Source organism: Pseudomonas sp. D8002 (assembly GCF_013385695.1).
Lineage (GTDB): Bacteria > Pseudomonadota > Gammaproteobacteria > Pseudomonadales > Pseudomonadaceae > Aquipseudomonas.
The window spans coordinates 1-57671 of sequence record NZ_JACAPM010000054.1 but is presented as its reverse complement, the minus strand read 5'-3'; the positions used below and the strand labels follow the sequence as shown (position 1 = coordinate 57671).

51 protein-coding genes (1 of these 51 running past the window's edge) are annotated in these 57671 nt (G+C 61.0%); 25 read left to right on the top strand and 26 right to left on the bottom strand.

The window, feature by feature from the left end:
* The 3 genes in view from nirD to cobA are tightly spaced (at most 9 nt apart) and all read left to right on the top strand, a layout consistent with a single transcriptional unit that may run on beyond the window.
* Positions 1-33, top strand: partial view of a nitrite reductase small subunit NirD gene (gene nirD / locus HX807_RS28190; protein WP_003215022.1) — the end only. Its footprint begins 285 nt before the window's first position; 33 of the gene's 318 nt are visible here — the last part of the coding sequence; its start codon lies off the left edge, out of view; it ends in the stop codon at positions 31-33.
* Complete coding sequence (locus HX807_RS28185) at positions 33-2741, top strand: nitrate reductase (RefSeq protein WP_177051797.1); 2709 nt, start codon at positions 33-35, stop codon at positions 2739-2741. Before nirD ends, HX807_RS28185 begins: the two co-directional genes overlap by 1 nt.
* Positions 2742-2750: 9 nt before the next feature.
* Positions 2751-3494, top strand: a complete 744-nt coding sequence (gene cobA, locus HX807_RS28180; RefSeq protein ID WP_003215019.1) for a uroporphyrinogen-III C-methyltransferase — start codon at positions 2751-2753, stop codon at positions 3492-3494.
* A 60-nt stretch (positions 3495-3554) separates the two neighbouring features.
* Here the strand turns inward: cobA and HX807_RS28175 are convergent, their stop codons facing one another.
* The 8 genes from HX807_RS28175 to ppsA all read right to left on the bottom strand — a co-directional run bounded on the left by HX807_RS28175 (position 3555) and on the right by ppsA (position 11690).
* Positions 3555-4538: an OmpA family protein gene (locus HX807_RS28175; RefSeq protein WP_003215016.1), complete on the bottom strand. Its 984-nt coding sequence runs from the start codon at positions 4536-4538 to the stop codon at positions 3555-3557.
* 107 nt (positions 4539-4645) lie between these two features.
* On the bottom strand, positions 4646-5236 hold the full coding sequence (gene sigX / locus HX807_RS28170; RefSeq protein ID WP_003215014.1) for an RNA polymerase sigma factor SigX: 591 nt from the start codon (positions 5234-5236) through the stop codon (positions 4646-4648).
* A gap of 87 nt (positions 5237-5323) precedes the next feature.
* Complete coding sequence (locus tag HX807_RS28165; RefSeq protein ID WP_008432650.1) at positions 5324-6148, bottom strand: mechanosensitive ion channel domain-containing protein; 825 nt, start codon at positions 6146-6148, stop codon at positions 5324-5326.
* 2 nt (positions 6149-6150) lie between these two features.
* A complete protein-coding gene (locus tag HX807_RS28160; protein ID WP_003215011.1) occupies positions 6151-6396 on the bottom strand; it encodes a hypothetical protein in 246 nt (81 codons plus the stop codon).
* An 86-nt stretch (positions 6397-6482) separates the two neighbouring features.
* Positions 6483-7478 (bottom strand): zinc transporter ZntB, encoded by a 996-nt coding sequence (locus HX807_RS28155; RefSeq protein WP_003215009.1) that lies wholly within the window; start codon positions 7476-7478, stop codon positions 6483-6485.
* Positions 7479-7503: 25 nt separating this feature from the next.
* Positions 7504-7995, bottom strand: a complete 492-nt coding sequence (gene rraA, locus HX807_RS28150) for a ribonuclease E activity regulator RraA (protein ID WP_003215007.1) — start codon at positions 7993-7995, stop codon at positions 7504-7506.
* A gap of 222 nt (positions 7996-8217) precedes the next feature.
* The gene (locus HX807_RS28145) at positions 8218-9207 is read right to left on the bottom strand and encodes an alpha/beta fold hydrolase (protein ID WP_003215005.1); all 990 of its coding nucleotides are present in this window, start codon (positions 9205-9207) and stop codon (positions 8218-8220) included.
* A 107-nt stretch (positions 9208-9314) separates the two neighbouring features.
* On the bottom strand, positions 9315-11690 hold the full coding sequence (gene ppsA, locus HX807_RS28140) for a phosphoenolpyruvate synthase (RefSeq protein WP_003215003.1): 2376 nt from the start codon (positions 11688-11690) through the stop codon (positions 9315-9317).
* Positions 11691-11868: 178 nt separating this feature from the next.
* Between ppsA and HX807_RS28135 the strand changes: the two genes are divergently transcribed.
* Positions 11869-12687 carry a pyruvate, water dikinase regulatory protein gene (locus tag HX807_RS28135; RefSeq protein ID WP_003215001.1) on the top strand — a complete coding sequence of 273 codons (819 nt, stop codon included), beginning with the start codon at positions 11869-11871 and terminating at the stop codon, positions 12685-12687.
* A 189-nt stretch (positions 12688-12876) separates the two neighbouring features.
* Here HX807_RS28135 and HX807_RS28130 read toward each other — a convergent pair whose 3' ends face one another.
* Positions 12877-14301, bottom strand: a complete 1425-nt coding sequence (locus HX807_RS28130; RefSeq protein ID WP_032899027.1) for a PLP-dependent aminotransferase family protein — start codon at positions 14299-14301, stop codon at positions 12877-12879.
* A gap of 150 nt (positions 14302-14451) precedes the next feature.
* Between HX807_RS28130 and HX807_RS28125 the strand changes: the two genes are divergently transcribed.
* The 7 genes from HX807_RS28125 to HX807_RS28095 all read left to right on the top strand — a co-directional run bounded on the left by HX807_RS28125 (position 14452) and on the right by HX807_RS28095 (position 23204).
* The gene (locus HX807_RS28125) at positions 14452-15345 is read left to right on the top strand and encodes a DMT family transporter (RefSeq protein ID WP_166742189.1); all 894 of its coding nucleotides are present in this window, start codon (positions 14452-14454) and stop codon (positions 15343-15345) included.
* Position 15346: 1 nt separating this feature from the next.
* Positions 15347-17209 (top strand): molybdopterin-synthase adenylyltransferase MoeB, encoded by a 1863-nt coding sequence (gene moeB / locus HX807_RS28120; protein ID WP_177051795.1) that lies wholly within the window; start codon positions 15347-15349, stop codon positions 17207-17209.
* A 24-nt stretch (positions 17210-17233) separates the two neighbouring features.
* Positions 17234-18148, top strand: a complete 915-nt coding sequence (locus tag HX807_RS28115; RefSeq protein WP_043225528.1) for a PLP-dependent cysteine synthase family protein — start codon at positions 17234-17236, stop codon at positions 18146-18148.
* A gap of 22 nt (positions 18149-18170) precedes the next feature.
* Complete coding sequence (locus HX807_RS28110) at positions 18171-19163, top strand: serine O-acetyltransferase (RefSeq protein WP_003214992.1); 993 nt, start codon at positions 18171-18173, stop codon at positions 19161-19163.
* Between the two features lie 2 nt (positions 19164-19165).
* A complete protein-coding gene (locus tag HX807_RS28105) occupies positions 19166-19894 on the top strand; it encodes an alanyl-tRNA editing protein (RefSeq protein ID WP_003214990.1) in 729 nt (242 codons plus the stop codon).
* A 227-nt stretch (positions 19895-20121) separates the two neighbouring features.
* Positions 20122-21867, top strand: coding sequence for an ABC transporter permease subunit (locus HX807_RS28100; protein ID WP_003214988.1), 1746 nt, complete (start codon positions 20122-20124; stop codon positions 21865-21867).
* Between the two features lie 14 nt (positions 21868-21881).
* Positions 21882-23204 (top strand): AAA-associated domain-containing protein, encoded by a 1323-nt coding sequence (locus tag HX807_RS28095; protein WP_008432668.1) that lies wholly within the window; start codon positions 21882-21884, stop codon positions 23202-23204.
* Positions 23205-23317: 113 nt separating this feature from the next.
* Here HX807_RS28095 and prpD read toward each other — a convergent pair whose 3' ends face one another.
* From prpD to HX807_RS28065, 6 genes are all read right to left on the bottom strand, one after another.
* A complete protein-coding gene (gene prpD / locus HX807_RS28090) occupies positions 23318-24802 on the bottom strand; it encodes a 2-methylcitrate dehydratase (protein WP_177051793.1) in 1485 nt (494 codons plus the stop codon).
* 161 nt (positions 24803-24963) lie between these two features.
* The gene (prpF, locus tag HX807_RS28085) at positions 24964-26154 is read right to left on the bottom strand and encodes a 2-methylaconitate cis-trans isomerase PrpF (RefSeq protein WP_177051791.1); all 1191 of its coding nucleotides are present in this window, start codon (positions 26152-26154) and stop codon (positions 24964-24966) included.
* Between the two features lie 42 nt (positions 26155-26196).
* Complete coding sequence (acnD, locus tag HX807_RS28080) at positions 26197-28791, bottom strand: Fe/S-dependent 2-methylisocitrate dehydratase AcnD (protein WP_177008964.1); 2595 nt, start codon at positions 28789-28791, stop codon at positions 26197-26199.
* A gap of 201 nt (positions 28792-28992) precedes the next feature.
* Entirely contained in the window at positions 28993-30120 is a 1128-nt protein-coding gene (gene prpC, locus HX807_RS28075; RefSeq protein ID WP_008432675.1) for a 2-methylcitrate synthase, read from the bottom strand.
* Positions 30121-30160: 40 nt separating this feature from the next.
* A complete protein-coding gene (prpB, locus tag HX807_RS28070; RefSeq protein ID WP_003214976.1) occupies positions 30161-31054 on the bottom strand; it encodes a methylisocitrate lyase in 894 nt (297 codons plus the stop codon).
* A complete protein-coding gene (locus HX807_RS28065) occupies positions 31051-31764 on the bottom strand; it encodes a GntR family transcriptional regulator (protein WP_008432676.1) in 714 nt (237 codons plus the stop codon). Before HX807_RS28065 ends, prpB begins: the two co-directional genes overlap by 4 nt.
* A 272-nt stretch (positions 31765-32036) precedes the next feature.
* Here HX807_RS28065 and HX807_RS28060 point away from each other — a divergent pair, with 272 nt between their 5' ends.
* From HX807_RS28060 to HX807_RS28035, 6 genes are all read left to right on the top strand, one after another.
* Entirely contained in the window at positions 32037-32570 is a 534-nt protein-coding gene (locus tag HX807_RS28060; protein ID WP_023659091.1) for an ATP-dependent zinc protease, read from the top strand.
* 5 nt (positions 32571-32575) lie between these two features.
* On the top strand, positions 32576-34108 hold the full coding sequence (locus HX807_RS28055) for an inactive transglutaminase family protein (RefSeq protein WP_003214971.1): 1533 nt from the start codon (positions 32576-32578) through the stop codon (positions 34106-34108).
* Positions 34108-35094, top strand: coding sequence for an alpha-L-glutamate ligase-like protein (locus HX807_RS28050; RefSeq protein ID WP_003214969.1), 987 nt, complete (start codon positions 34108-34110; stop codon positions 35092-35094). Before HX807_RS28055 ends, HX807_RS28050 begins: the two co-directional genes overlap by 1 nt.
* 5 nt (positions 35095-35099) lie before the next feature.
* Positions 35100-36440, top strand: coding sequence for an aminodeoxychorismate synthase component I (gene pabB, locus HX807_RS28045; RefSeq protein WP_177051789.1), 1341 nt, complete (start codon positions 35100-35102; stop codon positions 36438-36440).
* Between the two features lie 228 nt (positions 36441-36668).
* Positions 36669-36971, top strand: coding sequence for a type II toxin-antitoxin system HigB family toxin (locus HX807_RS28040; protein ID WP_003214964.1), 303 nt, complete (start codon positions 36669-36671; stop codon positions 36969-36971).
* On the top strand, positions 36971-37327 hold the full coding sequence (locus tag HX807_RS28035; protein ID WP_087695204.1) for a type II toxin-antitoxin system HigA family antitoxin: 357 nt from the start codon (positions 36971-36973) through the stop codon (positions 37325-37327). Before HX807_RS28040 ends, HX807_RS28035 begins: the two co-directional genes overlap by 1 nt.
* A 115-nt stretch (positions 37328-37442) precedes the next feature.
* On the opposite strand, the gene thrH is transcribed toward HX807_RS28035, so the two are convergent.
* The gene (gene thrH, locus HX807_RS28030; protein WP_010176441.1) at positions 37443-38060 is read right to left on the bottom strand and encodes a bifunctional phosphoserine phosphatase/homoserine phosphotransferase ThrH; all 618 of its coding nucleotides are present in this window, start codon (positions 38058-38060) and stop codon (positions 37443-37445) included.
* 152 nt (positions 38061-38212) lie between these two features.
* Between thrH and HX807_RS28025 the strand changes: the two genes are divergently transcribed.
* From HX807_RS28025 to HX807_RS28015, 3 genes are all read left to right on the top strand, one after another.
* Positions 38213-38947, top strand: a complete 735-nt coding sequence (locus HX807_RS28025; RefSeq protein ID WP_003214958.1) for a phosphoadenylyl-sulfate reductase — start codon at positions 38213-38215, stop codon at positions 38945-38947.
* Positions 38948-39299: 352 nt separating this feature from the next.
* Positions 39300-40829: an NCS1 family nucleobase:cation symporter-1 gene (locus HX807_RS28020; protein ID WP_177051787.1), complete on the top strand. Its 1530-nt coding sequence runs from the start codon at positions 39300-39302 to the stop codon at positions 40827-40829.
* A gap of 13 nt (positions 40830-40842) precedes the next feature.
* On the top strand, positions 40843-41571 hold the full coding sequence (locus tag HX807_RS28015) for an aspartate/glutamate racemase family protein (protein WP_003214954.1): 729 nt from the start codon (positions 40843-40845) through the stop codon (positions 41569-41571).
* Positions 41572-41689: 118 nt separating this feature from the next.
* On the opposite strand, the gene HX807_RS28010 is transcribed toward HX807_RS28015, so the two are convergent.
* Entirely contained in the window at positions 41690-42613 is a 924-nt protein-coding gene (locus tag HX807_RS28010) for a LysR family transcriptional regulator (protein WP_177023057.1), read from the bottom strand.
* A gap of 114 nt (positions 42614-42727) precedes the next feature.
* Here HX807_RS28010 and HX807_RS28005 point away from each other — a divergent pair, with 114 nt between their 5' ends.
* Positions 42728-43474 carry a 3-oxoacyl-ACP reductase family protein gene (locus tag HX807_RS28005; RefSeq protein WP_177019643.1) on the top strand — a complete coding sequence of 249 codons (747 nt, stop codon included), beginning with the start codon at positions 42728-42730 and terminating at the stop codon, positions 43472-43474.
* Positions 43475-43594: 120 nt separating this feature from the next.
* Entirely contained in the window at positions 43595-47065 is a 3471-nt protein-coding gene (locus HX807_RS28000) for a PAS domain-containing hybrid sensor histidine kinase/response regulator (RefSeq protein ID WP_003214948.1), read from the top strand.
* 102 nt (positions 47066-47167) lie between these two features.
* Here the strand turns inward: HX807_RS28000 and rmuC are convergent, their stop codons facing one another.
* Positions 47168-48532, bottom strand: a complete 1365-nt coding sequence (gene rmuC, locus HX807_RS27995; protein ID WP_173406092.1) for a DNA recombination protein RmuC — start codon at positions 48530-48532, stop codon at positions 47168-47170.
* A gap of 175 nt (positions 48533-48707) precedes the next feature.
* Positions 48708-49031: a sel1 repeat family protein gene (locus HX807_RS27990; RefSeq protein WP_023659092.1), complete on the bottom strand. Its 324-nt coding sequence runs from the start codon at positions 49029-49031 to the stop codon at positions 48708-48710.
* Between the two features lie 846 nt (positions 49032-49877).
* On the opposite strand from HX807_RS27990, the gene HX807_RS27985 reads away from it, so the two are divergent.
* From HX807_RS27985 to HX807_RS27975, 3 genes are all read left to right on the top strand, one after another.
* Positions 49878-50102 (top strand): hypothetical protein, encoded by a 225-nt coding sequence (locus HX807_RS27985; RefSeq protein WP_003214941.1) that lies wholly within the window; start codon positions 49878-49880, stop codon positions 50100-50102.
* A gap of 265 nt (positions 50103-50367) precedes the next feature.
* Positions 50368-50850 (top strand): hypothetical protein, encoded by a 483-nt coding sequence (locus HX807_RS27980; RefSeq protein ID WP_087695206.1) that lies wholly within the window; start codon positions 50368-50370, stop codon positions 50848-50850.
* A 146-nt stretch (positions 50851-50996) separates the two neighbouring features.
* Positions 50997-52271: an OmpP1/FadL family transporter gene (locus HX807_RS27975; protein ID WP_026078188.1), complete on the top strand. Its 1275-nt coding sequence runs from the start codon at positions 50997-50999 to the stop codon at positions 52269-52271.
* A gap of 65 nt (positions 52272-52336) precedes the next feature.
* Here the strand turns inward: HX807_RS27975 and HX807_RS27970 are convergent, their stop codons facing one another.
* The 7 genes from HX807_RS27970 to cobU form a co-directional block, all read right to left on the bottom strand.
* Complete coding sequence (locus tag HX807_RS27970; protein WP_177051785.1) at positions 52337-52888, bottom strand: glutathione peroxidase; 552 nt, start codon at positions 52886-52888, stop codon at positions 52337-52339.
* 150 nt (positions 52889-53038) lie between these two features.
* A complete protein-coding gene (locus HX807_RS27965; RefSeq protein WP_177008978.1) occupies positions 53039-54238 on the bottom strand; it encodes an MFS transporter in 1200 nt (399 codons plus the stop codon).
* 62 nt (positions 54239-54300) lie between these two features.
* Positions 54301-54705 (bottom strand): MarR family winged helix-turn-helix transcriptional regulator, encoded by a 405-nt coding sequence (locus HX807_RS27960; RefSeq protein WP_003214925.1) that lies wholly within the window; start codon positions 54703-54705, stop codon positions 54301-54303.
* 42 nt (positions 54706-54747) lie between these two features.
* Positions 54748-55476 (bottom strand): adenosylcobinamide-GDP ribazoletransferase, encoded by a 729-nt coding sequence (locus HX807_RS27955; protein ID WP_134325928.1) that lies wholly within the window; start codon positions 55474-55476, stop codon positions 54748-54750.
* Between the two features lie 2 nt (positions 55477-55478).
* Positions 55479-56054, bottom strand: coding sequence for an alpha-ribazole phosphatase family protein (gene cobC / locus HX807_RS27950; protein WP_003214921.1), 576 nt, complete (start codon positions 56052-56054; stop codon positions 55479-55481).
* Entirely contained in the window at positions 56051-57106 is a 1056-nt protein-coding gene (gene cobT, locus HX807_RS27945) for a nicotinate-nucleotide--dimethylbenzimidazole phosphoribosyltransferase (protein WP_177051783.1), read from the bottom strand. Before cobT ends, cobC begins: the two co-directional genes overlap by 4 nt.
* The gene (gene cobU / locus HX807_RS27940; RefSeq protein WP_177008957.1) at positions 57103-57624 is read right to left on the bottom strand and encodes a bifunctional adenosylcobinamide kinase/adenosylcobinamide-phosphate guanylyltransferase; all 522 of its coding nucleotides are present in this window, start codon (positions 57622-57624) and stop codon (positions 57103-57105) included. The genes cobT and cobU overlap by 4 nt, the downstream gene beginning before the upstream one ends.
* Between the last annotated feature and the right edge of the window lie 47 nt (positions 57625-57671).

The following is a 57671-nucleotide window of genomic DNA, read 5'->3' as shown; positions in this document are numbered from 1 at the left end:
CGGGTGATGTTGGCGCTGCGGGACGCCGGTTGATGAACCGCCAGACCACCGCGTCCACCTGCTGCTACTGCGGGGTCGGTTGCGGCGTACTGATCGAGCATGATGGCTCGCAGATCCTCGGCGTCAGTGGCGATCCGAGTCATCCGGCCAACTTCGGAAAATTGTGCAGCAAGGGCTCCAGCCTGCACCTCACCGGAGACCTCGCGGCCCGCGCGTTGTACCCGGAACTGCGGCTGGGCAAAGGCCTGGCCCGCAGCCGCACCGACTGGGATACCGCCCTGGAGCACGCGGCGAACGTGTTTGCCGAAACCATCGCTGAACACGGGCCGGACAGCGTCGCGTTCTATATTTCCGGGCAGTTGCTGACCGAGGATTACTACAGCTTCAACAAACTCGCGCGAGCGCTGGTGGGCACCAACAATATCGACAGCAACTCGCGGCTGTGCATGTCTTCGGCGGTGGTCGGCTACAAGCGCAGCCTGGGGGCCGACGCGCCACCGTGCAGCTACGAGGACCTGGAGTCGAGCGACTGCGTGATGATCGTCGGCAGCAATATGGCCTACGCGCATCCGGTGTTATTCCGACGCCTGGAGGAAGCCAAGGCCCGCCGGCCACAGATGAAAGTGCTGGTAATTGATCCCCGGCGCACCGACACCTGCGACTTGGCGGACCTGCATCTGGCGATTTTGCCGGGTACGGATGTCGCATTGTTCCATGGGATCCTGCACTTGTTGTTGTGGGAAGACTGGATCGACCGCGACTTTATCCAGGCCCATACCGACGGCCTGGTCGAACTCAAACGCCTGGTTCACGACTACACACCGCAAATGGTCACGCAGTTGTGCGGGATCAGTGTCGAGCAACTGCGTCTGTGTGCGGAATGGGTCGGCACCTCGGAGAGTTTTCTGTCGTTGTGGTGCATGGGGCTCAATCAGTCCACCGCCGGCAGCGCGAAGAACAGCGCCTTGATTAACCTGCATTTGGCGACCGGCACCATCGGCCGCCCTGGCTGCGGACCTTTCTCCCTGACGGGTCAGCCGAATGCCATGGGTGGGCGGGAAACCGGCAGTTTGTCAAATTTACTGCCTGGCCATCGTGAGGCTGCCAACCCCGAACATCGGGCAGAAGTAGCCGCGTATTGGGGGGTCGACCAACTGCCGGCCAGCACCGGGCTGACCGCCATCGAATTGTTTGAACAGATGCAGGCCGGCAAGATCAAGGCCTTGTGGATCGCGTGCACCAACCCCGCCCAATCCCTGCCCGACCAGAACACCGTGCGCCAGGCCCTGGAAGCGTGTCCGTTCGTGGTGCTACAGGAAGCCTTTCGTACAACCGAGACGGCGCGTTACGCCGACCTGTTGCTGCCAGCCGCGAGCTGGGGCGAGAAGGAAGGCACAGTGACCAACTCTGAGCGGCGCATTTCCCACGTTCGCCGAGCCATCGCCCCACCTGGGGAAGCGCGGCCGGACTGGGCAATCACCGTGGATTTTGCCCAACGCCTGGAGCAGCGTCTTTGTCCCGGAAAACCGGGGCTTTTTGCCTTTGAGCAACCGGCGCAGATCTTTGATGAATACAAGCTGCTGACCCGTGGGCGTGACCTGGACCTGTCGGGTATCAGCCACGCGCTGCTGGACCGGATAGGCCCGCAGCAATGGCCATTCCCGGCCGATGCGGTGGGCGGAACACCAAGGCTGTACACCGACGGATTTTTCCCTACGGAGACTGGCCGGGCGCACTTTGTCGCCGACCCTTATCGCGCCGCCAAGGAGCAGCGTGACGCGCGCTTCCCACTCACCCTGATCACCGGCCGCCTGCGGGACCAATGGCATGGCATGAGCCGCACCGGCACCGCTGCGCAGCTGTTCGGCCATGTCAGTGAAGCAGTGCTCAGCCTGCACCCGGACGAACTGCGTCGCCATCGCTTGAAGGAAGGGGATCTGGTCAGCCTGAAAAGCCGGCGCGGCAGCGTGATTGTGGCCGTCGGCAGCGATGACAGCGTGCGTCCCGGCCAGGCTTTCCTGCCGATGCACTGGGGCGACCGTTTTCTTAAAGGCGGCGTAAATGCGCTGACCCAGCCGGCATTCGACCCGCTGTCCAAACAGCCGGAACTCAAGCACAGCGGCGTGCGCCTGGAGGCGGTGCGGCTGCCCTGGCACTTGTTTGCGCTGATTGAAGGCGATGTGCAGCAACACTTCGAAGCGTTGCGACCGCTGTGTGACGGCTTTGCCTACGTCAGCCTGAGCCTGACCGGACGCGAGCGGCCTGCCCTGCTGATTCGTGCGGCGCATCACGAGGCGCCCGCCCTTGAACTGCTCAAGCAGATCGACCAACTGCTGGGCCTCAACGACGGCCCCGTGATGGCGTACGACGACCCGCGGCGCTCCATTGGCAAGCGGGTAAAGATTGAAAAAGGCCGTATCACCGCGATCCGCCTGGCTGGCGAAACCCTGGCTCGCCACTGGCTGCAAAGCCTGTGGCTGGAAGGTCGCACCGATGAGCAGTTACGCCGCTGGTTATTGGCGCCATTGAGTGCGCCACCGGGGGGCGGCTCAAGCAGCAACAAGACGCTGTGCAACTGCAAGAACGTCAGCGAAAGCGCGGTCTGCGCCGGCATTGCCCGGGGCCTGGACCTGAACGGGCTGAAGCAGGAACTGGGTTGCGGCACGCAATGCGGCTCCTGTGTGCCGGAAATCAAACGGTTATTGGCGAGTGGCAAGCAGCCAATCGCGATCAGAGTGTGAGGCAAGCATATGAGCGCAAAAGTCTGGCTGGTGGGCGCAGGCCCCGGCGATCCGGAACTGCTGACACTCAAGGCGGTGAGAGCGCTGCGGGAAGCCGATGTGGTGCTGATCGATGATCTGGTCAACCCGGCGCTGCTGGAGCATTGCCCCGCTGCACGGCTGATCACCGTGGGCAAACGCGGTGGCTGCCGTTCCACCCCACAGGCGTTTATCCATCGCCTGATGTTGCGTTATGCCCGGCAGGGTAAGTGCGTGGTGCGGCTCAAGGGCGGCGACCCGTGCATTTTTGGTCGCGGCGGCGAAGAGGCGGCGTGGCTCAGGCAGCAAGGGGTGGAAGTGGAGTTGGTCAACGGCATTACGGCAGGGCTGGCCGGGGCAACGAACTGCGATATTTCGCTGACGTTGCGCGGTGTCAGCCGTGGCGTCACGTTGGTCACGGCCCATACCCAGGACGACAGCAGCCTCAATTGGCGGGCCCTGGCAGAGGGCGGCACGACGCTGGTGATCTATATGGGGGTGGCGAAACTGGGGGAAATCCGCCGGCAATTGCTGGAAGGTGGCATGAGCGATGACATGCCGGTGGCGATGATTGAAAACGCTTCACTGCCACAACAGCGCGAATGCCGCAGCAGCCTCGCCCGGATGCAGGATGATGCGCACGAATTCGCGCTCAAGAGCCCGGCTATCCTGGTGATTGGCCGGGTTGCTCAAGCGACGCAGGCGCTTGCGGCCCTGGCCAGCGCCACGGCCTGAGGCAAATTGCAGGCGAAAAAAAGCCCGGCCTAAGCCGGGCTTTTTTCTACAACTCAGTAATTACTGAGCTGCTTGTGCTTCTACCGAGGCTTCTACGCGACGGTTGATAGCACGGCCAGCTTCAGTTGCGTTGTCAGCAACTGGGCGGGATTTGCCATAACCAACCGAGCTTACACGGTTAGGAGCGATACCGTCTTTGACCAGGACTTGCTTAACAGCGTCAGCACGACGCTGGGACAGCTTCTGGTTGTAAGCGTCAGGACCGACGGAGTCAGTGTGACCTTCAACAACGGTGGTGGTTTGTGGGTACTGTTTCATGAAGTCAGCGAGGTTTTTCACGTCGCCGTAGCTGTTAGGCTTAACAACCGACTTGTCGAAGTCGAACTTCACGTCCAGCTCAACACGAACAACCTGAGCAACCGGAGCTTCTGGCTCTGGGGTTGGCTCTGGAGCTGGTGCTGGGGTAGGAGCTGGAGCAGTTTTGCCAGCGTTGCCGCCGAAGTTTACGCCCAGGCCAACCAGTGCGGAGTAGTCCCACTTGCCGTTGTCGATAGCGTAGTCAGCTTCAACACCAGCACGTGCGAACAGGTTGTCGGTGAAGTAGTACTTCACACCAGCGCCAGCGATAGCCAGGGTCGATTGATCGCGACCTTTGTGACCATCAGCTTCAACGTTGGTACGGCTCTGGTGGCCGAAACCGCCCTCTACGTATGGACGCAGGGAGTCGACGCCAGCTTGACCGAAGTGGTACTGGGCAGTAACGCTGCCGGTATCACCTTTGATCTTCTGGTTGCCAGTACCGTCGTTCGAACGGGTGTGGTTGGTAGTGTCGTAGTTCAGGTTGATCGACACGTCGTCGGTCAGGAAGTAACCGATGCTGGCGCCAGGATTGAAGCCGTCTTCGATATGTTTGACGCTATCGTTGAACTGCTTTTTGTAAAACAGCTGGCCTTCAACTGCGCCTTGGCCTTGTGCCAGAGCGCCGACAGAAGTGGCAGCAATAAGAGTACCAATGGCCAAGCCCAAGGTGTTTTTCAGTTTCATCCGTTAAATCCCCATCTGGTGATTGTAAAGCAGTCCCACATACCGGGGGACAACTCGGCGACAAGTCTAACAGAACTTGCCTACACGTAAGAGATATTTGCCACGCACTAAGTTTCAGTGCTGCCCGCAAATTTCTCACGTAATTTATCAAGAGCGCGTTTGTAACGCATTTTTGTAGCACTCAAACCCATATGCATGATGTCAGCGATCTCCTGAAACTCCAGCTCTGCGACAAATCGTAGCACCAGAATTTCCCGGTCAATCGGATTCACATGCACCAACCAGCGATCGAGTCCGCCCTTTTCTTCCGGGGTAGGCGCCTTTTCCTCAGACGCTTCCTCAAGGGGGTCCAGACTCAAAGCATCCATCAAGCGACGCTTTCGCCGTTCCTTCCGATACTGCGTGATGCACTCGTTGTACGTGATGCTATAGAGCCATGTCTTGAACTTCGATTTTCCCTCGAAGTTCTTCAGGCCGTATAGCACCTTGAGCATCACTTCCTGACAGACATCATCCGCATCTCTATCGTTCCCTAAATACCTTGAACAAACGTTGAACAGAGTGCGTTGATACCTGCGCATCAATTCTTCGTACGCGCGTGTTACGTGAAACAGCTCCGTGTGCGAGCGCGCGACCAACTCCTCATCAGAGAGCTCACGGGGGTCATAGCGCGTGGACAGCGTTTGGGCTTTATTCAAAACAAGTCGTGCCGACAGTCAGGTCAATGTCCGCCATGGCCTGGATACCCAGGTTTGCGGCGGCGTACATTAGCAGGATTCGCCGGGTTAGCGGCTAGTCACATGCTGTTCCAGCAGGATCCGGTTCGAAAGCGACACCAGTTCGCCATCGTCCGTCAGCACTGTCGTCTTGACCGTGCCGATCTCCTCGATCTGCCCTTCGACCTCGCCCACACGCACTTGTTGCCCAACCTGATATAGCTCACGCACATAGATTCCCGCAAGAATCTGCCCGGCAATTTCCCGGCTTCCCAGTCCCATGGCCAGCGCAACGGCCAGACCAACGGTAATCAAAACAATCACAATCACATGGTTCAGCAGGTCGGTCTTGACCTCCAGCTGGCTGATCGCGACCGAAATACTGATGATAATCACCAGACCCTGGGCGATTCGCCCCAGGCCGCTGGCGTAATCCAGACCCACGCCTTCAGCCGCGCCACGCACCAGGCCATTGGCCAGTTGCGCCAGCAAAACCCCTACCAGCAACACCAGCGCGCCACCGAATACTTTCGGCAAATACAGCGCCAGCATGTCGAGCGTAGCTGAAACTCGCTCAAGTCCAAGGGATTCAGCCGCAGAAACCAGAAAAATCAGTAAAACAAACCAATAAACGATCTTGCCGATCAGTGTCGAGATCGGCACTTGCAACCCGGCACGCCCCAAAATCTTGGTCAGGCCGGTGCCCCCCATCAATCGATCAAGACCCAGCTTGGCCAGCAACTTGGAAAGCAGGGTGTCAAGCAGCTTTGCCACGACAAAACCCAGCAGTACCACCACCAGTGCACCAAACAGGTTGGGAATGAAATTCGCCACCTTGGTCCACAACGCAGTCATTGCAGTTACCAGACTCTGGGTCCAGAGATCGAGTTCCATATTCATTCAGCCTTATCAGCAGTGCGAGCAAGAGGTTTACGACGGGAAACCGGTGAGACATGGGCCGAACCATTGTTCAAGGCCATCATCAACGCCGGCAACCAGCGGCCAAGCAGACCGAACAGATCCCCCGCCCCGACCTGGCGGTTGGCGGTTTTCAAGACGCGACCCAGGCAAGCATCGTCGTCCCGGTTGGACGGCGAGGCATTGAGCATGTCACGCAAAGACTGTTCGAACGGATCGTGCATAAAAAACCTCTCGCAAGTGATTTAAAAGACGAGGGTAAAATTCTTCGGGTCACATGACCTCTTTCCACGTTCAGGTCACATTCAGCTCAAACCCAACGTAACCGTCGAAACAACCACCATTGCCCGACCGCCACCGTGACCATCATCAGGCAGGCAATCAGGAACCCGTAAGGGCTGGAAGAGAACGGAATTCCGCCTACATTGATGCCCAGCAAACCGGTCAGGAAACTCATCGGCAGGAAGATCCCGGTGATGATCCCGAAGCGGTACATGGTGCGGTTCATGCGCAGGCTCAAACGCCGGTCTTCGGTCTCCAGCACAAGCCCCACGCGCTCCCGGGCCAGCTCAAGCTCTTCCAGGTAGCGGGTCAGGCTGTTGTTCAATTCGTTCCAGTAGTCAGCATCGTCGTCACAGAACCAGGGCAATTTGATCCGGGTCAACTGCGCGAAAATATCCCGCTGCGGCGACAGGAAACGTTTAAGCCCGGCGGCGCGCCGACGGATCTGCAAAACGCTGCCATGCTCCGGAGTATACCGTTCGTCGGCATCCAGTTTTTCTTCTTCGATATCGACGATTTCGGACAAGTCGCTGACCAGATCCTGAACCTTGTTGGTCAGGTACTGCGCCATATACAGGACCAGTTCCGAGGAAGTCTTCGGCCCCTTGCCGTCTGCCAGTTGCACCAGCAACTCGTCGGTGGCGCGCAATGGGCGCAAACGCAGGGAAATCACCCGCGCTGCCGAGGCAAAGATCCGCACCGAGACCATGTCTTCCGGTTCGGCGCCGGGATTGAGGTTGACCCCGCGCAAAAACAGCAGCAGTTCGGCATCCGGCAGCGGCAACAGGCGTGGGCGAGTGTTCTCCTCCAGCAGCAGGTCACAGGCGAATTCGCTGAGGCCGCTGGATTTGCGCAACCAGGTCTGGGTCTGGGGATGGCTACGGTCCCAATGCAGCCACAGGCTTTCCTGAGGCTGCAGTTGCAGCTCATCAAGCTCTGTCCGGGCAATCGAACGCGCACCACCTTTACCGTCCAGCACCAGGGCATGCACCAGCCCCCACTGCGCGTTTTCTTCCTCGAACATCCTCACCCCTGTCGGCTACTGCTGTTTATTCAGGCATCTTCAGCGGGCTAGGGGAGACGATCACACCGTTATTGTCGGCGTACACGTACTCGCCCGGGCGGAAGGTCACGCCGGCGAATGTCACCGCCACGTTCAAATCGCCAATACCGCGCTTATCAGTCTTCATCGGGTGGCTGGCCAGGGCCTGCACGCCCAGATCGGTCTGGGCGATTACGTCGACATCGCGGATGCAGCCGTAGATCACCAGCCCTTCCCAGCCGTTTTTCGCGGCTTTCTCGGCGATCATGTCGCCCAGCAACGCGCGGCGCAGGGAACCCCCACCATCGACCACCAGCACCTTGCCGGCCCCATTGAGTTCGGCTTGTTCCTTGACCAGGGAATTGTCTTCAAAGCACTTAATGGTCACGATCTCGCCACCAAAGGAGTCCCGGCCGCCGAAATTGCTGAACATCGGCTCAACCACCTGCACCAGCTCCGGATAGGCGTCACACAGGTCGGGGGTAAGGTAATGGTTCATCGAGAAACTCCTGTAGGTGAAAGAAGGTGTCAAACATCCCACTGTTTACTTACATCTGGAAACGCTTTGCCGTGAAGGTTCTTTAATCCGGGCCGAATAGTCAGGCCCATCGGATAGCAACGCAAGACCCACTGCGCGACTGAATATGACCAGAACCACCCAACGCGTCATATCTTAGCCTCTACGGCAAACAAGCGAAACGCCCCTGATAGAGCCTTGCGCTCAAACCGCTGCCAGTTCCTGCGCCTGCGCCCCCAGCAAAGGTGTAAGCGGATTTTTCAACCAGCGCGTCACCAGCGGCCACACTTCAGCCTGGGCGGCCTTGCTGACGAGCATCTCGACATGCCCGAAATCCCCGCTGAACCCTTGCTGGCGCCCCAGGCACAGGTATTGGCGATGCTCGGAGCCGACCTGCTCAAAGAGCTTGCGACAGGCCCAGTCCGGGTCCTGGTGATCGCCGGCGGCGCTCACCGCCAACAGCGGCACGTCAACCTCGGCCAAGCCTTTCCACCAATCCTGCTTACCTTCGCCAAAGCGGCCGAACAGCCCATTCCAGCGCATGGCTTCAATCAATACGCCCGCCGGCTCGTCCTCCGGGCCGCGTTTCCACCGAGCGCCGGACAATTGGCCGAAACGTTTCAAGAGCAGGCGACCGGTCCACTCCACCGGTGGCAACTTCAACGGCCAATGCGTGCGACTGACCTGGCAGCCAAACAGCGCCACCGAGGCCACTGCCGGCGCGCCAAGGTGCTGCCCACCCAGGGCCGCAGCCAGGGTTGTGCCACCCAGGGAATGCCCGATCCAGTGGGGAATCTGCCCGCTTTGCTCACGCACGAAGGCGGCAATGGCCGGCAAGTCGTAGCGAGCATAGTCGGCGACACGATTCCTGGCGTAGTCCTGGTTGCGCCGGGACAGCCCGTGACCGCGCATTTCCGGGATCCAGACGTCAAACCCTTCGCGCGCCAGGTAGGCGCCCAGGCCGATCCCCTTGGGCGAGTACCAGAAGCGACGGTTGGAAAAACTGCCATGCAACAAAACCACCGGCACGCCCCGGTTTTCCGGGACGTCAGCCAGGCCCAGGCGGGTCACGGCCAGCTCGACGGTACCGTCAGGGCTGTTGCCGGGTTTCAGCCGATACACATCTTCACTCAGGTCGCCACGACGCTCAGCGCTGATCAAGGCGACGGGAAACAGGTTGCTGCTGCTTTGCATAATGCTCTTGCACAAAAAAGGGCGGCGTCCGGAAGGAGTTCCGCCCTGTACAGAATGAGAAATGCCGGCCAACCGCAAGGTTGACCGGCACTTTTGGGTGTTGCGTATTACGCCTGGGCTTGACCTTCAGCCAGGAAGAACCAGGTTTCCAGTACGGAATCGGGGTTCAGCGAGACGCTTTCGATGCCCTGCTCCATCAGCCACTTGGCCAGGTCCGGGTGATCGGAAGGGCCTTGGCCGCAGATCCCGATGTACTTGCCGGCCTTGTTGCACGCCTGGATGGCGTTGGCCAGCAGCTTCTTGACCGCAGGGTTACGCTCGTCGAACAGGTGGGCGATGATCCCGGAGTCGCGGTCCAGGCCCAGGGTCAGCTGAGTCAGGTCGTTGGAACCGATGGAGAAGCCGTCGAAGAACTCCAGGAACTCTTCAGCCAGGATGGCATTGGATGGCAGCTCGCACATCATGATGACGCGCAGGCCGTTCTCGCCACGGGACAGGCCGTTTTCAGCCAGCAGGTCCACCACCTGGCTCGCTTCACCCAGGGTGCGCACGAACGGCACCATGATTTCGACGTTGGTCAGGCCCATCTCGTTGCGCACGCGCTTGAGGGCGCGGCATTCCAGCTCGAAGCAGTCACGGAAGGCTTCGCTGATGTAGCGCGAGGCGCCACGGAAGCCCAGCATCGGGTTTTCTTCTTCCGGCTCGTAAAGCTTGCCGCCGATCAGGTTGGCGTACTCGTTGGACTTGAAGTCCGACAGGCGCACGATGACCTTTTTCGGGTAGAACGCCGCTGCCAGGGTGCTGATGCCTTCCACCAGCTTCTCGACGTAGAAGCCCACCGGGTCGTTGTAGCCGGCGATGCGCTTGTCGACGCTTTCCTTGATGTCCGGCGGCAGGCCGTCGTAGTTCAGCAGGGCCTTGGGGTGCACACCGATCATGCGGTTGATGATGAACTCCAGGCGGGCCAGGCCCACACCGGCGTTCGGCAATTGCGCGAAATCGAAGGCGCGGTCCGGGTTGCCGACGTTCATCATGATCTTGAACGGCAGGTCGGGCATGGCGTCGATGGAGTTTTGCTTGATATCGAAGCCCAGCTCACCTTCGAAGATGAAGCCGGTGTCGCCTTCAGCGCAGGACACGGTTACGCCCTGGCCGTCTTTCAACAGTTGGGTGGCGTTACCGCAACCGACCACTGCCGGAATCCCCAGCTCGCGGGCGATGATCGCCGCGTGGCAGGTACGCCCGCCACGGTTGGTGACGATGGCGCTGGCGCGCTTCATCACCGGTTCCCAGTCCGGGTCGGTCATGTCGGAGACCAGCACGTCGCCTGGCTGGACCTTGTCCATCTCGGACACGTCCTTGATGATCCGCACCTTGCCGGCGCCGATGCGCTGGCCGATGGCACGGCCTTCCACCAGCACGGTGCCGGTTTCTTTCAACAGGTAGCGTTCCATGACGTTGGCCGAGGTGCGGCTCTTCACGGTCTCAGGGCGGGCCTGGACGATGTATAGCTTGCCGTCGTCGCCGTCCTTGGCCCATTCGATGTCCATCGGGCACTTGTAGTGCTTCTCGATGATCATCGCTTGTTTGGCCAGTTCGCTGACTTCGGCGTCGGTCAGGCAGAAACGCGCGCGTTCGGCCTTGTCGACATCAACGGTTTTCACCGAGCGACCGGCCTTGGCCTCGTCGCCGTAGATCATCTTGATCGCCTTGCTGCCCAGGTTGCGGCGCAGGATGGCCGGGCGGCCGGCTTCAAGGGTGTGTTTGTGGACGTAGAATTCGTCCGGGTTCACCGCGCCTTGTACGACGGTTTCGCCGAGGCCGTAGGCGCCGGTGATGAACACCACGTCGCGGAAGCCCGATTCGGTGTCCAGGGTGAACATCACGCCGGCGGTGCCGGTTTCCGAACGCACCATGCGCTGCACACCGGCAGAGAGGGCCACCAGCTTGTGGTCGAAACCCTGGTGCACGCGGTAGGAAATAGCACGGTCGTTAAAGAGGGAGGCAAACACTTCCTTGGCTGCGCGGATCACGTTTTCCACGCCGCGGATGTTCAGGAAGGTTTCCTGCTGGCCGGCAAAGGAGGCGTCAGGCAGGTCTTCGGCGGTGGCCGAGGAGCGCACGGCGACAGCCATGTCGGGGTTACCGGCCGACAGCGTGGCAAACGCGGTGCGGATCTCGGCGTTGAGCTTCTCGGGGAACTCGGCTTCCATGATCCATTGACGGATCTGGGCGCCAGTCTTGGCCAGGGCGTTGACGTCATCGACGTCCAGCGCATCGAGGGCGGCATGGATCTGATCGTTGAGGCCGCTCAACTCGAGGAAATCACGGTAAGCCTGGGCAGTGGTGGCAAAACCACCTGGCACCGATACACCGGCACCCGCAAGATTACTGATCATCTCGCCCAGGGATGCGTTCTTGCCCCCTACGTGCTCTACATCATGGACGCCGAGCTTATCGAGGGAAACTACGTACTCTACCAAGGTGATCTCTCCACTTTCTGTGTTGGAAAAGCTCAGGACGCCGGCGGCTCAGTAGGAGCGGTTACCGGCGTTTGTGGCCTGGACCTGGAAAATAAGTGAGAATGCGGCCCACTGCGGGACGGCAAAATCGCGCCTATCATATCCAAGATTCGTCATCAGCTTAAGGCCCAAGGCTCAAATGAAACGATCTGCTTTCTTTATCTCCGACGGCACCGGCATTACAGCCGAAACCCTGGGTCAAAGCCTGCTGGCGCAGTTCGAAAACATTACCTTCAGCAAATTCACGCGACCCTATATCGATAGCGTGGATAAAGCGCGAGCCATGGTACAACAAATCAATCTGGCGGCCGAAAAAGACGGATTTCGTCCGATCATTTTCGACACCATCGTCAATCAGGACATTCGTGAGATCCTCGCCACCTCCAATGGTTTCATGATCGACATCTTCTCTACCTTCCTGGCGCCGCTGGAACAAGAGTTAAGTGAACATTCGTCATACTCTGTCGGAAAATCTCACTCCATTGGCCATAACTCCAACTATATGGAGCGGATCGAGGCGGTGAACTTCGCCCTCGACAACGACGACGGCGCCCGCACCCACTACTACGACAAGGCTGATTTGATCCTGGTGGGCGTGTCCCGCTGCGGCAAGACGCCGACCTGCCTTTATATGGCCATGCAGTTCGGGATTCGCGCGGCCAACTACCCGCTGACCGAAGACGACATGGAGCACCTGACGCTGCCGAGCGCCCTGCGCGCGCACCAGCACAAGCTGTTCGGGCTGACCATCGACCCGGACCGCCTGACGGCGATTCGCAACGAGCGCAAGCCCAATAGCCGTTACTCCAGCTATGCGCAGTGCGAATTTGAAGTGCGGGAGGTGGAAAATCTGTTCCGCCGGGAAAATATTGCGCACATCAATTCCACGCATTTTTCGGTGGAAGAGATTTCGGCGAAGATTCTGGTGGAGAAAGGGGTGGAGCGGCGGTTCAAGTAACTCCGCGCCCTGGCCAAGGTGCTTGTATGGCGAGGGAGCTTCTGTGGCGAGGGAGCTTGCTCCCGCTCGACTGCGCAGCAGTCGCAAACCAGACGACTGGTATTTAGTGAATGGCTTTGGGGCTGCTTCGCAGCCCAGCGGGAGCAAGCTCCCTCGCCACAGGGGTCATGTTCACACAAGCTGTTGGGTTCACAGGTGAAACCGCCCCCCGCCCTGCCCCAGCGCCGTCGCCAGCGCATCGAACCCATCCAGCAGCAACTGATCATCCCCCGACGTATTGCAGATGCTCGCCCGAATGAATTGCGGCACCGCCGTCTGCCCCACGGCAAACGCTTCGGCTGTCGCAATCAGGTAATTGTTCTGCTTTAACTCCGCCTCGATTTCCGACGCGCGCCATGGCTCCGGGACTTCGATCCAGAAGTGCGGGCTGTTCAGGTGAGTGCGGTACTCCAGCCCGATCAACAAACCTTCCACCAGTGCCTTGCGGCGGCTGATTTCCTGGATCTGCTGGTGCAACAGGTGTTCCGCCGTGCCGTTTTCGATCCACTGGGTCGCCAGTTCCAGCGTGACCGGCGTGGCCATCCAGCAGGTGGAACGCAGGGCCGCAGAAATCCGGCTGACCAACGCCGGCGGTGCATGCACGTACCCAACTCGCAAGCCTGCCGATACCGCCTTGCTCAGGCTGCTGATCAGAATCGTACGCTCCGGGGCAAAATGACTCAGGGGCGGCGGACGGTCTTCCACCAGCACACCGTGGGCCTCATCCTCGAGAATCAGCAGGTTGTGTTCCCGACAGACCTTCACCAATGCCTCACGGCGCGCGACCGACAGCACCGCCGTCGTAGGATTCTGGATGGTCGGCGTGCAGTACAACGCCGACACCCGGTGATTGCGGCAGACTTCATCCAGCGCCCCCGGCAGCAGCCCTTCTTCATCCATTTCCAGGCCGATCAGGCGAATGCCCAGCATGCGCGCGGCGGTGATCAACCCTGGATAGGTCAACTGTTCGGTCACCACCGTATCGCCGGCTCGCAACAGCGCCATCATTGCGCAGAGCAACCCATGCTGGCCGCCGTTCACGCAAATCACCTGCTCGGGAATCGGGTGGAAATCCCGCTGCACCAGCCACTGCGCACCCGCTGCCCGGTAACGCGGCAGCCCGGCATCCGGGGTGTAGGCACTGATGTCCTGCAAGAACTTGGCGTTGTTCGCCAGCGTCTGGAAGCTCTGGGCCAGGAACGTGGTCTCCTGCCCGGGGATGTGCATGTTGCGGCTCATATCAAAGTATTGCCGCGGCTCGTCGCTGAAGTTGCGAAAGCCTTCATCCCGTTGGCGCTCCATCCCACGCTTGCGTACGAAAGTGCCGTCGCCCACCCGCGCCACTACCAGCCCCAGGCGTTCCAGCTCACCGTAGGCGCGGCTGATGGTGCCAATGGTGACCCCCAGATTGTCGGAAAGCACCCGATGAGGCGGCAGTTTTCTTCCCGGTTCAATCAAGCCTTCAAGGATGCCTCGCTCCATGACATCGGACAGGCGCTTGTACTTCACGCCCTGCCCGTTGGAGAGTCCTTCTCGCATAATTGACACCATGTCAATATTTGTTTTGACAGCCATCATTCGCCCTAATAGTGTGCTTTTACGGGTTCAATCACCGAATCATGGCACTCAATATAGAGGTCAATTCGGTCTCATGGAAGCAATGTCACGATGCCAATGTCCGCCGTTCTCGAAAATGCTGAAAAAACAAAAACTCACAAGCAGTGGTTGGCCGGGCTGATTACCAGTGTGATGTTCCTGATCGTGTGTCTCAGCTGGGGCACTACCTGGCTGGGCATCAAGATCGCCGTGGAAAGCGTGCCACCGCTGACCTCCGCCGGGCTGCGGTTCCTGATCGCGTTTCCGCTGTTCCTGTGTTTCGCCTGGGTGCGCCGCGAGCCGATCCTGTTTCCCCGGGAAAGCCGCTGGTTCTTCGTGTTTGTGACGCTGTCCTACTTCAGCGTTCCGTATTACCTGCTCAACTACGGCGAAATGCATGTCTCGTCCGGCCTCACCGCGCTGCTGTTCAGCTGCATGCCGGTGTTTATCCTGATTTTCTCCGCGCTGTTCCTGCGCGAGCGCATCTACTTTTCCCAGGTGATCGGCATCGCCATCGGGTTCGGCAGCCTGTACATGATCATCAAGAGCCAGGGCCTGCACCTGGACCACGCCGAGTTCTTCGGCGTGCTGGCGATCCTGGCTGCGGCGATCATGCATGCCTTGTGCTACGTGATTACCAAGAAACAAGGCAGTGCCATCAGCGTGATCACCTACAACACCCTGCCCATCGGCATCGCCGGGTTGATGCTGTTTGTCGCCGGGCTGTGGTTTGAAACCCCGACCTTTGAAGACATCACCCTGCGGTCCTGGAGTGCGCTGTTCTACCTCGGGCTGGTGGCCTCGGTGGGCGGTTTTATCGTGTATTTCATGCTGCTCAAGCGCCTGAGCCCGATCATTTTGTCCTTCGTGTTCATCATCTTCCCGGTGTTCGCGGTGATCATCGGGGCCTGGTACGAGGGCGTGCAGATTTCCAGGGACCTGATGATGTATTCGGCGATCCTGCTGGCCGGCTTTGCCATCACCAAGCTGCCCATCGAAAAGCTCCTGGCGAAGAAAAACTGAGATGAAGGTCCTGAGCCCAAACGCACTGGAGCAGATTTACGCCCACGCCGACCGCAGCTACCCCGAGGAATGCTGCGGCTTTGTTTTCGCCGATGGCAGCGTGTACCTGGGCAGCAACATCCAGAACGAGCTGCACCGCAAGAACCCCGAGATGTATCCACGCAGCGCCGCCAACGGCTACACCTTTTCGGTGGCCGACACGCTGATGATGAACAAGGCGTTTCGCAGTGATAACCCGGTGGTGGTGATCTACCACTCCCACCCTGACGTCGGCGCGTATTTCAGCGACGAAGACCAGGACAAGGCCCTTTTCATGGGCGAGCCGATCTACCCCGTAAGCTACCTGGTGGTGGATGTTCGCCAGGGCAAGACCCAAGGTTCCAAGCTGTTTGCCTGGGATGGCAAACACTTCGCCCAAAAACCCTTCAACGACCTGCAAACGGAGTTGTGCATGAACGCTGTCTCTTTCCCCGACATCCTGGTCCGCGTGGCCAAGCTGCCAGCATCGACCCTCGAGGGTGCCGGATCGACATTGCGCGAAGTCATTGAAAACCTGTGCGATAACCATCCGAATTTACGTGCGCACCTGTTTCACGAAAATAACAACCAGATCAAGGAGCACTTCCTCTTTATCGCTGAAGAAGAGCTGATCAACGCCGATGACAGGTTACCGGAAGAAGCCAGAATCGAAGTACTGCTGGCCACCTCCGGCGGCATGGACGTCGACCAACTGAGCAACGAAGAAGTGCAACGCTACGTGCGCCACATCACCCTGCCCGGCGTCGGCCGCGAAGGCCAGTTGAACCTGAAGAAAGCCCGCGTGCTGATCATCGGCACCGGCGGCCTCGGTTCGCCCATCAGCCTGTACCTGGCGGCAGCCGGCATCGGCACCCTGGGGCTGGTGGATTTCGACGTGGTGGAAAGCAGCAACCTGCAACGCCAGATCGTCCACGGCAACAGCACCCTGGGCCTGCCCAAGGTCGAGTCCGCCAAGCAGCGCTTGCAGGACCTCAACAGCCACATCCAGATCAACACCTACGACACCGCCTTCAACACCGACAACGCCCTGGAACTGGTGGGCGCCTATGACCTGGTGATCGACGGCACCGACAATTTCGAAACCCGCTACCTGGTCAACGACGCTTGCGTGCAGTTGGGCAAGCCGTTGGTGTACGGCGCCATCTACCGCTTCGACGGGCAGATCAGCGTGCTCAACTATAAAGGCGGGCCGTGCTATCGCTGCCTGTTTCCCCAGGCACCACCGGCGGAACTGGCGCCCAACTGCAGCGCCGGCGGGGTCATCGGCGTATTACCCGGGGTGGTCGGGATGATCCAGGCCACCGAGGCGATCAAGCTGCTGATCGGCATTGGCGAACCACTCTCGGGCCGGCTGATGCGCTTTGATGCGCTGGCGATGAAGTTCAGCGAGATCCGCTTCAAGCGCCGCGCCGACTGCCCTTGCTGCTCGGAACTGCGCCACAGCCAAACCATCGCCCCCGCCGTCTGCGCCGACGCCCTGCCAAGCCAACCTTCCCTGGCCGAAGAACGCTACATCAAGCCGCGGGTGCTCAAGCAACTGCTCGAGCAACACAGCAAGGCCGACGTACTGCTGGATGTGCGGGACGCCAGCGAGCTGGAAGTGTGCAAGTTGCCGGGGGTGGTGCACATCCCGCTGGCCGAGCTCGACGGGCAACTCGCCAACCTCAGCCGCGACAACACGCACTACCTCATCTGCTACGCCGGGACCCGCGCGGAGCAAGCCGCCAGCACCTTGCTGGCCGCCGGATTCGCCAACACAAAAGTACTGCAAGGTGGCATGAAACACTGGGTTCGCGACGTCGAACCCGACATGCCTTTGTACTGATCAGCGGCCATGGGCTCTTACTTGATGTTGCATAACTCGATACTCGACGCCATTGGCCAAACGCCCATCGTGCGCCTGGAACAGTTTTCCGAAGACCTCGGCATCGAGGTCTACGCCAAGCTGGAATCCCTCAACCCCGGCGGAAGCCACAAGGCACGCATCGCCCTGGGCATGATCCTCGACGCCGAGCGCCGGGGCATTCTGATTCGTGGCTCAGGGCAAACCATCATTGAGCCCAGCGGCGGCAACACCGGCATCGGCCTGGTGATGGCCGGTAACGTGCTGGGCTACAAAGTGGTGCTGGTGATCCCCGACAACTACAGCCCCGAGAAGCAGAAACTGCTGCGCCTGTACGGCGCCAGGGTGGTGCTGTCGGACAGCCGCCTGGGCAACAATTCCCACGGCGAAAAGTGCATGGAGCTGCAGCTGGAAAACCCCAGCTACGTGATGCTCAACCAGCAGCGCAACGGCGCCAACCCGCAGACCCACCGTGACACCACCGCCCGGGAAATCATCCGCGCCTTCGGCGAGCTGCGTGTGGACTACTTCGTCAGCGGCATCGGCACCGGCGGCCATATCACCGGCATCGGCGAAACCCTCAAGAGCACCTGGCCGGCGATCCGCGTGATGGGGGTGGAGCCGGAAGAGTGCGACCTGCTCAGCGACCGCCATGCGCCGCACCATATCCAGGGCCTGTCGATCGGCTTGATCCCGAGCATTCTCAACGTCGCGATCATTGACGGAATGCTCAAGGTGTCGCGCCAGGAATGCCTCGACATGATCAAACGCATCATGCGCACCGACGCCATCAGCCTCGGGCTGTCGTCGGCCGCCAACATGGTAGCCATCGCGAAGCTGGCGCCGGAGCTGCCCACCGACACCGTCGTGCTGACCATGGTCTACGACAGTGCCGACAGCTATCTGCCCTGTTTTGAATAACAACTATTGCGGGGGTGCCTCCATGGGGGGCTTTATCGACATGCAACAACTGCACGATGAGTTGCTCACCCACCTCATCACCACGCTTACGCCTGCGCAGTTGAAGCAGCTGGAGGCGCATCTCGCGCCGCTGATCCAGGCGGCGGCCCAGGCGGTGGCCGAAGACCTGATCGCCTATGCCTGGCGCGACCCGGCGTCCCGTGGGCGCGGAGAGCTGATCCTGGAGTCCTACGCCTCGTTCAAGGCCGTGCTGTATTACCGCCTGGCCCACCTGGTGTGGAATTTCCCGGACAAGAACAACGGCGTGTTTTCCGCCATCGCCCTGAAGCTGAGCAACCAGGGCAAGATCCTGTCCGGCGCCGAAATTCACCCCGCAGCGCGGATCGGCCGGCGCTTTGTGCTGGACCACGGTTACGGCACGGTCATCGGTGAAACCTGCGAGATCGGCAACGACTGCTACATCCTCTGCGGCGTGACTCTCGGCGCCCGGGGCATCGCCAACAACCCGGACGGCAAGCGCCACCCGCGGCTGGGCAACAACGTGGAAGTCGGCTCCGGCGCGCGGGTGCTCGGTTACGTGCTGATCGGTGACAACGTGTTCATCAGTCCGTCCTGCGTGATCACCCAGGACGTGCCGGCCGGCACCAAGGTCAAGGTGGTCAACCAGATCCAGTTGCAGAAAAACGATGAGTCGGACCACAGCAATTACCTCGGCGCGTTTGCCCTCGACGAACGCCTGCACGTGGTGGGCGAAGTCAACGCCAGCCACAAGGTGACGGTATTGGACGCTGACTTTCATCCCCTGCCCGGCCTGCTGCTGGAGCCGACAGTCAAGGAACGTCATCACCTGCAATTCCGCCTGCGGCACATCGAAACCAACGCCTACCCGCCGCGCCTGCCGCTGAACCTGAAAGTGACCGGGCCCGAATTTGAAATCACCCTGCTATCTCCTCCTGGCTTGAGCGCGATGGTTCGTCGCCTGCTGCAAGCCAGCCCACTGATCGTCGGAGGTTGAACATGTCCGTGCACACCATGGAAACCCTCGCGCTGTTCGACAGCGCGCCTTACCAGAATGCCTTCAGTGCGCGGGTGATTGCCGTCAGCGAACAGGGAATCGCCCTGGAGCACACGCTGTTCTACCCCACCGGCGGCGGCCAACCGGGGGACACCGGCCATTTCATCCTGCCCGACGGCAGCCGCGTCGACATCACCGGCACCGTGCGTGACCCGGTGCTGCGCTCGATCATCTGGCACCAGGTAGAACACTGCCCCGAGCAACTGGCCGCCGGGATGCAGGTAGACGCCAGCCTGGACTGGGAACGTCGCTACCAGCACATGAAAATGCACACCTGCCTGCACCTCCTGTGCTCGATCATCGACGCTCCGGTGACCGGTTGCAGCATCGGCGCCGACAAGGGCCGCCTGGATTTCGACCTGCCGGAAATGACCCTCGACAAAGAGACCATCACCCGTGACCTCAATGCCTTGATCGAACAGGCTCATGGGGTGAAAACCCTGTCCATGCCCGCCTCGGAGTATTCAACCCTGCTGCAGATCACTCGCACCCAGGCGGTGGCGCCACCGGTCATCCAGGGGGCAGTACGGGTGATTGAAATCGCCGGGATCGATATCCAGCCCTGCGGCGGCACCCATGTGACCAATACCGAGGAAATCGGCCGGGTGTTCTGCGAAAAAATCGAGAAGAAGAGCAAACACAATCGCAGGGTGATCCTGCGGTTTGAATAACCGCCGAGCGACGACCGGGGCGCCGACGCCCTAGTCGCCGTTCGTACAGGAAACTGACAGCAAATTTATGCGCTTGTAACATTCAGAAACGTACAATCCCGCCAGCAACGCCTCGTTGCCCCTGACTCGCGAAAACAGCGCCCGCCCTTCTCGGTGGGTCATTCGTGCAGCAGCTAAGCTCACTCCCATCACGCCCCTGAACCTGAACGCTGCAGGAATGACTGCCTATGAAAAGAGTGTTCCGTCACTACATCCCTGCATCCACATTGCGCTTGCTCCCCAACCGCTGGGATTTGGTCGCCCTGCCCCTGGTGATCGGCTTTTTACTGTTTTTCTCCATCACTGCACGGGAAACCTGGGCGCCCATCGCCACCCTGCAGAGTGAAGTGATCTCGCTGGACCCGGCCAACCTGCCGGAATACGCGATGCGCACCACGATGCGCATGCTGGCGGCGATGGTTGCAGCGCTGGTGTTCACCCTGTTGTACGGCACCCTGGCCGCCAAAAGCCGGCGCGCCGAGAAACTGCTGGTGCCCGTGCTCGACATCCTGCAATCAGTACCAGTGCTGGGTTACATCTCGTTCACAGTGACGTTCTTCCTGCTGCTGTTCCCCGGGCGTGTGCTCGGCGCGGAGTTCGCGGCCATCTTTGCGATTTTCACCAGCCAGGCCTGGAACATGACGTTCAGCTTCTACCAGTCGCTGCGCATGCTGCCCCATGACCTGGTGGAAGTGTCGACCAACCTGCGACTTTCCGGTTGGCAGCGGTTCTGGAAGCTCGACGTGCCCTTCGCCATGCCCGGGCTGGTGTGGAACATGATGATGAGCATGTCCGGCGGCTGGTTTTTCGTGGTCGCCTCCGAGGCCATTACCGTCGGCGACAAGACCATCACCTTGCCGGGCGTGGGCTCATACCTGGCCCTGGCGATTGCCCAGAAAGACCTGCATGCCGTGGGTTACGTGATCCTGGCGATGATTGTGGTCATCCTGATGTACGACCAGTTCCTGTTCCGCCCACTGGTGGCCTGGGCCGACAAGTTCCGCATGGAAACCACCGCCTCCCAGGGTGCCGCGCCGCAATCCTGGCTGCTGAACCTGATCCAGCGCACGCGCATCGTCCAGCGCATCCTGCGGCCTGTCACCCGCGCCATCAGCCGCATTGGCAACAAGCGCTTCAGCCTGGCGGGCGGTGCACTCAAGGCGCTGCCGGCAGAAACCCCGAAAGCGTCAAAAGTGATCGACTGGGTATGGGGCGCACTCATCGCGCTGCTGGCCGCTTATGCGCTGTACCACATCGTGCAGTACGTCGGCACCGAAGTGACCCTGGCCGAAGTCGGCCATGTATTCGTGCTAGGGCTGATCACGTTGTTGCGGGTGGTCGGCCTGATCCTGATCGCCTCGCTGATCTGGGTGCCGCTGGGCGTGATGATCGGCTTGCGCCCTGCGCTTGCGGAAAAAATCCAGCCGCTGGCGCAGTTCCTTGCGGCCTTCCCGGCGAACCTGCTGTTCCCGGTGTTCGTCATCGTGATCCTGCACTACAACCTCAACCCGGATATCTGGCTGAGCCCGCTGATTGTGCTGGGCACCCAGTGGTACATCCTGTTCAACGTGATCGCCGGAGCCAGCGCGTTCCCGAATGACTTCAAGGAAGCCGCCGCCAACTTCCGCATTCGCGGCTGGTTGTGGTGGCGCAAGGTGATGCTGCCGGGGATTTTCCCGTACTACGTCACCGGCGCGATTACCGCCTCGGGGGGTGCCTGGAACGCCAGTATCGTGTCCGAGTACGTGTCCTGGGGCCACGACAACGTGGTCGCCCACGGGCTGGGCGCCTACATCGCCCAGACCACCGCGGCCGGCGACTTCCCGAAGATCGCCCTGGGCGTGGTGGTGATGTCGATCTTCGTGGTGGCGTTCAACCGCGCTGTGTGGCGGCCGATGTACGCCATGGCTGAAAACAAACTTCGTCTGAATTGATGGGACTCGCTGTGATGACTACCTATACCGAGCATGCCGCCGACACTCCGGAAATTTACTCGTTGAAAAACGTGAACCGGGTGTTCGGCAAAGGTAAAGACGAGCTGCAAGTCCTCAGCGGCGTGAACTTGAGCCTGCACGAAGGCGAGATTGTCGGCATGCTCGGCCGGTCCGGCTCGGGCAAGTCGACCTTGCTGCGCATCATCGCCGGGCTGATTCAGCCGTCGTCGGGCGAAGTACGCTACAACGGCGCGCCACTCACCGGCCCGGCCGAAGGCGTGGCCATGGTGTTCCAGACCTTCGCACTGTTCCCGTGGCTGACCGTGCTGGAAAACGTCGAGGCCGGCCTGCAAGCCTTGCAGGTCGAGCGCAAGGAATCCCGCAGGCGCGCCCTGGCGGCCATCGACCTGATCGGCCTGGACGGTTTTGAAAACGCCTACCCGCGCGAACTGTCCGGCGGCATGCGCCAACGCGTGGGTTTCGCCCGCGGGCTGGTGGTGAACCCGACCCTGCTGCTGATGGACGAACCGTTCTCGGCGCTGGACGTACTCACCGCCGAAACCCTGCGCACCGACCTGCTGGATCTGTGGAGCGGCAAGCAACTGCCGATCAAGTCGATCCTGATCGTGACCCACAACATCGAAGAAGCGGTGCTGATGTGCGACCGCATCCTGGTGCTGTCGTCCAACCCTGGCCGGGTGGTGGCCGAGATCAAGGTGCCGTTTGCCCACCCGCGCAACCGCCTGGACCCGACCTTCCGGCAAATGGTCGACGACATCTACGCCCTGATGACCGACCGCCGCAGCGCCGACGCGAGCAGAGGTTTGCCTGAGCTGAAAATGGGCAGCCTGTTACCGGAAGTCTCCACCAACCTGATGGCTGGCCTGATCGAAACCCTGGCCGCCGAGCCCTACAATGGCCACGCCGGCCTGCCGACCGTGGCTGAACGGCGTTTGCTGGAAGTCGACGATCTGTTCCCGGTGGCGGAGATGCTTGAGCATCTGGGCTTCGCCGAGCTCAAGGGGGCCGATATCACCCTGACCGATGCCGGCAAACTGTTCGCCGACTACGGCACCCAGGAGCGTAAAACCCTGTTCGCCGAACACTTGATCCGCCACGTGCCATTGGCCGCGCGCATTCACCAGGTGTTGCTTGAGCGCAGCGGCCACCGGGCGCCACGGGTGCGCTTCGAGCAGGAACTGGAAGACTCGATGACGGAAGCCTTTGTGGAGAAAACCCTGGAAAGCGTGGTGGCCTGGGGGCGGTATGCGGAGATCTTCTCCTATGACGACCATACCGAGACGTTCAGCCTGGATGATGTGGAAGGCAGCATGTAGGTTTAATGTGGGAGCGGGCTTGCTCGCGAATGCGGTGGATCAGCCATATATGTATTGGCTGACACTCCGCATTCGCGAGCAAGCCCGCTCCCACATTTGACCAGTGGTGTTCTTCAGATGACGAACAGGTCCACAAACCGGTTTACCGGAGTGGCCTCAAGCCGTGCCTGATCCTTGCACAGCGCAAAAATCTCGGCACTGCGCTGCGCGGTAAACCGGGTCGCCAGATTGGCCTTGAACTTGTCTTCCAGCAACGGAATGCCATCCACCCGACGGCGACGGTGGCCAATCGGGTATTCCACGGCCACCTGTTCGGTGCTGGAACCATCCTTGAAGAACACCTGCACCGCATTGGCGATGGAGCGCTTGTCGGCCTCCAGGTATTCGCGGCTGTAGCGCGGCTCCTCGACGATGACCATCTTTTCGCGCAGCTCATCGATGATCGGATGGGCCGCGTGGAATTCATCTTCGTATTGCTCGGCCACCAGATTGCCAAACGCCAGCGGTACGGCGGTCATGTACTGCAGGCAATGGTCGCGGTCCGCCGCGTTGGCCAACTGCCCGACCTTGGAGATGATCCGGATCGCCGATTCGTGGGTGGTGATGACAATCCTGTCGATCTCATGCAGGCGGTGCTTCACCTGTGGGTGCAGGGTGACTGCTGCCTCGCAGGCGGTTTGTGCGTGGAACTCGGCGGGGAAGCTGATCTTGAACAGCACGTTCTCCATCACATACGTGCCGTAGGGCTGCGACAGGCTGAAGGCGCGCTTGTCTTCGGGCTTGAGCGCCAGGTCCTTGTTGGTGTGGCTGAACAGCACGTCATAGAAGCCCCACTGCGGCGCGCTCAACACACCGGGAATGCCCATCTCCCCGCGCATGGCGATATCCGCCAGGCGCACCCCGCGACTCGACGCATCCCCCGCCGCCCACGACTTGCGCGAACCGGCGTTCGGCGCATGACGATAAGTACGCAATGCCTGGCCATCGACAAACGCCTGGGACAGGGCCGACAGCAGTTGCTCACGGTTGGCGCCCATCAGCTTGGCGGTGACGGCGGTGGAGGCGACTTTCACCAGCAGCACGTGGTCAAGGCCGACACGGTTGAAGGAGTTTTCCAGGGCAATCACACCCTGGATTTCGTGGGCCATGATCATCGCCTCAAGCACTGCCCGCACGGTCAGCGGTGCTTCGCCGTTGGCCAGGCGTTTTTGCGAGAGATGGTCGGCGACCGCGAGGATGCCACCGAGGTTATCGGAAGGGTGACCCCATTCGGCGGCAAGCCAGGTGTCGTTGTAGTCGAGCCAGCGAACGATGCAGCCGATGTCCCATGCGGCCTTGACCGGGTCCAGGCGGAACGAGGTGCCCGGCACCCGTGCGCCGAACGGCACCACCGTGCCTTCGACGATCGGCCCCAGGTGCTTGGTGCACTCCGGGAAACGCAGGGCCAGCAGGCCGCAACCGAGGGTGTCCATCAGGCAGTTGCGGGCGGTGTCGAGGGCATCGCGGGATTCGATCCTGAAATTCAGTACGTAGTCGGCGATGTCCTGCAGGACCTGGTCGTAGTCGGGGCGGTTGTTCTGGTCGACGTTGGCGCTCATGGCAGTACTCCAAAGTGGGTTAGGTGTGGTCCATCCTCAGGGTCAGGGTGATCGTTCCCACGCTCTGCGTGGGAACGCCGCCTTGGACGCTCTGCGTCCCGTAAAAGGGTGACGCAGAGCGTCACGGGATGCATTCCCACGCAGAGCGTGGGAACGATCGGTTAGAAAGAGTCGCCGGGGACGCGTACGAACCCTTCCATCAACACTCGCGCACTGCGGCTCATGATGGCTTTTTTCACGACCCATTCACCGTCGATCTGGCTGGCCTCGGCGCCTACGCGCAACGTCCCGGAGGGATGCCCGAACCGCACCGCATTACGCTCCACGCCGCCCGCCGCCAAATTCACCAGCGTGCCGGAAATCGCCGCCGCCGTGCCAATCGCCACCGCCGCCGTGCCCATCATCGCGTGGTGCAACTTGCCCATGGACAGCGCCCGCACCAGCAGGTCGACATCGCCCGCCTTGATCGCCTTGCCGCTGGACGCCACGTAGTCCGCAGGCCGCGCCACAAACGCCACCTTCGGCGTGTGCTGACGCTGGGCCGCTTCGTCCAGGTGTTTGATCAAGCCCATGCGCAGCGCACCATGGGCGCGGATGGTTTCAAACATCGCCAGGGCCTTGGGGTCGCCATTGATCGCGCCCTGCAGCTCGGTGCCGGTGTAACCCAGGTCCTGGGCGTTGATGAAGATGGTGGGAATCCCGGCATTGATCAGCGTCGCCTTGAACGTGCCGACACCCGGCACTTCCAGGTCATCCACCAGGTTGCCGGTAGGGAACATTGAGCCACCGCCGCCCTCTTCTTCCGCCGCCGGGTCCATGAATTCCAACTGCACCTCGGCGGCCGGGAAGGTCACGCCGTCGAGTTCGAAGTCGCCGGTTTCCTGCACCGCGCCGTCGGTGATCGGTACGTGAGCGATGATGGTCTTGGCGATATTCGCCTGCCACACCCGCACCACGGCCACGCCGTTGTGCGGAATGCGCGCGGCATCTACCAGGCCGGCGCTGATGGCGAACGAACCCACCGCCGCCGACAGGTTGCCGCAGTTGCCGCTCCAGTCCACGAACGGTTTGTCGATGGACACCTGGCCGAACAGGTAATCCACGTCGTGATCGGCGCGGGTACTTTTGGCCAGGATCACGGTTTTGCTGGTGCTGGAAGTCGCGCCGCCCATGCCGTCGATTTGCTTGTCATACGGGTCGGGGCTGCCGATCACCCGCAACAACAACGCATCCCGCGCCGCGCCCGGCACCTGGGCCGACTCGGGCAAATCCTTGAGGCTGAAAAACACGCCTTTACTGGTGCCGCCACGCATGTAGGTGGCGGGAATCTTGATCTGCGGTACGTGTGCCATGGTGGTCCTCATGGGCCGGGGCGTTGACCCCGGCCGCAGTTATCAGGCAGTAACAGCCGATTCCAGGAAGTCCTGGGCAAAACGTTGCAACACGCCGCCCGCCTCGTAGATCGACACTTCTTCAGCCGTGTCCAGGCGGCAGGTCACCGGCACCTCGACACGCTCGCCGTTCTTGCGGTTGATCAGCAACGTCAGTTGCGCACGCGGGGTGCGTTCGCCGATCACGTCGTAGGTTTCAGTGCCGTCGATCTTCAGGGTCTTGCGGTCGGTGCCCGGCAGGAACTCCAGCGGCAGCACGCCCATGCCCACCAGGTTGGTGCGGTGGATGCGCTCGAAACCTTCGGCGGCAATCGCTTCAACACCGGCCAGGCGTACGCCCTTGGCCGCCCAGTCACGGGACGAACCCTGGCCGTAGTCGGCGCCGGCAATGATGATCAGCGGCTGCTTGCGCTCCATGTAGGTTTCGATCGCTTCCCACATGCGCGTGACCTTGCCTTCCGGCTCCAGGCGCGCCAGCGAACCCTGCTTGACCTTACCGTCTTCAACCACCATTTCATTGAACAGTTTCGGGTTGGCGAAGGTGGCGCGCTGCGCGGTCAAGTGGTCGCCACGATGGGTCGCGTAAGAGTTGAAGTCGACTTCCGGCAGGCCCATTTTCGCCAGGTATTCGCCCGCGGCGCTGTCGAGCATGATCGCGTTGGACGGCGACAGGTGATCGGTGGTGATGTTGTCCGGCAGCACCGCCAGCGGGCGCATGCCCTTGAGCGGACGTGCACCGGCCAGGGCACCTTCCCAGTACGGCGGGCGACGGATGTAGGTGCTCTGCGGGCGCCAGTCGTACAGCGGCGTGACCTTCGGGCCGGTGTCTTCGTGGATCGCGAACATCGGGATGTACACCTGGCGAAACTGCTCCGGCTTGACCGACGCCTTGACCACCGCGTCGATTTCTTCGTCGCTTGGCCAGATGTCCTTGAGGCGGATTTCCTTGCCGTTGGCGTCCAGGCCCAGCACGTCTTTTTCGATGTCGAAACGGATGGTGCCGGCAATCGCATAGGCCACCACCAGCGGCGGCGACGCGAGGAACGCTTGCTTGGCGTACGGGTGGATACGGCCGTCGAAGTTGCGGTTACCCGAAAGCACGGCGGTGGCGTACAGGTCGCGGTCGATGATCTCTTGCTGGATCACCGGGTCGAGTGCGCCGGACATGCCGTTGCAGGTGGTGCAGGCGAACGCCACCACGCCGAAACCCAACTGCTCCAGCTCGGTGGTCAGCCCGGCTTCGTCGAGGTACATCGCGACGGTTTTCGAACCCGGTGCCAGGGACGACTTGACCCACGGCTTGCGGGCCAGGCCGAGCTTGTTGGCATTGCGTGCCAGCAGGCCGGCGGCAATCACGTTGCGCGGGTTGCTGGTGTTGGTGCAACTGGTGATGGCGGCGATGATCACCGCGCCGTCGGGCATTTGCCCCGGCACGTCATCCCACTGGCCAGAGATGCCCTTGGCCGCCAGGTCGCTGGTGGCGACGCGGGCGTGGGGGTTGCTCGGGCCGGCCATGTTGCGCACTACACTGGACAAATCGAAGCTCAGGCCACGCTCGTATTGCGCGCCCTTGAGGTCGTCCGCCCACAGGCCGGTGTGGCGAGCGTATTGCTCCACCAGGGTGACTTGCTCGTCTTCACGACCGGTGAGTTTCAGGTAGGCGATGGTCTGTTGGTCGATGTAGAACATCGCCGCCGTGGCGCCATATTCCGGGGCCATGTTGGAGATGGTGGCGCGGTCGCCCAGGGTCAGCGCCGAGGCGCCTTCACCGAAGAACTCCAGCCACGCACCGACGACCTTCTGCTTGCGCAGGAACTCGGTCAGCGCCAGCACCATGTCGGTGGCGGTGATGCCCGGTTGCAGCTTGCCCGTCAGCTCCACGCCAACACTTTCCGGCAGGCGCATCCACGAGGCGCGGCCGAGCATCACGCTCTCTGCTTCAAGGCCGCCAACGCCGATGGCGATCACGCCCAAGGCATCAACGTGAGGCGTGTGGCTGTCGGTGCCGACGCAGGTATCCGGGAAGGCCACGCCGTCACGTACCTGGATCACCGGAGACATTTTCTCCAGGTTGATCTGGTGCATGATGCCGTTGCCCGGCGGGATCACGTCGACGTTCTTGAAGGCCTTTTTGGTCCACTCGATAAAGTGAAAACGGTCTTCGTTGCGACGGTCTTCGATGGCGCGGTTTTTCTCGAACGCCTGCGGGTCAAAACCACCGGCTTCGACGGCCAGGGAGTGGTCGACGATCAGTTGGGTCGGCACCACCGGGTTGACCTGGGCCGGGTCACCGCCTTGCAGGGCGATGGCGTCGCGCAGGCCGGCAAGGTCCACCAGGGCGGTCTGGCCGAGGATGTCGTGGCACACCACGCGGGCCGGGAACCATGGGAAATCGAGGTCGCGCTTGCGTTCGATCAGTTGGCTCAAGGAGGCATTGAGGGTTGCGGGGTCGCAGCGACGCACCAGGTTTTCCGCGAGTACGCGGGAGGTGTACGGCAGTGTGGCGTAGGCGCCGGGGGTGATTGCATCGACTGCCGCGCGGGCGTCAAAGAAATCGAGGCGGCTGCCGGGGAGCGGTTTGCGGTGTTCAGTGTTCATCGTCAGGACTCGGTCACGGTAGTTGCAAAAGGAAGAACCGTTGCTGATCCAAGGTGGAATGCGATCAAAATGTGGGAGCGGGCTTGCTCGCGAAAGCGGTGTGTCATGCAACACACATGGCGACTGTCACACCGCCTTCGCGAGCAAGCCCGCTCCCACCTTTTTGATCCGGTTTCACCCCAAGATCAGCGGTTTCTCCACTCAGCGACGTTCGATTGGCACGAACTTGCGCTGCTCAACGCCGATGTACTCGGCGCTCGGACGGATGATGCGGTTGTTGGCTCGCTGCTCGAACACGTGAGCTGCCCATCCTGTCAGCCGCGAGCAGACGAAAATCGGGGTGAACAGCTTCGTCGGGATGCCCATGAAGTGGTACGCCGAGGCATGGTAGAAGTCGGCGTTGGGGAACAGTTTCTTCTGCTCCCACATGGTCTTGTCGATGGCTTCGGAAACCGGGAACAGCACGGTGTCGCCCACTTCGTCGGCGAGTTTTTTCGACCAGGCCTTGATCACTTCATTACGCGGGTCGCTGTCTTTATAGATCGCGTGGCCAAAGCCCATGATCTTGTCCTTGCGCGCCAGCATGCCGAGGGTGCCTTCCACCGCTTCCTGGGCGGAAGAGAAACGCTCGATCATCTCCATCGCCGCTTCGTTGGCACCACCGTGCAACGGGCCACGCAGGGAGCCGATGGCGGCGGTGACGCAGGAATACAGGTCCGACAGGGTCGACGCGCACACGCGGGCGGTGAAGGTCGAGGCGTTGAATTCGTGCTCGGCGTAGAGAATCAGCGACACATTCATCACCTTGACGTGCAAGTCGCTGGGCTTCTTGTCGTGCAGCAGGTGCAGGAAGTGCCCGCCGATGCTCGGCTCGTCGGTCACGCAGTTGATGCGCTGGCCGTCGTGGCTGAAGCGGTACCAGTAGCACATGATCGCCGGGAACGCGGCGAGCAGGCGGTCGGTCACGTCGCGCTGCACGGAGAAGTCTTTCTCCGGCTCGATATTGCCCAGGAACGAGCAACCGGTGCGCATCACGTCCATCGGGTGCGCGTCGGCGGGGATGCGTTCCAGCACTTCTTTCAGCGCCTGGGGCAGGTCGCGCAGTTTGCCGAGCTTGGCGGTGTAGGCGGCCAGTTCGGCTTTGGTCGGCAGTTCGCCGTAGAGCAGCAGGTAGGCGACTTCTTCAAACTGGGCATCGGCGGCGAGTTCGCGCACGTCGTAGCCGCGATAGGTCAAGCCGGCACCGGCCTGGCCCACGGTGGACAGTGCGGTCTGCCCGGCAACCTGGCCACGCAGGCCAGCTCCACTGAGTACTTTTGCTTCGGCCATGGTTATCTCCAATCTTGTAGTTATTAGTGAGGCGCTCGCGTTACTTCTTGGCGGCGAACAGCGCGTCGAGCTTCTGCTCGAAGGTGTGGTAGTCGATGCGATCGTAAAGCTCCATGCGGGTTTGCATGGTGTCGATCACGTTCTGCTGGGTGCCGTCGCGACGGATCGCGGTGTAGACGTTCTCGGCCGCCTTGTTCATGGCGCGGAAGGCCGAGAGCGGGTACAGGACGATGGAAACATCCGCAGATTTCAGTTGATCGACGGTATAGAGAGGTGTCGCACCGAATTCGGTGATGTTGGCCAGGATCGGCGCTTTCACGCGAGAGGCGAACAGCTTGTACATCTCAAGCTCAGTGATGGCTTCCGGGAACACCATGTCGGCACCGGCCTCGATGCAGGCGGCCGCACGTTCCAGGGCGGATTCCAAACCTTCCACGGCCAGTGCGTCGGTGCGGGCCATGATCACGAAGCTGTCATCGGTACGCGCATCCACCGCAGCCTTGATGCGGTCGACCATTTCCTGCTGGGACACGATTTCTTTGTTCGGGCGATGGCCGCAACGCTTGGCGCCCACCTGGTCTTCGATATGGATCGCCGCCGCGCCGAACTTGATCATCGACTTGACGGTGCGCGCCACGTTGAACGCGGAGGAGCCGAAACCGGTGTCCACGTCCACCAGCAGCGGCAGGTCGCACACGTCGGTGATGCGGCGCACGTCGGTCAGCACGTCATCCAGGCCGGTGATGCCCAGGTCCGGCACACCGAGGGAGCCGGCAGCCACCCCGCCACCCGACAGGTAGATCGCCTTGAAGCCGGCGCGCTTGGCCAGCAGCGCATGGTTGGCGTTGATCGCGCCGACTACCTGCAACGGGTGCTCGCTGGCAACCGCGTCACGGAAACGCTGGCCTGGAGTGGTGTTGTTATTGGAACTCATGACTCACCTCGTGATTGGGGAGCGCCGTCCGGGAAGTGACGGGCAATGTTGCGTTTGGAGGCGCCGATATGCCGGCGCATCAACAACTCGGCCAGTTCACCGTCGCGATCGGCAATCGCGTCAAGAATGCGGTGATGCTCGGCAAAGGCCTGGCGTGGACGATTGGGGGTGGCGGAGAACTGGATGCGGTACATGCGCACCAACTGATACAGCTCGCCGCACAACATTTGGGTCAGGGTGCGGTTACCGGCGCCTTGAATTATCCGGTAATGAAAATCGAAGTCGCCTTCCTGCTGGTAGTAGCCGACACCGGCCTGGAAGGCCGCATCGCGCTCGTGGGTGTGCAACACCTGGCGCAGCTCTTCGATCTCGGCGTCGGTCATGCGCTCGGCGGCCAGGCGGCAGGCCATGCCTTCCAGGGATTCGCGGATTTCGTAGAGTTCGATCAGTTCTTCATGGCTCAACGAGACCACTCGCGCGCCCACATGGGGGATGCGCACCAGCAGGCGCTGGCCTTCCAGGCGGTGGATCGCCTCGCGCAGCGGGCCACGGCTGATGCCATAGGTGCGCGCCAGTTCCGGCTCGGAGATCTTGCTGCCGGGGGCGATTTCGCCCTTGACGATGGCGGCCTGGATACGCCGGAAGACGTTCTCGGACATGGTCTGGGAATCGTCTTGGGCCATCACTGGGGTTTCCAGTTGATCCAGCATATTGTCGACACCTTTAAAAGCAATGCCGCAAAAACTAGCCAATCAGCCCCGGATAGTCAAAGAATAAATACACATTGTCGACAATCGTCTAATAACCCGCCTTGCACTCTATCGGGGCATGGCCGGCTGCCAGCGCTGGCGCCAGAAAACCTTCATGTTAGAATGCCGGCCACTTTTGCCTCACATCCCTGGATGAAAAGGCGCACGAGGGAGCTTGCGCAGCAATGCCAGTCGCCTTGAATTGAACATCGCACTGCACCGCGTCAGGATTTATGAGACTCAAGCCCTTCCCCCTTTTGCTTCTACTGTTTATCCCGGGCCTTGGCGTTGCTGCCGAGAAGACCGTTTATGGACTCAATGAATACGCCAAGTTGGCCGGCATTGACCTGGAAGTGGCCGCCAAGCTCGACACCGGCGCCAAGACCGCGTCCTTGAGCGCCCGCGACATCAAGCGCTTCAAGCGCAACGGCGAGTCCTGGGTGCGCTTCTACCTGGCCATCGACACCGCACACTCCCACCCCATCGAGCGCCCCCTGGCCCGCGTGAGCAAGATCAAGCGCCGCGCCGGTGACTACGACCCCGATGAAGACAAGAACTACACCGCCCGTCCAGTCATCGCCCTGGACATCTGCATGGGCACCGCTTTACGCAGTATCGAAGTGAACTTGACTGACCGCAGCGCCTTCCAATACCCGCTGCTGATCGGCTCCGAAGCGCTGAAACGCTTTGATGCGCTGGTCGACCCCAGTCTTAAATACGCGGCGGGCAAACCTGCCTGCGCCTCCGACGCTCATACCGCTGAGTAATTTGAATGCGCTCTCTTAATCTGCACCTGAAAATCCTGATCGCCGTTTTGGTGGTCTTGGGCATTTCGGTCACCGCCTATCAGATTTTCGTGCTGGGGATTCCCGTCACCGAGGACGCCACCGACGACCTGTGGAACATCGACGCCAAGGTCGAGTTCGTCGCCAGCGCCAAGGACCCGGTGAAAATCCAGATGTTCGTGCCGCCCCTGAGCCGCGACTTCGTCAGCCTGAATGAAAGCTTTATCTCGAATAACTACGGCGTCAGCGTCAATCGCCTCGACGGCAACCGCAAGGTCACCTGGTCGGCACGCCGGGCCAAGGGCAACCAGACCCTCTACTACCGCCTGGTGCTGACCAAGCGTTACAGCGGTGAAAAGGTCAAGGTCAAGGGCCCGACCTTCCGCGACAGCATCGCCGTCGAAGGCCCGGAAAAAATCGCCGCCGAAGCCCTGCTGGCGCCGATCCGCCAGCACTCGGCCGACGTCGAGACCTTTATCAGCGAAGCCATCAAGCGCACCAACAACCTCAACGACGACAACGTGAAGCTGCTGCTGGCGGGCGACCCGTCGACGCCGCACAAGGCCAAGATCGTCGAGTTGCTGCTGTCCATCGCCCACGTGCCGGTGGAAAAGGTCCACACCATCCGCCTGGTGGCCGACCAGCCGCAAACCCCGGAACTCTGGCTGCGCAGTTTCAATGGCAACGACTGGCTGTACTTCAACCCCGACACCGGCGAGCAAGGCCTGCCGGCCGACCGCCTGCTGTGGTGGACCGGTGATGAAAACCTGATCACCGTCGACGGCGGCAAGAAGGCCATGGTGACCTTCAGCCTCAACAACAGCGAAATGAACGCGATTCGCCTGGCCAAGCTGACGGACGAAAACACCGACGCCAACTTCCTCGAGTACTCGCTGTACGGCCTGCCGCTGCAAACCCAGCAGACCTTCATGATCATGGTGATGATCCCGATTGGCGTGCTGGTGATCCTGATCCTGCGCAACCTGATCGGCCTGCAGACCCTCGGCACGTTTACCCCGGTGCTGATTGCCCTGGCGTTCCGAGAGACACAGCTGGGCTTCGGGATTGTGCTGTTCACCATTATTACGGCGCTGGGGCTGTCGCTTCGGTCTTACCTGGAACACTTGAAGCTGCAGATGCTGCCGAGGCTCTCGGTGGTGCTGACCTTCGTGGTGGTGCTGATCGCCGCCATCAGTCTGTTCAGCCACAAGCTCGGCCTGGAACGCGGGCTGTCGGTGGCATTGTTCCCGATGGTGATCCTGACCATGACCATCGAACGCCTGTCGATCACCTGGGAAGAACGCGGTGGCGGCCATGCGATGAAAGTCGCGATCGGCACGCTGTTCGCCGCTTCCCTGGCGCACATCATCATGAGCGTGCCGGAACTGATCTACTTCGTGTTCACCTTCCCGGCGATCCTGTTGATCCTGGTGGGCTTCATGCTGGCCATGGGTCGTTATCGCGGCTACCGCCTGACCGAACTGGTGCGTTTCAAGGCCTTCCTCAAGGCTGACTCGTAATGTTCGGCTTCTGGAAGACCTGGAAGGCCCTGGAAGCGCGGGGGATCATGGGCATCAACCGGCGAAATGCCGACTACGTGCTCAAGTACAACAAGCGCAGCCTGTATCCGATCGTCGATGACAAGATCATCACCAAGGAACGGGCCATGGCCGCCGGCATCCACGTGCCGGAAATGTACGGGGTCATTTCCACCGAGAAGGAAATCGACAAGCTCGACGAGATCATCGGCGGGCGCAGCGACTTCGTGATCAAGCCGGCCCAGGGCGCCGGTGGTGACGGTATCCTGGTGATCGCCGACCGTTTTGAAGGGCGCTATCGAACGGTCTCCGGCAAGATCATCAGCCATGAAGAAATCGAGCATCAGATTTCCAGCATCCTCACCGGCCTGTATTCCCTCGGCGGCCACCGTGACCGCGCGCTGATCGAATACCGGGTGGTGCCTGACCAGATCTTCAAAAGCATCAGCTACGAAGGCGTACCGGACATCCGCATCATTGTGCTGATGGGCTACCCGGTGATGGCCATGCTGCGCTTGCCCACCCGCCAGTCCGGCGGCAAGGCCAACCTCCACCAGGGCGCGATTGGCGTGGGTGTCGACCTCGCCACCGGCCTGACCCTGCGCGGCACCTGGCTGAACAACATCATCACCAAGCACCCCGACACCACCAATGCGGTGGACGGCGTGCAACTGCCCAACTGGGACGGGTTCATGAAGCTCGCCGCCGGCTGCTACGAACTGTGCGGCCTGGGCTATATCGGCGTGGATATGGTGCTGGACCAGGAAAAGGGTCCGTTGATCCTGGAACTTAACGCTCGCCCGGGGCTGAACATTCAGATTGCCAACGACTGCGGCCTGACCTTGCGCACCCATGCCGTGGAGGCTCGACTGGAAGAGCTGAAGGCGGCGGGCGTGACGGAAACACCGGAGGAACGGGTTAAGTTTGTGCAGGAAATGTTTGGGCATATTCCGGCGGTCGAGGGATAAACCCAGTGACCTGCTCCGTACACCCGCTGCCCTACCGGGCCAACCCTGCCGAATACTTTGCAGCAATCCGCCATGCGCCCGGCGCGGTGCTGCTGGACAGTGGCCGACCGGCGGCCGAGCGCGGCCGTTATGACCTGCTGAGCGCCTGGCCCGAGACGACCCTGGCGGTACTGCCCGACGAAAGCGGCAGTGATTTCCTACAGCGCCTGCGGGAAAACCTGACGTTGCTGGGTGAAGCCACGATCCCCGCGCCCTACGAACTGCCGTTTGCCGGCGGCCTCATCGGCTACCTGAGCTACGACTTCGGTCGTCATCTTGAGCACCTGCCGCACCTGGCGGTGGACGACCTGCACCTGCCGGATGCACGCTTCGGCCTGTACGCCTGGGCCTTGATCAGCGATCACCAGGCGCAGACCAGCCAACTGGTGTTCCACCCCAAACTGGCGGAAAGCGAACGGCAACGCCTGATTACCTTGTTCGGTCAGCCGACCATCAGCGCATCGGCCACCTTCAAGCTGCAAGGCCCAATGGCCCCGGACGTGACAGCCGACACCTACAAACACGCACTCGCCCGCATCCAGGATTACATCCAGGCGGGTGACTGCTACCAGGTCAACTTTGCCCAACGTTTCCGTGCCCCGTGCAGTGGCGATCCGTGGGTGGCCTACTGCGCCTTGCGCGAAGCCTGCCCGACGCCGTTTTCCGGGTTCCAGAGCCTGCCGGACGACGGCGCAGTGTTGAGCTTGTCGCCGGAACGCTTCGTCAAAGTCAGCCAGCGCCAGGTGGAAACCCGCCCGATCAAGGGCACCCGGCCAAGGGGGGCGACGCCCGAGGAAGATGCAGCCAACGCCGCTGAATTGCTGGCCAGCCCCAAGGATCGTGCCGAAAACCTGATGATCGTCGACCTGCTGCGCAACGACCTGGGCCGCACCTGCCGTACCGGCTCGGTGAAAGTGCCGGAGTTGTTCAGCCTGGAAAGCTATCCCAACGTGCATCATCTGGTGAGCAGCGTCACCGGTGAGCTGGCGGACGACAAAGACGCCCTCGACCTGATCGCCGGCAGCTTCCCCGGCGGCTCTATCACCGGCGCACCGAAGATTCGCGCGATGCAGATCATCGACGAGCTGGAGCCGACCCGGCGCGGGTTGTATTGCGGTTCGCTGGTGTATCTGGACGTGCGCGGCGAGATGGACAGCTCCATCGCCATTCGCAGCCTGTTGGTCAAGGATGGTCAGGTGTGCTGCTGGGGCGGCGGCGGGATTGTCGCGGACTCGGAGTGGCAGGCGGAGTATCAGGAGTCGATGACCAAGGTGCGGGTGTTGTTACAAACCTTGGAAAGCCTGTAGCACCCAGCCCCTTCCTGGCTCGCTGACGTAGAGCCACGCAGCGGAAAAGACCTGAATCAGTACCGAAGTAGACGGGGTCGAAGCCGGAGGATAGCGTCCGGTTTCAACCGTCCACCAGCCGTCTGTGAAGGATCACATGAAACGACTGCCTACTTGTCAGGAAAGATTTCCGAGATTGCATCTGCCCTCAACCGCACCTATCATCTCCCAAATTGGGAGGTCGCAGCGATGCGGATAATCGCTCTGTCTGCCCTACGAATATTCTGGGAAAACCACCCTGGTTGCATGGATGCCAAAACGCCGCTGGTCGAGCTGTATCGCCATATGGAAAAAGCTGTTTACCCAACCCCTCAGGCCCTCAAGGCAGAGCTAAGGACAGCGAGCATTCTCAAAGGGGGCAGGGTTGTGTTCAACATAGGCGGCAACAAGTATCGAGTGATCATGGCGATCAATTATCAGCGACAGCTTGCGTTCATACGCTTCGTGGGGACCCACGCGCAGTACGATCAGATCAATGCGGAGACCGTGTGATGAACATCAAACCCATTCATTCCCAGGAAGACCTGACCGCTGCGCTCGCGCGCGTCGAACAGCTATGGGAAGCGGAAATCGGCTCGCCCGAGGGTGACGAGCTGGAAATTCTCGCGATACTTATCGAAAAGTACGAAGCGGAGCATTTCCCAATGCCGCCTTCGGATCCCGTCGAAGCGATTAAATTTCGAATGGAGCAACTAGGCCTGACCGCCCGTGACCTGGAGCCTTTCATAGGTCCGAGCGGGCGGGTTTCCGAAGTGTTGAATCATAAGCGCAAGCTGAGCTTGTCGATGATCAAACGCCTGCATGAAGGCTTGCGCATTCCTTATGAGAGTTTGCTGGCAGGGGTCTAGGCTGTGCAGTGGCCATACCGGCCCCATCGCGGGCAAGCCCGGCTCCCACATGGGAGCGCGGTCAACATGTGGGAGCTGGCTTGCCTGCGATGAGGCGTCAGCCACGCCAAATAACTTACAGGCTCAACTGCCGATTCGACGCCTTGATGAACTCTTTCTTCAAATCCTCAAACGTATGCACCGCCGGGAACTGCGGGAACTCGCGAATCACGTTCTCCGGCGCGTGGAACAGAATCCCACGGTCGGCCTCACCCAGCATGGTGGTGTCGTTGTAGGAATCACCGGCGGCAATCACGCGGTAGTACAGGGTCTTGAAGGCCAGCACCGACTGACGCTTGGGATCTTTCTGACGCAGCTGGTAGCTCACCACCCGGTCATTTTCGTCGGTGATCAACCGGTGGCACAGCAAGGTCGGAAAACCCAGTTGGCGCATCAGCGGCTGGGAGAACTCATAGAAGGTGTCAGACAGGATCACCACCTGGAAGCGCTCGCGCAGCCAATTGACGAACTCGATGGCGCCGTCCAGCGGCTTGAGGGTGGCGATCACTTCCTGGATGTCCGAGAGCTTCAGCCCATGCTCATCAAGAATGCGCAGGCGCTGTTTCATCAGCACGTCGTAGTCGGGGATGTCCCGGGTGGTGGCCCGCAAGGATTCAATACCGGTTTTTTCGGCGAAGGCGATCCAGATTTCCGGAACCAGCACCCCTTCCAGGTCGAGACAGGCAATTTCCACAAGACACTCCCATTTAAAGTTATTGAGTTGAGCGAGCAAAAGGACTGCCGAACTCTAGCGATTCACGCTGGCCGCCGCAACGCAGGCGGGATTTTGTTACCATCGCCCCCCTATAGAGCGCTCAGCGCCACTGACCTGTAGGAACCGTCCTGATGAACCAAGCCTTCGACGTCGCTGAACTCGCCGCGACTTACGCCAACAAATCCGCCCAGGACATTCTCAAGCTGGCCTTCAGCCAGTTTGGCGACGACCTGTGGATCTCTTTCAGCGGTGCCGAGGACGTGGTGCTGGTAGACATGGCCTGGAAGCTGAACAAGAACGTCAAGGTGTTCAGCCTCGACACCGGTCGCCTGCACCCGGAGACCTACCGGTTTATCGAGCAGGTGCGTGAGTTCTACAAGATCGACATCGAACTGATCTCGCCGGACCAGAGCAAGCTGGAACCCTTCGTCAAGGAAAAGGGCCTGTTCAGTTTCTACAAGGACGGCCATGGCGAGTGCTGTGGCGTGCGCAAGATCGAACCGCTGCGCCGCAAGCTGTCCGGTGTAAGCGCCTGGGCCACCGGCCAGCGCCGCGACCAGAGCCCCGGCACCCGCAGCCAGGTGGCCGCGCTGGAAATCGATACGGCTTTTTCCACCCCGGAACGCACCCTGTACAAGTTCAACCCGCTGGCGCAGATGACCAGTGAGGAAGTATGGGGTTACATCCGCATGCTGGAGTTGCCGTACAACAGCCTGCACGAGCGCGGTTTTATCAGCATCGGCTGTGAGCCGTGCACCCGTCCGGTACTGCCGAACCAGCACGAACGCGAAGGCCGTTGGTGGTGGGAAGAAGCAACCCAAAAAGAATGCGGGTTGCACGCCGGGAACATCATCAGCAAGGCGTAACGCCTGAGCCAGAATCCTGTACACAGAAATGTCACCATCGGTGCCATTTTTGTGTGCACTTATAAAATCCTGCACCGAAAAGTTACATCCTCCCTCGTCACACCTCTTCTAAAATCCCCGCCCCTCTCTGCACCACAAAATAAATAGCTGTTCAAACGGTCAATTTATATCGCTTCAAATTCAGCCGGTTATTTCCAATCACGCTAAAAACCAAATCGCCGTGTATTTCACCCGGCGAAAATCTGGCACGCATGTGGCTTAAGGCAAAACACACTTTGTATACAATTAATAAAAAAGATACATACACTTTGACATCAGCCGCTCTCCTGCTGATGTCCAGGAGCCTGCCGGAATGCGTACAAGTCTCTCCAATAACATCGCACTGGATCTGCCCTCCTCCACCCTGAACCCCGAGGCCACGAGCCCCGGCCCGTTGGTCCTCAGCCCGCGCCTGCACAACAAGGACCTGGCGCCTACCAAGGCCGAAGGCCGGCGCTGGGGCCGCTACAGCATCTTTGCCTTGTGGACCAACGATGTGCACAACATCGCCAACTACTCCTTCGCCATCGGCCTGTATGCGCTGGGCCTGGGTGGCTGGCAGATTCTGCTGTCCCTGGGGATCGGCGCGGCGCTGGTGTACTTCTTCATGAACCTGTCGGGCTATATGGGGCAGAAGACCGGCGTACCGTTTCCAGTGATCAGCCGTATCAGTTTTGGCATCCATGGTGCGCAGATCCCGGCACTGATTCGTGCGGTGATCGCGATTGCCTGGTTCGGGATACAGACCTACCTGGCCTCGGTGGTTTTCCGCGTGCTGTTGACGGCGGTTCATCCAGGTTTTGCCGACTACGACCACAACTCGATCCTCGGCCTGTCCACCCTGGGCTGGGCGTGTTTTGTGGCGATCTGGTTTGTGCAGCTCGCCATCCTCGCCTATGGGATGGAGATGGTGCGCCGCTATGAAGCCTTCGCCGGGCCGGTGATTCTGCTGACAGTAGCGTCCCTGGCCGGCTGGATGTATTTCCAGGCGGACGGCCACATCGCCTGGGCCATTCGCGAGCCGCTGACCGGTGGTGAGATGTGGCGCAATATCTTTGCCGGCGGCGCGCTGTGGCTGGCGATCTACGGCACGCTGATCCTGAATTTCTGCGACTTCGCCCGCTCCTCGCCGTGCCGCAAGACCATCAAGGTCGGCAACTTCTGGGGCCTGCCGGTGAATATCCTGGTGTTCGCGGCCATCACCGTGCTGCTGTGCGGCGGGCAGTTCCACCTCAATGGCCGGGTGATCGAGAGCCCCACGGAAATCATTGCGGCGATTCCGAATACGTTCTTCCTGGTACTGGGCTGCCTGGCGTTCCTGATTGTGACCGTGGCGGTGAATATCATGGCCAACTTCGTTGCACCCGCCTTTGTGCTGAGCAACCTGGCGCCCAAGTACCTGAACTTCCGCCGCGCCGGGCTGATCAGCGCCACCGTGGCGGTGTTGATCCTGCCGTGGAACCTTTACAACAGCCCGCTGGTGATCGTGTATTTCCTCTCGGGGCTGGGCGCTCTGCTGGGGCCGTTGTACGGGGTGATCATGGTCGACTACTGGTTGATCCGTAAAAGCCAGGTGGACGTGCCGCAGCTGTATAGCGAAGACCCGAAGGGCGCTTATTACTACAGCCGCGGAGTCAATCTGCGGGCGGTGGCGGCGTTTATTCCTGCGGCGGTGATCGCCATTCTCCTGGCCCTGCTGCCCGGGTTCGCCCTCGTCTCGCCCTTCTCCTGGCTGATTGGCGCCGGTATTGCAGGGCTGCTGTACCTGCTGTTCGCCAAGCGCCAGCCGTACTACGCCGATGTGAGCGGCGAAAGCATTGCAGTCGATAACGTCAGTCATTAAGTAAGGACATTCCATGCGCATCCTTGTGGTCAACGTCAACACCACCGAGTCCATCACCGAGGCCATCGCCAAACAGGCACGGGCGGTGGCGTCCCCCGGCACCGAGATCGTCGGCCTGACTCCGTTTTTCGGTGCCGAATCGGTGGAAGGCAATTTCGAAAGCTACCTGGCGGCCATCGCGGTGATGGACCGGGTGATGGCTTACGACCAGCCGTTCGATGCGGTAATCCAGGCCGGCTACGGCGAACATGGCCGCGAAGGCTTGCAGGAGTTGCTCAACGTGCCGGTGGTGGACATCACCGAAGCGGCCGCCAGTACCGCGATGTTCCTCGGACATGCCTACTCCGTGGTGACGACTCTGGACCGCACCGTGCCGCTGATCGAGGACCGGCTGAAACTGGCCGGCTTATATCAGCGGTGCGCGTCGGTACGGGCCAGCGGCATGGCGGTATTGGAACTGGAGGAAGACCCGCTGCGGGCCATGGAGGCCATCGTGCGCCAGGCTGAATTGGCGATCAGCGAAGACAAGGCCGAAGTGATCTGCCTGGGCTGCGGCGGCATGGCCGGGCTGGATGAGCAGATTCGCTACCGCACGGGTGTGCCGGTGGTGGACGGTGTGACCTCGGCTGTCACGATTGCCGAAGGCTTGGTGCGGTTGGGACTGTCGACCTCGAAGATCCGCACGTATGCGACGCCGAGGCCGAAGAAAGTGATCGGCTGGCCCGGAAAGTTCGGACATTGAAGATCCAAAATGTGGGAGCGGGCTTGCTCGCGAAAGCGGTGGATCAGTCGATGCATGTGGTGACTGTCACACCGCCTTCGCGAGCAAGCCCGCTCCCACACTTTGATCCCCACAAGGATCAAATGGCGCTGAACCGCCGCCCCAACTCGCGTTCGACAAACTGCTCCAGGATGAAATCCACAAACGCCCGGGTCTTGCCGGGCAGCAGCTTGTGTTCGGCGTAGTACAGCGAGATGTTGCCGTCGTCGACGTACCAGTCGGGCAGCACTCGCACCAGTTGGCCGCTGTCCAGATACGGCACCGCCATCGGCATGCTGACCAGCGCAATCCCCAGGCCCTGGGCACTGGCGCAGCAGGCAGCGCCCGAGTCGCTCATGGTCATGCGCGGCTTGAGCACCAGCGGGCGTTGTTCGAGGGTGCGGTGGGTGAGTTGCCACGAACGCACGCGCCCGGTTTGCGGTGAGCGGATCAGGATGCCGTTGCACACAGACAAGTCCTCGGGCGCGACCACCGGCTTGCGTTTGGCGAGGTATTCCGGTGAGGCCAGCAGGATCCGGTGCGCCGGCGCCAGCTTGCGCGCAACCACGCCCTGGGGCAGCTCAAAACCACCGCCGATCGCGGCATCGAAGCCCTGGCCGATCAGGTCCACCTGGCGGTTATCAAAATGCCAGTCGGGGTTGATATCAGGAAAGCGCTTTAGAAACTCCCCCAGCAACGGCACCACATAACGGTTGCCGAACACCGTGCCCATGCTCACTTTCAGCGTGCCCACTGGCCGCCCTTCGGCACTGGCCAGGTTAGCCACGGCGTTTTGAATGGTGGTGAGGCTGCCGCTGACTTCTTCGAGGAAGAGCTTGCCGGCCTCAGTCAGCGTCAGGCGCCGGGTACTGCGCTGGAACAGCCTTACACCCAGGCGCGCCTCCAGCTTGGCCACACTTTTGCCCACGGCCGCCGGGGTCAGGCTCAGGTGCCGGGCAGCCTCGGCAAAACTGCCGCCTTCGGCGCTGCGCACGAAGCATTCGATACTGCCAAAGCTTTCCATATCGCCCCACTCTAAACTTTTGGTTTACACAGACTATAGCAATCACGGTCTACCGGGCGCGCCGGGTGAGGTCGATACTCGACTCCAACCTCAACACACCTTTTGGAGAACGACATGACCACACAAAACCTCAGCGGCAAAGTCGCCTTGATCCAGGGCGGTTCCCGCGGTATCGGCGCCGCCATCGTCAAGCGCCTGGCCGCACAGGGCGCTGCCGTCGCCTTTACCTACGTCAGTTCGGCTGCCAAGGCTGAAGCGTTGCAGAACAGCGTGATCAGCCAAGGCGGCAAAGCCCTGGCGATTCATGCCGACAGCGCCGACGCAGACGCCATCCGCAGCGCCGTCAACGCCACCGTCGAAGCGTTCGGGCGCCTGGATATCCTGGTCAACAACGCAGGCGTGCTGGCCGTCGGCCCGCTGGAAGATTTCAAGCTGGAAGACTTCGACCGCACCCTCGCCATCAACGTACGCAGCGTATTTGTCGCCACCCAGGAAGCCGCGCGGCACATGGGCGAAGGTGGCCGCATCATCAACATCGGCAGCACCAATGCCGATCGCATGCCGTTTGCCGGTGGCGGCCCGTACGCCATGAGCAAATCGGCGCTGGTCGGCCTGACCAAAGGCCTGGCCCGCGACCTGGGCCCACGGGGCATCACCATCAATAACGTGCAGCCAGGCCCGGTGGACACCGACATGAACCCGGCAAGCGGTGATTTCGCCGAAAGCCTGATCGGCTTCATGGCCGTGGGCCGTTATGGCCATGTAGAAGAGATCGCCAGTTTCGTCGCCTATCTGGCAGGCCCTGAGGCCGGCTACATCACCGGCGCCAGCCTGACCATCGACGGCGGTTTCGGCGCCTGAACCAACGCTGCGACATCGCACCACGCTCCGACCTTGGTCGACACTGACTAACGCCAAGCATCATGCGAGACTGTTCGCCCGGGCCGGGAATGCCCGGGCGTTCTTATGTCTGGAGTTCTCATGACGCTGTCCAGCGGGCTGATCGCCGCCGTTGCCCTGGCCTATATGGCCATTATGTTTGCCATCGCCTTTTACGGTGACCGTCGCCATGCGCCGCTGCCGCCGCGGATGCGTGCCTGGGTGTACAGCCTGTCGCTGGCGGTGTATTGCACCAGCTGGACATTCTTTGGTGCCGTAGGCCAGGCGGCCGAACAGTTGTGGGCGTTTTTACCGATCTACCTGGGACCGGTGCTGCTGTTGGTGCTCGCGCCGTGGGTCCTGCAGAAGATGGTGCTGATCAGCAAACAGGAAAACATCACCTCCATCGCCGACTTTATCGCCGCCCGTTACGGCAAATCCCAATCCCTGGCGGTGGTGGTGGCGCTGATCTGCCTGGTGGGCGTCCTGCCTTATATAGCCTTGCAACTCAAAGGCATCGTGCTGGGGGTGAACCTGCTGATCGGCGCCAGCGCCGACACTACCGGCACCCGCTCCCAGGACACGGCGCTGATCGTGTCGCTGGTATTGGCGTTGTTCACCATTGTGTTCGGTACCCGCAACCTCGACGCCACGGAACACCACCGCGGCATGGTGCTGGCGATTGCCTTTGAATCGTTGGTCAAGCTGTTCGCGTTTCTCGCCGTCGGTGCGTTTGTGACCTACGGCCTGTACGACGGTTTCGACGATTTGTTCAGCCAGGCGATGCTCGCGCCACGGCTGGAGGAATACTGGAAAGAGACCGTCAACTGGCCCTCGATGGTGGTGCAGACCGGCGTCGCGATGATGGCGATCATCTGCCTGCCCCGGCAGTTCCATGTCACCGTGGTGGAAAATATCGACCCCCAGGACCTGCGGCTGGCCAAGTGGGTGTTCCCGGCCTATCTGATCCTGGCCGCCCTGTTTGTGATCCCGATTGCCCTCGGCGGGAAGATGCTGCTGCCGGGTTCGGTATTGCCGGATTCCTACGTGATCAGCCTGCCGTTGGCCGAAGCCCATCCGGCGCTCGCCGTGCTGGCGTTTATCGGCGGCGCCTCGGCGGCTACGGGCATGGTGATCGTCGCGAGCATCGCCCTGTCGACCATGGTCTCCAACGACATGCTGCTGCCCTGGCTGCTGCGCCGTTCCAGTGCCGAGCGGCCGTTCGAAGTGTTCCGTCACTGGATGCTGTCGGTACGCCGGGTGAGCATTGTCATCATCCTGCTGCTGGCTTACGTCAGTTACCGGCTGCTGGGGTCCTCCGCCAGCCTTGCAACCATTGGCCAGATTGCGTTCGCCGCCGTGACCCAGCTGGCACCGGCGATGCTGGGTGCGCTGTACTGGAAACAGGCCAACCGGCGCGGCGTGTTTGCCGGATTGGCGGCGGGTACGTTCCTGTGGTTCTACACCTTGGTCCTGCCGGTCACCGCGAAAAGTCTGGGCTGGTCGTTCAGCCTTTTCCCGGGCATGACGTGGCTGCATTCGCACCCGCTGGGCTTGTCTGTAACTTCTCTGACGCTGGGCACCGTATTTTCCCTGGCGGGTAACTTCACGTTGTTCGTGTGGGTCTCGATGCTGTCCCGCACGCGGGTGTCGGAGCATTGGCAGGCCGGGCGTTTTATTGGCCAGGAAATCAGCCAGCGGGCCAGCGCCCGCTCAATGCTTTCGGTGCAGATCAATGATTTGCTCAGCCTCGCAGCGCGGTTTGTCGGTGAAGAACGGGCTCACCAGAGTTTTGTGCGCTTCGCCTATCGCCAAGGCAAAGGGTTTAACCCCAACCAGAACGCCGACAATGACTGGATTGCCCACACCGAACGCCTGTTGGCCGGCGTGCTCGGTGCGTCGTCGACCCGGGCGGTGGTGAAAGCCGCCATTGAAGGCCGGGAAATGCAGTTGGAGGACGTAGTACGCATCGCCGACGAAGCGTCGGAAGTACTGCAGTTCAACCGGGCACTGCTGCAAGGCGCCATCGAAAACATCACCCAGGGCATCAGCGTGGTCGACCAGTCCCTGCGGCTGGTGGCGTGGAACCGGCGGTACCTGGAGCTGTTCAATTACCCCGAAGGCCTGATCAGTGTGGGCCGGCCGATAGCCGACATCATTCGCTACAACGCCGAGCGCGGGCTGTGCGGCCCGGGCGAGGCCGAAGTGCACGTGGCGCGCCGCCTGCACTGGATGCGCCAGGGCCGTGCGCATACCTCCGAGCGGCTGTTTCCCAATGGCCGGGTGATCGAACTGATCGGCAACCCGATGCCGGGTGGCGGGTTTGTGATGAGCTTCACCGACATCACCGCGTTCCGCGAAGCCGAGCAGGCGTTGACCGAGGCCAATGAAGGCCTGGAACAGCGGGTGACCGAGCGAACCCACGAACTGTCGCAACTCAACGTCGCGCTGACCGATGCCAAGGGCGTGGCCGAGACCGCCAGCCAGTCGAAAACCCGGTTCCTCGCAGCGGTCAGTCACGACTTGATGCAACCGTTGAACGCCGCAAGATTGTTCTCTGCTGCCCTCTCCCATCAGAACGACGGCATGTCGCCGGATGCCCGGCAGTTGGTGCAGCATCTGGACAGCTCGTTGCGTTCGGCGGAAGACCTGATCAGCGACCTGCTGGATATTTCGCGCCTGGAAAACGGCAAGATCAATCCGCAGCGCCAGCCCTTCGTGCTCAATGAACTGTTCGATACGCTGGGCGCCGAGTTCAAGGCGCTGGCTCAGGAGCAGGGCTTGCGCTTCCGCCTGCGGGGCAGCCGTTTGCGGGTCGACAGCGACATCAAGTTGCTGCGGCGGGTGTTGCAGAATTTCCTCACCAACGCGTTCCGGTATGCCGACGGGCCGGTGCTATTGGGTGTGCGGCGCCGTCGCGGCGAGTTGTGCCTGGAAGTATGGGACCGTGGTCCCGGGATTCCCCAGGACAAGCAAAAAGTCATCTTCGAGGAATTCAAACGCCTGGACAGTCACCAGACCCGTGCCGAGAAAGGCCTGGGACTGGGCCTGGCGATTGCCGATGGCCTGTGCCGCGTGCTCGGGCACCGCTTGAGCGTGCGTTCATGGCCGGGCAAGGGCAGCGTGTTCAGCGTGCGTGTGCCGTTGGCGCGCACTCAGGTCAGCGCGCCTGCCAAGCCGGCGCAGGAAAGCGGCCAGCCGTTGAGCGGTGCACAGGTGCTGTGTGTGGATAACGAAGAAAGCATCCTGATCGGCATGCGCAGTTTGCTCACGCGCTGGGGCTGTGAAGTCTGGACCGCCCGCGACCAGGCGCAATGTGCCGCGTTGCTGGCCGAGGGTGTGCGGCCGCAACTGGCCCTGGTGGATTACCACCTCGACCACGGCGAGACCGGCACCGAGTTGATGGGCTGGCTGCGGGCACAACTGGCAGAGCCGATTCCGGGTGTGGTGATCAGTGCCGACGGGCGGCCGGAGATGGTGGCCCAGGTGCATGCGGCAGGGTTGGATTACCTGGCCAAGCCGGTGAAGCCGGCGGCGTTGCGGGCCTTGTTGAGCCGGCACCTGCCGCTTTAGCCCATGTGGGAGCTGGCTTGCCTGCGATGGCATCGCCTCGGTGTATCTGGAGGAACGAGGTGTCTGCATCGCAGGCAAGCCAGCTCCCACAGAGACCGGTGACTATTCTGGCAACTGCGCCACGCCGTCTTCATCGGTCATCGCCCGTTCCAGCAAGTCGGCCGGCAGGCTTTTGCTGGCGCGGGCGCCGAGCAGCTTCAGTTGCTCGGTACGGCTCACCAGGTTTCCGCGTCCGTCGGTCAGCTTGTTGCGCGCCGCACTGTAGGCTTTATCCAGCTGCTGCAGGCGGTTGCCTACCTCGTCCAGGTCCTGGATAAACAGCACGAACTTGTCGTACAGCCAACCGGCGCGCTCGGCAATTTCCCGGGCGTTCTGGCTTTGCCGTTCCTGTTTCCACAGGCTGTCGATCACCCGCAAGGTGGCCAACAGCGTGGTCGGGCTGACGATCACGATGTTGCGGTCGAAGGCTTCCTGGAACAGGTTCGGCTCGGCTTGAAGCGCCGCCGAAAATGCGGCTTCAATGGGCACGAACAGCAGCACGAAATCCAGGCTGTGCAGGCCTTCCAGACGTTTGTAGTCCTTGCCGGCCAGGCCTTTGACGTGGTTGCGCAAGGACAGTACGTGCTGCTTGAGGGCTGCCTGGCCGATCGCCTGGTCGTCCTCGGCGACGTACTGTTGATAGGCGGTCAGGCTGACCTTGGAGTCCACCACTACCTGCTTGTCCCCCGGCAGCATGATCAACACGTCGGGCTGGAAGCGTTCGCCGTCCGGGCCTTTGAGGTTGACCTGGGTCTGGTACTCGCGGCCCTTTTCCAGACCGGCATGTTCCAGCACCCGCTCCAGGATCAGCTCGCCCCAGTTGCCCTGGGTTTTCTGGCCCTTGAGGGCGCGGGTCAGGTTGGTGGCTTCATCGGACAGGCGCAGGTTCAGCTGTTGCAGGCGCTCCAGCTCCTTGGCCAGGGAGAACCGCTCGCGGGCTTCGCTCTGGTAGCTTTCTTCGACGCGCTTTTCGAACGACTGGATGCGCTCCTTGAGCGGGTCGAGCAATTGGCCGAGGCGCTGCTGGCTGGTTTCGGCGAAGCGTTGCTCGCGCTCGTCGAAGATCTTCCCGGCGAGTTCAGCGAACTGCGCGCGCAGCTCATCACGGGAACCTTGCAGGTCGCTGAGGCGTTGCTGATGGCTTTCCTGTTGCTCGCGCAATTCGGCGCGCAGGGACGCGGACAAGGCATCCAGGCGGCGTAGTTCGGTTTCCTTGGCGGAACGGTCGAGGTTCCAGGCGTGGGCGGCGTCGCGGGCGTTGTCACGGTCGATCTGCAGCAGTTCGACTTCCCGGCGCACGGCGGCCAGATCAGCCTGTTTGGCAGCGTTGGCCTGGCTCAGGTCGCTGATTTCGTCACGGCTGGCGTCCAACTGCGCGGCGAGCCCTTCCTGGGCCAGTTGTGCGGTGGCCAGGCGCTCTTCGAGCAATTCCCAGCCGGCCATTCGCGCGCTCAGTCGGCGCTGAATCTGCCAGCACAGCCCCAACAGCGGCAACCCAGCAGCGGCGAGACCCAGCACAACACTGGTCCAGTCAAAAGCCATAGCGATTCCTGCCGTCACCCGAAAAGAAGAAGGTTAACCAAGCCAGCGCATTGAGGACAGCTCAGTCTTCGATCTGGCCCAGTTCACGCTGGGCGATGCGGTCACCGGCGCGGGCGGCCTGGCGCAGCAGTTCGTGGCCGATACGGCGGTCGCGGGCATTGCCGCACTCGCGGCACATCAACTGGCCCAGACGGCTTTGCGCCACCACCACGCCAGCACGAGCCGGTTGCTTGAGCAAATGCCCTGCAAAATGTTTGACGTTGGGGCTGTGGCCCAGGCGCGGGCTGTCGAGCAACCACAAGGCAACTTTCAGGGAAAAACGCTTGGGTGCGGTAACAACCTGAGGGCTGTCGGTAACAGAAGGTGATACTGAGCGAAACTTCATAAAGCACTGTGGGACAGAACGGAAGGCGCGCCACTCTACTCTTTTTTTCGTACAGGTAAAGCTGAAAAAAGCCTGCACGCCCGTTCTAGAGCAAGCGCTTGGGACAATCCACAGAAGCTGTGGATAACTCAGTGGACAACCGTTCTGTAAGTCCCGCAAAGGCCCATGGAACGGGGGCCGCAGTCAAACTGACGATTTTTTCACCAATAAAAAAAAGCTCGATTTTTCATTGACTTAAATTTTAGTTGCAGGCACCCGGGCGCTTTGCGGGGCGTATGTCAGTTCAGTTACACAGGGCGCCACCAATGTGCACAACTACCCACTCGCCGGTTATATCAACCGCGTTTTTTGCTCAGGCAGCGGCTGAGGAATGTTACCGCAGGCCCAGGACCCGAAAAGTTTTTTGCCTATCACACTTCCTTTCATCGTTTCAATCCGTTACTATCCGCGGCGTTAGTACCAAGCTGAAAGTCAATTCTGGTCGAACAACTCCCTCACGGCACCGCCGACAAAAAGGGATCGACCACCTCGATGGTTTCCAGGTATCACTTGCGACGACACGGCCTTTGAACAATGCAAAGGGTGTCGCGAAGTTTCCATACTCTGAAAGAACCAACCTGCAAATTGATCAGGATCTTCACCCCGGGCCCAGAACCTTTGCCCCTGTTGTGTTGCCTGCCCTCCTAAGTACCTACCTGCCAGCCCAAGCGCGCCAACTTAATAGCGCTTCAAACTGGCTGCTTTGTTCCAGTCGGGTTCTTCGTTCGATCAATGGTGATCAACGTCACTGGAACGTTTTAACGTTGCACGGTTCTTAACCGTGTCATTTGTAGGAACACCAATAATATGTCCACTCAAATCCACACTCAGGATGCCATTCGCACCCTCACCAACGCTTTTGCACCAATGAACTGCCTGATCATGGCCGCTCGCAAAGGCTGCTTCAGCTTTACCCTGGTCAACGAACACGGCATCGCTCGTCACAGCGAACGCCTGTACCCCGATCAATACTCCAGCGCAGAACCGCTGCAGGCCGTGATCGATCGTACTCGCCAGGCACTGGTTGCCTGATCGACCCGAATCGCTGAAACACAAAAACCCCGGTTAAAACCCGGGGTTTTTTATTGCCTGAAATTCAGGCGCGCTAAGTTTAAATTGATATAAACGATATAACTAAATGATGAAAATATTTTAAAAACAGTCCTTTACATCGTAAATATGACACTACACTTCAACTCAAGCGGCATGATCCGCTTCCGGCGGACCTGAGATCCGATTCACCGCTGCCAAGCCCTCGCTCAGGTATCGCCGATTAATTTCATGGATTGAGGCATTTATGGGCATCGCCGCCAGCGAATTGTGTCGTTATGTGATCCGGCCCACCCTGCTTTACCTGGGTCGCCATAACCAGACGGCTGAGTCCCTGCTGCTGGGCATCGCCGCCAGCCAGTCGGCGCTCGGCTCAGCCCTGCACGACCGCCGCGGCCATGGCCTCTACAGCATCACCGAGCCGCGCCATCGCGCGCTGTGGGATAACTATCTGGCGCTGGACCCCGAGCGCGCCAGCCTGGTACGCGGACTCGCCAGCCAGCATGCCTTCCTCAGCGGGCCGCAGCTTGAGCTGACGGTCAACCTGCGTTACGCCACCGCCATCGCCTGGCTGCTGGTGGAACAACACCGCCCAAACCTGCCACCGGCCGACGACGTATTGGCGATGGCACGTATCTGGAAAGAAATATTTCACCCTCAAGGCCGGCTCCGGGATTTCACCCAGGCCTGGCAAACCTGTGTTTCACCCATGAATCACGTCGCCTGTTGACCGGGCGATTTGCAAGATTCGGCTAAAAACGTTGATTTTGGTCGGATTGTCCTACAAAACCGCTCTATCTCCTGTGTTTGAGCCTATAGCGCAAACATAAATTTATTGTTACTTTCCGCAGCGGTGATCACCACGGAGTTCTAATAATGAAAAAAGTAATGCTCAAGACGACACTTAGCCTCGCCGTTGCAATGGCATCCTCCCACGTGTTCGCGAGCGGCTTCGCCCTCAACGAACAAGACGTTGCCGGGATGGGTACCGGTTTTGCGGGACGTTCTTCATCTGCCGATAACGCAAGCACTGTTTATGGCAACCCTGCCGGTATGGCTCGCCTTGAAGGCCAGCAAATCACGGGTGGTGTTGCAGCCATCGATGCCTCGACCGACATCAAAGATGCCGGCGGCCGTTCCAGGGGCACCAACAAAGGCGACATGGTGCCCTTCACCGGCGTACCGTTCGGCTTCTACACCAACAAACTCAACGATCAGTGGGCTGTCGGCTTTGGCGTTTACGCACCGTTCGGCCTGGTGACTGATTATGAACGCGGCTTCCAGGGCAGCGGGTTCGGCAGCTACAGCAAAGTATCTGTAATCACTCTGCAGCCAACGGTCAGCTACGCATTCAACGACCGGGTTTCCATCGGTTTCGGTCCTACCATCAACCGGATCTCCGGCAAGCTGGAGTCCGAACTGACCCTGAACCCTGCCGTGCCTTCGACCAACGTCACGATCAAGGGCGACGATACCGCCATTGGTTTCAACGTCGGCGTACTGGTACAGGCCACCGATACCACGCGCGTCGGCCTGACCTACCACTCCAAGGTCAGCTACAAGCTTGACGGCCACACCGAGGTGACAGCGCCTGCCCCGACTGCCGGTGCCATTGGCAGTGGCCGCTACGACGCCTCGCTGAGCATCGACACGCCAGAATCTTACGACCTGTCGGTAACCCAGGACCTGACTGACGCCTGGAAACTCTATGGCGGTGCGACCTGGACCCGCTGGAGCCGCCTGAAAGACATCACTGTCAAGAACCAGGGTGTAACGGGCGCCAACGGCTTCCTCGCACCGTCGGTCATCGGCACTATCACTGAACCTCAGAACTGGCACGACACCTGGGCCTACGCCCTTGGTACTTCGTACCAGGTCACCAAGCAAGTGGTACTGCGTACCGGCCTGACTTTCGACCAGTCGCCAACCAACAACACTGACCGTTCCCCACGTATTCCTACTGGCGACCGGACCATCTTCAGTGTGGGCCTGGGTTATGCGGTGATGGATAACATGACTGTCGACCTGGCTTATTCCTACCTCAAGGAAGAGCCGGTCAAAGTCAACAAGTCCAATGCACTGGGTTCCTACAGCGCCAAGTACGAAAACAGCGCCAACGGTTTCGGCCTGGGCGTGACGTACAAGTTCTGATGTAAAGCGGCACAAAAAAGCCCCGCACTCTTGCAAAAGAGGCGGGGCTTTTTTGTGGGCGGTGATCAGGGTTTGGAGGCCAACGCGTCTTCCACCGCCTTGATCAGGTCCGGGCTATCCGGCTTGGTCAGGCTGGAGAAGTTGGCGATCACCTTGCCCTGGCGGTCCACCACGTACTTGTAGAAATTCCACTTCGGCGCACTGCTCTGCTGCGCCAGGATCTTGAACAGATGCACCGCGTCCGGGCCCTTGACCTTCTGTGGTTCGGTCATGGTGAAGGTCACGCCGTAATTAACGTAACAAACCTTGGCAGTTTCCTCCCCGGTCTTGGCTTCCTGCTTGAAGTCATCGGACGGCACGCCAATCACTTCCAGCCCCTGGCCCTTGTAGCGCTGGTACAACGCTTCAAGCCCTTTGAACTGCGGCGCAAACCCGCAGAAGCTGGCGGTGTTGACGATCAGCAGCGGCTTGCCGGCAAAGCGCTGGCACAGGTCGATGGATTCCTTGGCGCGCAGCTTGGGCAACTGGCCTTCAAGCAACGGCGGGCAATCGGCAGCCATGGCGACACCGCCAAAAGCCACCATCAGAGCGGGTACTGCGAACCAGCGCATCTGCATGTGAGGTGTCCTTGAAAAGTCTCAGACACAGAACTTAACAGATCGCCATGCCCAACTGCATCAATGCCAGGCCGCCCTGTTGCCAGCCCCACCACGCCAGCAGCAGCAAGAGTCCTGCTCCTGCTGCGCCGAGCCAATGCCAGGTCGAATTCATGCCACCCCCATTTTCGCCTGCAAACGTGCCACCGGGCGCTCGCGCACCGGCCAGTTCAGCGCCGCTGCCACCAGGCTCAGGACGATTGCCACCTGCCAGATCAAATCGTAGCTGCCGGTTCGATCATAGACCACCCCGCCCAACCAGCCGCCGAGGAACGAGCCCAGTTGATGGAACAGGAACACGATCCCACCTAGCATGGAAAGGTTTCTGACACCAAACAAGGTCGCGACCGTGCCGTTGGTCAGTGGCACCGTGGACAGCCACAGGAAGCCCATCGCCATGCCGAACAGGTAGGCGCTGGTCTGCGTCACCGGCGCCCACAGGAAGATCACAATCACCACCGCCCGCAGCAGGTACAAACCGGTCAACAAACGGGGTTTGGACATGCGCCCGCCGAGCCATCCGGCGGTATAGGTGCCAAAGATATTGAACAGGCCGATCAATGCCAGCACGGTCGTCCCCACCGAGGCCGGCAAGTGCTGGTCCACCAGGTACGACGGCAAGTGCACGCCGATAAACACCACCTGGAAACCGCAGACAAAAAAGCCGAACGCCAGCAGCCAGAACCCTGAATGGGAGCAGGCCTCACCCAAGGCTTCGCGCAAGGTCTGCTGGCCAGCCACCGCAGGCAACGGTCGATCCTTGAGCATGGTCACCAACGGCACGATCAGCGCCACCATCAGGCCCAGCACCAGCAACGCGGCGGACCAGCCAAGCCAGCCGATCAAACCGAGGGTGCCCGGCAACATGGCGAACTGGCCGAACGAGCCGGCGGCGCTGGCGATACCCATGGCCATGCTGCGTTTTTCCGGCGCCACGGCACGCCCCACCACCCCGAGGATCACCGAGAACGAGGTGCCCGACAGGCCAATGCCGATCAGCAACCCGGCACTCAGGGACAACGACCACGCTGAATCCGAAAGGCCCATGAACACCAGGCCCAGCGCGTAGAGCACGCCACCGATCATCACCACCTTGGCCGCACCGAAGCGGTCGGCCAGGGCGCCGGTAAATGGCTGCGCCAGGCCCCAGATCAGGTTTTGCAGGGCGATGGCAAAGGCAAAGGTTTCACGGCCCCAGCCGAATTCGGCACTCATGGGCGCCAGGAACAGGCCGAAGCCATGTCGCACGCCGAGGGACAACGCGAGGATCAGCGCACTCCCCACAAGAATCCAGCCGCTGGTGCGCCACATCGAGGTCATTTCTTATTCTCCGTTCGCGGGTATATACCCGCTTATCATCGAACAAACTCGCGTCAAGCGAGTTCATCCAGCAAGGCCAACAGGGTTTCGCGCTTTTCGGCGCCCAACTTATCAATCAATTTCTGCTGCGCCGCTTCCCAGGCCGGCAATGCGGCGGCGAGCCGTTCGATACCCGCCTCGGTCAGCAAGACCAGGCGGTTGCGCAAGTCATCGCCCTCCACCAACTGCACCAGGCCCTCGCCTTCCAGCACCCGCAGGTTGCGCCCCAGTGTGCTGCGATCCAGGCCCATGGCGTCGGCCAGGCTGGAAATGCTCGGTTGATCGAGGCGCTGCAGATTACACAGCAAAGAATACTGGGCAACGTTGATCCCGAAGCCGTCGAGAGCGCCGTCGTAATGCCTGCTGACGCCACGAGCGGCGCGACGCAGGTTTGTGCATAAACATTGGGAGGCAAGCATGGAGCGTGTATATACCCGGGATTAATGAAATGCAAGAAAGTGTTACAGCACCAGACTGATCAACACCGCCAGTTCCAGCAGTTCCAACAGCGCGCCGGCGGTGTCGCCGGTGGTGCCGCCGAGGCGATTGACCATCAATTGGCGCAAGCCGATAAAACAAAGGGCAGCCACCAGCACGGCAATCCCGCCACTGAAACCGCCGATCAAGATACACGCCAGGCCGCTGAGGATCAGCACCTGTTGGCCGACGATCCGTGGCAAATGATCCGCCAGGGCCTGCCCCAGACCACCGGCGCGCACATAGCGCGTGGTGAGAAACAGCGCCAGCATTGAAGCGCGGCCAATCAACGGTGCGAGGATCAGCGCGGCGCCGTTGTGCTGCTCGATCAATGCCACCAGCGCGGTGAATTTGAGCAGCAACACCAGGCCCAGGGTGACCACCGCGATCGGGCCGCTGCGCGGGTCTTTCATGATGGTCAGGGTGCGCTCGCGGTCACCGAAGCCACCGAGCCAGGCGTCGGCGCTGTCGGCCAGGCCGTCCAGGTGCAGGCCGCCACTGAGCAGCACCCATGCGGTCAACAGCAGCGCGGCGTGCAGCAGCAATGGCGCGCCCATCAACACGGCGTTCAAGCCCCACAGCAGTAGCCCGAACAGCAGCCCCACCACCGGATAAAACAGCAACGAACGCCCCAGTTCCTGGGGCTGCGGCATGCCCGGCAAGCGAATCGGCAGGCTGCTGAGAAACTGCAAGGCGATCCAGAACGGCAACATGCTCAGCGTCCTTCCCTTAATACGCCATCCGCCTCGACCTGTAGGCTGAACAGGCCACCATGGCCGACTTCGACATTCAACAGTTGCTCACGCGGCAGACCACGTGCCTGGGCCAGCAGCAAACGCATGACTCCACCATGGCTGATCAGCAGCACTCGCTGGCCGGCATAGGCTTGATGCAAGCGGCCGACAGCCCCCAAAACACGCGCGGAGAACTGCGAAACCGGCTCGCCCTGCGGCGGCGTGAAACTGTAGGGATCAGCCCAGAACAGGCCCAGCGCGTCGGCGTCGGTTTCCATCAAGGCTGCAGCGCTCTGCCCTTCCCAGGCGCCGAAGTGCAGTTCCTGCAGATCCTTTTCGAGGGTGACCGGCAGGTTCAGGCGCGTGCCCAACTCCTCGGCAAACCGCGCACAACGTTGCAGCGGCGAACTGACCAGACGCTCCCATGGGCCCTGCGCCACCACCGCCTCACGCATCTGCTCCCAGCCCTTGGCCGTGAGCGCATCGTCCAGGCTGCCGCGCAAGCCGCCGCCCAGTTCGGTTTCGCCGTGGCGCAGCAGGTCCAGGCGCAAAGTCATGCCGGGCGATCCGCTACGGCTGCTTCGGCGAAGGTCGCCATCTGCCCGTGCAGCGCGCAGGCTAGGCGCAGCAACGGCACAGCGAGCGCGGCGCCACTGCCTTCACCCAGGCGCAGCCCGAGTTCCAGCAAAGGCTCGGCGTTGAGGCTTTGCAGCACGTGACGATGGCCGGGCTCGGCACCGCGGTGGCCGAACAGCAGCCATTCACGACAGCCGGGGTTCAGGCGCGTCGCGACCAAAGCGGCGACGGTGCATATAAAACCGTCCACCAGCACCACGACACCTTCTTGGGCACAGGCCAGATAGGCACCGACCAGTGCGGCAATCTCAAAGCCGCCGAGGTTGAACAGGGTTTTCAGTGCGTCGTCGCGGTCGCTGGCGTGCAGCGCAAGGGCGCACTCGATGACGGCGACCTTATGGCTGACACCCTGGGCGTTCAGGCCGGTGCCGGGGCCGGTCAAGTCACTGACCTGGCAATCCAGCAGCGCGCAGGCCAGGGCACTGGCGGCGGTGGTGTTGCCAATGCCCATTTCGCCACCGATAAACAGTTGCGCACCGCTGGTGATAGCGCGGTGCACGCTGTCGCGGCCGGCTTGCAGGGCAAGTTGGCCCTGGGCTTCGGTCATTGCCGGGGCGTTGACGAAGTTGGCGGTACCGAGACCGATATTCAGGTGGCGGACGCCCGGTAGGTTCAACGTCGGGGTGATGGTGCCGAGGTCGACCACTTCCAGCTTGGCGTCGAGTTGGCGCGCAAGCACGCTGATGGCGGCGCCACCGGTGACGAAGTTGTGAAGCATCTGGCCGGTGACTTCCTGGGGGAAGGCGGAGACACCCTCGGCGACGACGCCGTGGTCGCCGGCGAAGATCGCGATCCACAGGTGGTCGACGCTGGGTTTGACCTGGCCCTGGAGGCCGGCCAGTTGGACGGCCACGGCTTCCAGCCGGCCGAGGGAGCCGGCGGGCTTGGTCAGTTGCTGCTGGCGGGCCAGGGCTTGTTCGTGGGCTTGGGTGTCGATCGTTTTGCAGGGGTTGAGCCACCAGGTGTCGGTCATAACGCAGTACCTTTCAAAGTCAGGGGCAGGCCGGCGACGGTCAGGACAACGCGCTGACAACGTTCGGCCAAGGCTTGATGCAGCCAACCGGCTTCATCGACATAGCGGCGAGTCAATTCGCCCAGCGGCACGACACCCATTCCGGTCTCGTTGCTGACAAAAATGATTTCTCCCGGGAGGGTGGCCAGGGTTTGTAGCAGGGCCTCACGCTCTTCTTTGAGACGGTCGGGGTCTTCGAGCATCAGCAGGTTGGTGAGCCATAGGGTCAGGCAGTCGACCAGCAGGCAATGGTTCGGGGTGGCGTTTTCCTTGAGGACACGGGCCAGTTCGACGGGCTCTTCGATCAGGCCCCATTCGGATGGGCGGCGTTCGCGGTGGTGGGCGACGCGTGCGGTCATTTCGCCGTCCAGGGGTTGGCTGGTCGCTATGTAGGTGACGCTTAGGCCGCTGTCGGTGGCGAGTTTTTCAGCCAGGCGGCTTTTGCCGGAGCGGGCGCCGCCGAGGATCAACTGGAGCATGGGTTGTGCCTCTGTTTTTGACTGTGTGTATATCCGTTATTTAGGTA

Excerpts from the sequence above, each read along its gene's own strand:
- cobA (WP_003215019.1), top strand. The coding sequence starts at position 2,751 with ATGAGCGCAAAAGTCTGGCTGGTGGGCGCAGGCCCCGGCGATCCGGAA.
- HX807_RS28060 (WP_023659091.1), top strand. The coding sequence starts at position 32,037 with ATGAGACTCAAGCCCTTCCCCCTTTTGCTTCTACTGTTTATCCCGGGC.
- prpB (WP_003214976.1), bottom strand. The coding sequence starts at position 31,054 with ATGAGTTCCAATAACAACACCACTCCAGGCCAGCGTTTCCGTGACGCG.
- HX807_RS27965 (WP_177008978.1), bottom strand. The coding sequence starts at position 54,238 with ATGTGGCGCACCAGCGGCTGGATTCTTGTGGGGAGTGCGCTGATCCTC.
- acnD (WP_177008964.1), bottom strand. The coding sequence starts at position 28,791 with ATGAACACTGAACACCGCAAACCGCTCCCCGGCAGCCGCCTCGATTTC.
- prpF (WP_177051791.1), bottom strand. The coding sequence starts at position 26,154 with ATGGCACACGTACCGCAGATCAAGATTCCCGCCACCTACATGCGTGGC.
- HX807_RS28105 (WP_003214990.1), top strand. The coding sequence starts at position 19,166 with ATGTCCGTGCACACCATGGAAACCCTCGCGCTGTTCGACAGCGCGCCT.
- prpD (WP_177051793.1), bottom strand. The coding sequence starts at position 24,802 with ATGAGCGCCAACGTCGACCAGAACAACCGCCCCGACTACGACCAGGTC.
- rraA (WP_003215007.1), bottom strand. The coding sequence starts at position 7,995 with ATGAACCATTACCTTACCCCCGACCTGTGTGACGCCTATCCGGAGCTG.
- HX807_RS28130 (WP_032899027.1), bottom strand. The coding sequence starts at position 14,301 with ATGGCTGTCAAAACAAATATTGACATGGTGTCAATTATGCGAGAAGGA.
- HX807_RS27955 (WP_134325928.1), bottom strand. The coding sequence starts at position 55,476 with ATGTTGCCGTTCTGGATCGCCTTGCAGTTTCTCAGCAGCCTGCCGATT.
- HX807_RS28005 (WP_177019643.1), top strand. The coding sequence starts at position 42,728 with ATGACCACACAAAACCTCAGCGGCAAAGTCGCCTTGATCCAGGGCGGT.
- HX807_RS28115 (WP_043225528.1), top strand. The coding sequence starts at position 17,234 with ATGTTGCATAACTCGATACTCGACGCCATTGGCCAAACGCCCATCGTG.
- HX807_RS28110 (WP_003214992.1), top strand. The coding sequence starts at position 18,171 with ATGGGGGGCTTTATCGACATGCAACAACTGCACGATGAGTTGCTCACC.
- HX807_RS28015 (WP_003214954.1), top strand. The coding sequence starts at position 40,843 with ATGCGCATCCTTGTGGTCAACGTCAACACCACCGAGTCCATCACCGAG.
- cobT (WP_177051783.1), bottom strand. The coding sequence starts at position 57,106 with ATGACCGACACCTGGTGGCTCAACCCCTGCAAAACGATCGACACCCAA.
- HX807_RS28000 (WP_003214948.1), top strand. The coding sequence starts at position 43,595 with ATGACGCTGTCCAGCGGGCTGATCGCCGCCGTTGCCCTGGCCTATATG.
- HX807_RS28165 (WP_008432650.1), bottom strand. The coding sequence starts at position 6,148 with ATGGAACTCGATCTCTGGACCCAGAGTCTGGTAACTGCAATGACTGCG.
- HX807_RS27985 (WP_003214941.1), top strand. The coding sequence starts at position 49,878 with ATGTCCACTCAAATCCACACTCAGGATGCCATTCGCACCCTCACCAAC.
- HX807_RS28160 (WP_003215011.1), bottom strand. The coding sequence starts at position 6,396 with ATGCACGATCCGTTCGAACAGTCTTTGCGTGACATGCTCAATGCCTCG.
- HX807_RS28145 (WP_003215005.1), bottom strand. The coding sequence starts at position 9,207 with ATGCAAAGCAGCAGCAACCTGTTTCCCGTCGCCTTGATCAGCGCTGAG.
- HX807_RS28035 (WP_087695204.1), top strand. The coding sequence starts at position 36,971 with ATGAACATCAAACCCATTCATTCCCAGGAAGACCTGACCGCTGCGCTC.
- prpC (WP_008432675.1), bottom strand. The coding sequence starts at position 30,120 with ATGGCCGAAGCAAAAGTACTCAGTGGAGCTGGCCTGCGTGGCCAGGTT.
- HX807_RS28010 (WP_177023057.1), bottom strand. The coding sequence starts at position 42,613 with ATGGAAAGCTTTGGCAGTATCGAATGCTTCGTGCGCAGCGCCGAAGGC.
- HX807_RS27975 (WP_026078188.1), top strand. The coding sequence starts at position 50,997 with ATGAAAAAAGTAATGCTCAAGACGACACTTAGCCTCGCCGTTGCAATG.
- HX807_RS28055 (WP_003214971.1), top strand. The coding sequence starts at position 32,576 with ATGCGCTCTCTTAATCTGCACCTGAAAATCCTGATCGCCGTTTTGGTG.
- cobU (WP_177008957.1), bottom strand. The coding sequence starts at position 57,624 with ATGCTCCAGTTGATCCTCGGCGGCGCCCGCTCCGGCAAAAGCCGCCTG.
- HX807_RS28025 (WP_003214958.1), top strand. The coding sequence starts at position 38,213 with ATGAACCAAGCCTTCGACGTCGCTGAACTCGCCGCGACTTACGCCAAC.
- HX807_RS28050 (WP_003214969.1), top strand. The coding sequence starts at position 34,108 with ATGTTCGGCTTCTGGAAGACCTGGAAGGCCCTGGAAGCGCGGGGGATC.
- HX807_RS28095 (WP_008432668.1), top strand. The coding sequence starts at position 21,882 with ATGACTACCTATACCGAGCATGCCGCCGACACTCCGGAAATTTACTCG.
- HX807_RS28065 (WP_008432676.1), bottom strand. The coding sequence starts at position 31,764 with ATGCTGGATCAACTGGAAACCCCAGTGATGGCCCAAGACGATTCCCAG.
- cobC (WP_003214921.1), bottom strand. The coding sequence starts at position 56,054 with ATGACTTTGCGCCTGGACCTGCTGCGCCACGGCGAAACCGAACTGGGC.
- HX807_RS27970 (WP_177051785.1), bottom strand. The coding sequence starts at position 52,888 with ATGCAGATGCGCTGGTTCGCAGTACCCGCTCTGATGGTGGCTTTTGGC.
- moeB (WP_177051795.1), top strand. The coding sequence starts at position 15,347 with ATGAAGGTCCTGAGCCCAAACGCACTGGAGCAGATTTACGCCCACGCC.
- HX807_RS28040 (WP_003214964.1), top strand. The coding sequence starts at position 36,669 with ATGCGGATAATCGCTCTGTCTGCCCTACGAATATTCTGGGAAAACCAC.
- HX807_RS28155 (WP_003215009.1), bottom strand. The coding sequence starts at position 7,478 with ATGTTCGAGGAAGAAAACGCGCAGTGGGGGCTGGTGCATGCCCTGGTG.
- HX807_RS28100 (WP_003214988.1), top strand. The coding sequence starts at position 20,122 with ATGAAAAGAGTGTTCCGTCACTACATCCCTGCATCCACATTGCGCTTG.
- HX807_RS28175 (WP_003215016.1), bottom strand. The coding sequence starts at position 4,538 with ATGAAACTGAAAAACACCTTGGGCTTGGCCATTGGTACTCTTATTGCT.
- HX807_RS27990 (WP_023659092.1), bottom strand. The coding sequence starts at position 49,031 with ATGAAGTTTCGCTCAGTATCACCTTCTGTTACCGACAGCCCTCAGGTT.
- HX807_RS27960 (WP_003214925.1), bottom strand. The coding sequence starts at position 54,705 with ATGCTTGCCTCCCAATGTTTATGCACAAACCTGCGTCGCGCCGCTCGT.
- HX807_RS28020 (WP_177051787.1), top strand. The coding sequence starts at position 39,300 with ATGCGTACAAGTCTCTCCAATAACATCGCACTGGATCTGCCCTCCTCC.
- HX807_RS28185 (WP_177051797.1), top strand. The coding sequence starts at position 33 with ATGAACCGCCAGACCACCGCGTCCACCTGCTGCTACTGCGGGGTCGGT.
- HX807_RS28135 (WP_003215001.1), top strand. The coding sequence starts at position 11,869 with ATGAAACGATCTGCTTTCTTTATCTCCGACGGCACCGGCATTACAGCC.
- HX807_RS27980 (WP_087695206.1), top strand. The coding sequence starts at position 50,368 with ATGGGCATCGCCGCCAGCGAATTGTGTCGTTATGTGATCCGGCCCACC.